This window comes from Almyronema sp., from assembly GCF_052168255.1.
Lineage (GTDB): Bacteria > Cyanobacteriota > Cyanobacteriia > Phormidesmidales > Phormidesmidaceae > Sphaerothrix > Sphaerothrix epifaneia.
The window spans coordinates 65,107-121,717 of the sequence record NZ_JBQLZL010000074.1; the positions used below are offsets into that span (position 1 = coordinate 65,107).

Consider the following 56,611-nt stretch of genomic DNA (forward strand, 5'->3'; position numbering starts at 1 on the left):
TCTAAGTTTGACCAACTGCGACGTGATCATCTAGACAACAAAGAAGAATCTAAGTTTGATCGTCTGCGGCGCGACCACTTAGACAACAAGCAGAGCTAACGCGATATCCCTACCAGAAAGGTTTTTCTGGATAGCTGAGTTAGCTTCTGACCGCTGCGATCGCGCCCTCTTAGCCATCTTTTCTGTTGCTAAGGGGGCACTTTAAAGCTTGATGCGTTGGCTCCTTGTCATCAATCATCGCGCATCAAGGCTCTAGTCGTCCGGCTAGAGCTTTCTTGTTTAGTTCAAGGATTTGTGATCTTTATCAAGCTCAAGCGCGATCAAAAGCATAATCAAAAGCCAAAGCAGATCACATCAACCAAGCGATCGCATCACACCCTTTCAACAGCGGCGATCGCACAATAGAGTCATGCAAGGAGCACTTTCTGTTTCTGACGTGAGGATTGACCAAGACATCTCTTCTCCACACAAAATCCTTCAGGTTGCCTGAAGGATTTTTTCTTATAGGGTTGAGACACTTGAATGGCTAAAAGTCTTTGACAGAAAAGCGTTCATTCAGCCTTTAGCGGTCAAAAGCTCTAGGCAATGGGGGCATCCTAGCCGTTGACCACCCTGGTTTTTTCAAGTTTGCAGCGATTGAGAACCTCGATAAATTCGCTCAGCCTGACTGCGAGACAGGCGAGAAAACCCTGGCAAATGGTGGCTTTGTAAATCTAGGGGTTCACCTCCTCCAATCACAGGCTTTTGATTGATGGCGCTGTAAGGAGGGACATAGGCATGGCGTTCAGCGTCATACGCCAGCAACTCGCCGTTTTCAATGTTATAAATCCAGGCGTGGATAGACAAATCACCCCGATGCAGTTTGGAGCGAATGACCGGATAAGTGCGCAAATTATCAATCTGGGTGAGGACGTTTTCACCCACCAGCACATCTAGTGTTTCTGCTTTGTCTAGATGGCTGTAATTTTCGTTGACGAGTCGCCGGGTAGCTTCGGTATGCTTCAGCCAGTTGTAGACCAGAGGCATTTCTTCTTGCAGCTTACCTAACTGGAGTAGCCCCTTCATGGCTCCACAGTTGGTATGGCCGCAAACAATGATTTGCTTAATATCGAGAGCGTGGACGGCATATTCAATCGTGGCTCCTTCGCCGCCGTTGGTCGATTCGTAAGGCGGTACAATATTGCCTGCATTGCGAATAACGAAGATTTCGCCTATTTCTGCCTGAGTGATCAGGGCTGGATCAACCCGCGAATCAGAACAGGCAATAAATAATACGCGGGGATGTTGTCCTTGAGCCAGCTCTTTGAGCATCGCCTGATGGCTAGGCACATAGGTGCTTTGAAACTGCCGTAATCCGCTAATTAGCTTTTTCATCAGGCGATATCCTCTTCAACGCTACGGGTGTTAGCAGAGCTTTTCTGCCCCCTTTAATCGTTATCCCACAAATTTTGCCCTATCGACTGAAAGCGTTGCTTATTGGTGCGATTGTGATAACTTCTTAAAGTGCGATCGCATTCCTTTACTCATAGGCTCCCCCGGCGGATGTTGCTACCTGTTTTTGGCTTTTGCGGGGACGTTGACTAAATGAGCTGAATTAAAAGCAACGAGTTTGTGGAATCAGATTTAGCAAAAGCATCGGGTCACGGTAAAATATATAGTACAAAATTACTGGTTAAGGCAATGGTGCAATATACGCTGGCCCAAACGCCAGATGTTTTAATTGACGTTCCTGGCAAAGACTCTAAGAAGAATCGTGAAAAAGCGATGGATCAGCTAGTCGAACTGATGGATGATGGTAAACTCCCAACAGCCCTGACCGATGGCTTTAGCCCGCAGCAGTTTATTGAAGTGAAAGAACCCGATCCCACTCCCCAACTCCAGCAAGATGAAGATGCCATTGTTGAAGCTGTGCAGGTTCTCAGCAATTTGGCAAACTTGAAAGTCAAAGTTCAAGACACGCGCAGCGAAGCACTCAAAGTACGTGATTTGGTCGATTTGCTCTTTACTGACGAAGTCATTACCGAAGCGCAAATGACCGAACTTAAAGATGGATTTAAGGTGCTTAAATCCTTTGCTCAAAATAATTTGAAATATCATGACGCGCGATCGCAGGCTGAAAATGCGCGACAGGTTTTAGATAAAGCGCTAAAGCCCTAAAGTTTCATGTATTTCGAGTGCGCCAAGCGCTGCTGCTAGGGTTTTTCAGCAACGCCCTGGTAAAAGTAGCTAGCAACTTTAGGAAAGCCTGGTTCGTAAAAAGTGTCTAGCTTGAGAATTTTTAGATGCTGCTCAACCAGTGCTTGAATGGGGCGATTGAGGTGACAGCCATCAGCAATCACTTTTTGCACGGGTGTTAGTCGATTTTGCCAAGCCTGTACGCCCCCTTCCGGGCTTAAGCCATGCTCAACAAAAAAGAAACGGCCACCCGGTTTGAGAACGCGGGCAACTTCAGCTAAAGCCTGGTCAACCTGGGGAATGCTGCATAGCGTCCAGGTGCTGACTACACTGTCGAAGGTTTCATCGGCCATTGGCAACGATTCGCCGCTAACCCGATAGCTTTGCACCTGCTTGCTAGAAGCTTGAATCCGTTTTTGGGCGATGGCGTTGACGCCGGGATTAGGGTCTACGATGGTGAGTTGTTGAACCGCATCGGGATAATAAGCTAGGTTCAAACCTGTGCCAAAGCCAATTTCTAAAACATTACCCGTCACTTCTTTAAGCAACGCCTGACGATGCATTGCGAAAGCCTCGCCAGACATGCTCCAATCTAGCAGGCGCGGAAAAATGACGCGCGAATAAAACCCCATAGCCAATACATGTGAGACATTTAGACTAAAGCCAAAGGACTTGCCTCGCTCCACAAGCGTTCCTTAGCCTTAGCAGACTTTGATCCTGATCAAAACACAAAATGGTCTTAGTCAGCTTCAAAAATATTGCTAAAGAACTCAATCGTGTCTTTTAAGGCTGCGATGAACAGATCGATCTCAGCCCGCGTGTTGTAGAAATACAGGCTAGCGCGAGCAGTTGAAGATACCTCTAAAAGCCGGTGTAGCGGTTGGGTACAGTGGTGCCCAGAACGAATAGCAATGCCTGATTGATCGAGTAGCGTTGCCAAATCTTGGGCATGGACACCTTCGACGGTAAAGGCGGCTAACGAGGCTCGACCGCTGCCATCGGGCTGAGGTTGCGGCCCATAAATTGTTACTTGCGGCAGCTTGTTTAATTCTTGGAACAAATAAGCTGTGAGTTCGTGTTCATACTCAGCAATTCTGTCCATGCCGAGGCTGGTGAGGTAGTCTACAGCCGCACCCAGCGCAATCACTTCAGCGATCGCTGGTGTGCCTGCTTCAAACTTGTGAGGTAGTTCTGCGTAGGTCGAATGGTCTAAAAAGACGTCGGCAATCATCTCGCCGCCGCCTAAAAAAGGTGGCATGGCCTTAAGAACGTCTAGCTTGCCATAGAGAAAGCCTGCGCCTGTGGGGCCACACATTTTATGACCCGAAGCTACCAGCCAGTCACAATCGATCGCCTGTACATCAATCGGCATGTGGGGAACGCTCTGGCAAGCATCGACTAAAACTTTAGCCCCCGCTTGATGCGCCGTAGCAATAACCTGCTCAATCGGATTAATACATCCCAGCGTGTTAGAAACATGGACAATTGCCACCAGCTTAGTTTTGGCAGAAACGAGCTGATTAAACTGAGCCAAGTCAAACGTCTGCGTCTCCGTTAACGCTACATGCTTAAGCACAGCACCTGTTCGCTGAGCCACCAGTTGCCACGGCACCAGGTTGCTGTGGTGCTCCATCACCGACAAAATGATCTCGTCTCCCGGCTGCAAGTGGCTCAAGCCCCAGGCATAAGCCACCAGATTGATGGCTTCGCTGGCGTTGCGGGTAAAGACAATCTCATTGCGACTAGCCGCGTGAATGAAACTGGCAACTTTGTCGCGCACCGCTTCGTAGGCATCTGTGGCTCGTACACTCAGCGTATGAATTCCCCGGTGAACGTTGGCGTTATCCTGCTGGTAGTAACGAGCGATCGCGTCTAAAACGGCCTGCGGTTTTTGAGAGGTGGCTGCATTGTCAAAATAAACTAGGGGTTGACCGTTGACTTCCTGAGCAAGAGCCGGAAAATCAGCACGAACTTGAGCAGCGAGGGTTTTCTCTTGAGCAACGGTCATGGCGGCAAAGGGAACTAAGGGGCTGAGCTTGAAAGAACAAACAATCTGGAAGCTTGGCGTTGGGCTTTTAACGACAATTCGCAAACCTTACAGGCGTCACGACATCCACTGATTAACGCGTTGAGTCAGCGATTCTCGCAGTGAATCTACCGGGATTTTCTCAACAATTTCCATCGCAAAACCATAAATTAAAAGTCGCTGCGCTTGCTCGGCGTTGATCCCTCGACTTTGCAAATAGAAAATTTCATCGGCTTCTAACTGGCTGACGGTAGCGCCGTGGGCACATTTCACGTTGTCGGCAATAATTTCTAACTGAGGCTTGGTGTCTACCCGGCTCTTGTTAGACAGTAGCAGGTTGCGGTTTAGCTGCGCAGCGTGGGTGTGTTGAGCTTCACGCGGGACATAAATTTTGCCGCTAAAAACAGCATGGGCGCGATCGCCGACAATACACTTATGTAGCTGATCAGCGCTGCCATAGGGCTGGCTAAGCGAAATCAAACTCTGCGTATCGGCTAGCTGATCCCCTGCGATCGCACTCAACCCATACAAACGGGTATTGGTTTGTTCGCCTGTTTGATAAGTTTCAAGGTGATGACGGGCTAGCCGAGCGCCTAAATCGATAGCCGTACAGCTATAAAAGCTATCTCTGGCTTGCGTAACGGCTGTTTTAGCAATGTGGAAAGTGGTTTTGGCTTCATCTTGCAAGCGCACATGATGAACCTGAGCGTTGGCAGCCAACCAAATTTCGCTAACTGCATTGGTAAAGCAGTGACCTTCGCCCAAACTGTGGTACTCCTCAATCAGCGTCAGCGAACTGTTGGCTGCCGCCATTACCAGCGTGCGGGGCTGGGCAATAACGGGAGTTTGTTCTGGGACTGGTAGCGAGTAGTGGACTAGCTGAATCGGCACCGACAGCTCTACCGAGCGGGGTACCCAGATTAGCGCGGCATCCTGAAAGCCAGCAGTATTGAGGGCGGTAAATACTTCGTTGTGTCCTTGGGCTTGAGCCAAATGCCGCTCAATTTCAGGCTGGAGGTCGGGCTGGGCGTAGAGGGTGGCTAAGCTACCGACAACGACCGCCTCTGGCAAGGCCGATCGAGAAGAGAGAGCCTCTACATAAACACCGTTAACAAATACCAGCCGACTGTTTGCGGTTTCGGGTCGGGCAGGGATGGCGGCGATCGCCTCTAGGGCTGAAGGCGAGGGTGGCTCAGCTACTTGAAACGCCAGCGCTAGCAGCCCAGAAAGGTCGCTAAAACGCCAAGCTTCCTGTCGGGGAGACGGAAAAGTCTGCTCTTGCACCAGCGCTGTCGCTGTTTGGCGCAACGCTGGCAAAGCCAACGCAGTGGGCACCGCAGCCGTTACTGTGGCTAGCAGTTGAGTCAGATAGGTTTCTGGCTCAGATAAGGGGGACAAGCTGTGGTTAGAAACTGATAGCTCCATTACACAGCCACCTCAGTTGCCTCTGCTAATAGCCACTCATAGCCTTGGGCTTCTAACGCTGCGGCTAAGTCTTTACCACCAGTGCGAATAATTTGGCCGTCAGCCATAACATGGACATAATCCGGCACGATGTAGTTGAGCAGCCGTTGATAATGCGTAATCAAAACAATGGCGTTGTCTGGAGTTGCTAGCTGATTGACGCCACTAGCTACTGTTTTGAGGGCATCAATGTCTAAGCCTGAGTCCGTTTCATCCAAAATCGAAAGCCGAGGTTCGAGCAGCGCCATTTGCAAAATTTCGTTGCGCTTTTTCTCGCCGCCCGAAAAGCCTTCATTGACGCTGCGATCGAGAAAGCTGGCATCCATTTTGACAACATCCAGCTTTTCTTCTATCAAGTCGTCAAAGTCAAAAACGTCAATTTCTGCTTGTCCTTTTGCTTTCAGGTGAGAATTGTAAGCCACCCGCAAAAAGTCACGGTTGCTAACCCCTGGAATTTCGAGGGGATACTGAAACGCTAAAAATAAGCCGTTAGTTGCCCGCTCATGGGGTTCTAGCGCCAGCAAATCTTGTCCCTGAAAGTGAATTTCGCCACTGGTAACTTCATAGTCTGGATGACCTGCTAACACCTTGGAAAAGGTGCTTTTGCCAGAACCGTTGAGACCCATAATGGCGTGAATTTCGCCCGCTTTGACTGCAAAGTTAAGCCCCTTGAGGATTTCATTGCCGTCAACCGTTGCATGCAGGTCGTGAACTGAAAGAATAACGTCGCTGTTTTCCTGAATCACCACTCCAATCTCCGTAAGACAAGCGTTGCCCATTCAATCAAACTTGTCAGCCGATGAGTTTGGCTCACCTAGCCGTTAGCCCACCGTATTTTCCAGCTTCAGGCTCATGAGCTTATCAGCTTCTGCAGCAAACTCCATCGGTAGCTTGTTGAACACATCCCGGCAAAAGCCGCTAATAATCATCGATACGGCATCTTCAGGAGAAATACCCCGCTGGGCAAAGTAAAAGAGCTGGTCTTCGCCAATTTTGGAAGTAGAAGCTTCGTGTTCGACCCGAGCCGACTGATTTTGTACCTGAATGTAAGGAAATGTGTTGGCGTTAGAGCGATCGCCTAAAAGCATTGAATCGCACTGCGAATAATTGCGGGCATTTTCGGCTTTAGGCCCCATCTTCACCAAACCGCGATAGCTGTTTTTGGATTGGCCTGCCGAGATACCTTTAGAAATAATGGTGCTGCGGGTGTTTTTGCCGATGTGCACCATTTTGGTACCCGTATCGGCCTGTTGCCGATTGTTAGTCAGCGCCACCGAGTAAAATTCACCCACCGAGTTATCTCCCGCCAAGACACAGCTAGGATACTTCCAGGTAATCGCTGAACCCGTTTCTACTTGCGTCCAAGAAATCTTAGAATTTTTGCCTTTGCAGAGGCCGCGCTTGGTCACAAAGTTGTAAATACCGCCTTTGCCGCTTTCGTCGCCAGCAAACCAGTTCTGCACGGTTGAATACTTAATTTCAGCATTGTCTAGCGCGACCAGTTCGACCACAGCGGCATGAAGCTGGTTGCTGTCGTACATGGGAGCCGTGCAGCCTTCTAAGTAGGTAACTGAGCTGCCCGCTTCGGCCACAATCAACGTGCGCTCAAACTGCCCTGACTCACCGTTGTTGATGCGGAAGTAGGTCGATAAATCCATCGGACATTGGGTGTCTTTAGGAATATAAACAAAAGAACCATCGCTAAACACCGCCGAATTGAGAGCGGCGAAATAGTTGTCTCCGACCGGAACAACGCTTCCCAGGTATTTCTGGACTAAGTCAGGGTGAGCTTGTAAAGCCTCAGAAATAGAGCAAAAAATAACTCCTTCTTCCGCCAGCTTTTCTTTGAAGGTAGTTGCTACCGATACACTGTCAAAAATGGCGTCTACGGCCACATTGGCCAGTCGCTTTTGCTCTGAGAGGGGAATTCCCAGTTTTTCAAACGTCTCTAGAAGGGTTGGATCGACCTCGTCGAGGCTGTCTAACTTTTTCTTTTGCTGCTTGGGGGCTGAGTAATAGACGATGTTTTGATAATCGATCGGAGGATAAGTCACATTCGGCCAGGTTGGCTCTGCCATGGTTAACCAGCGGCGATAAGCCTTAAGCCGAAACTCCAGCATGAACGCTGGCTCGTTCTTCTTAGCCGAAATCGCCCGAATCACGTCTTCACTCAGTCCGCGCCCCAATGACTCAGACTCGATATCGGTCACAAAACCGTATTTATAGGGCTGACTAACGAAGGACTGAACGGTAGTAGAGGAAGTCATGATTACAGCAGCTCTCTCAAACTAAGGTCAAGGTAAAAGGCAAGACACGGGCTAGTACTTACTGGTTTCTGAGCGAATTTGCTCAAAGGTGATTTCCTGGCGATCGCCCGCAAAGGGGTTATCGGGCGTTAGAAACAACATGCAGTGGCATTCTTTGCGCTCTTGCATCGGCACACAGGGGCAATTCCAAAAAGTAGCTTTAACTTCTGCTTCTTTGTCTTCGTAGTGCCGACACGGGCATAACGGTGCCCCTAGGTCATCTTTGTGTTTGGCCAAACCCTCAATGACAACCGCAGTAACCCCTGGATCAGCACAAAAGTAAGTCCCCGTGCGCTTGGCGTAGCTTTGGGAAAAATTGCGCATCAACTCTAGGTTCTTTTCGGAAGCTTGAGTCGTTTTCTGTGAATCCATTAGTCTATGTGAGGTGGCGTGACAACCAGATAATTCTATAATTAAAACAACATAGAAGTTGCCTAATTTCATCTTAGACTACTTTAGCAACATGAGCGTTGTCAAAGTCTAGATTCTGCCCGCCGACATATTGCCAGCGTTGACTTCAAAAGCGATGACTTTGGTTCAACCCCCTTCCACAAAGGAAGACATCCTCCAGTATTTAATGAAGCATGGAGAAGCAACGGCGCAAACGCTAGCTGAGATGCTAGGGGTCAGCCCGCAAGCTATTCGACGCCACCTCAAAGATTTAGAGGCTGACGAACTGATTGAGCATCACGCAGTTCAGGAGGGGATGGGACGGCCTAACTACTTTTACTGCTTGAGCCGCAAAGGGCGCGATCGCTTTCCAACTCAATACGATACCTTTGCCCTTTCTCTGCTAGATACGATTGCTGAAACCGTGGGCAAAGAAGAGGTCAAAACGATTCTGCGCAAGCAGTGGGAACGCAAAGCCTTGAACTATCGGCAAAAGGTGGGTACAGGGAGCTTGCAAGACCGGGTTGATCAACTGGTCAAGTTGCGGCAGGCTGAAGGCTACATGGCTGAGTGGCACGCGGTAGACGCTTCGGATGAATACCCCGTTGCGGGCTTCATCATTACAGAATATAACTGCGCCATTTCCCACATTGCGGAGTCTTACCCCAGCGTTTGCGGTCACGAGTTAGAAATGTTTCAGGTAGCTTTACCCGATTGTGCGGTGAGTCGCACCCACTGGATTGTGGATGGAGAACACCGCTGTGGCTATTTAGTTCAAGAAAGGTAAATTAATTCTCGGACGGTAACTAAAGGCTCTAAAAAGATCTAAAAAGAGATTGCTTTAGGTAAGGGGGCTGCTAAGGCAAACGTGCGCGATCGCCCCCACAGCTAGCCGCTAGCCCCCCACCGTTTTCCAAAGCTGGCCTAAACCCGTCTCAATTTAGCAAACCTTAATACAAACATTCATGCTCGATCAAAGCTTGCAGTTTTTAACCCCCGAAGAATCAGCCGACGTAGACAAAGCGCTGCTAACGTCTCCCGAAAAGTTTTTAGCGCGATTGACCCTTTCGACGGCCAAACTGCTGAAATACATTGCCCGCGATCTCGATACCCCCGTTGAACAGTTGACCAACGCTCAGATCATTAGCTGGTTTGAAAAAGACGCCAAACTCAAGCGCGAACAGGGCGTCAACGCTTCTGTGCTGAAGTGGGAAGCCCCAGAAGTCAACCAGCTTTCTGAACCTGACTAAAGCAATCTTCCCTGGGGAAGACGCCATCTTAGCAGAGAGCTGTCAGGCTAAAGGCGTTGAATTTAACCTGACCACCATGACAACGCCTATTACCGAAACCGTTAGCAACCTGGAGTACGACTGGCTCACCGTGCTGCAAAGCAAAGCAGAAGCCCTCCAAGCCTACGACAAATTTATCCATGATGCCGAAGCGGCTAATTCTCGGCCTTGTGTTGAACTACTCAAAAAATTACGTGAATCTGATCAAGAGCAGGTGCAGGAAATTCGCCAGCATCTAATTAGCGTTATGCAAAACGGCAGCATGTAGGGGCGAAATAAACGTTTAGGCTAGCCCCGCCCAAGCTGTATCTGGTCATTTGGCCGTCACGTCAATCGTGAATGGTGCCGTCGGGCATGATGGCACCTTTTAAAATGGTGCCTGTTAGCTTCACCATAATCTTGTTGCCAAAGCCAACGCGAGCGCCACTGAGGTCAGCACCGCTGAGGTCAGCGCCGCTGAGGTCAGCCCCAATTAGGTCAGCTTCTCGGAGGTTGGCGTGGCTCAGGTCGGCCTGTAATAGGTTGGCGCGAAAGAGCTTGGCTCGCTGTAAGTTAGCCCGGTTGAGAATAACTTTGTGTAAGAAGGCATCGCTCAAGTCAGCGCCACTTAAATCTGCTTGGCTGAGATTTCTACCAGAAAAGTCTTTTTCTTTAAGGTCGGCTCCGCTGAGCTTAGCTCCGCTCAGGTCAGGGTTTTGCTGCCTAGCCCGATAAGCGTTGTAAGCTTGCGACGGTTGAGCAGCAGTAGCCTGAGGTTGGCTACTGGCCTGAGAACTGTAGGGACGACTGGGCTGGGTACTTTGGGGCTGATAGCGACTGCGATCGCTAGCGCTTTGTCGCCAGCCAGCTTGACTAGAATTAGAAGCGGCAGATTGAGCGTTACCACCGCCTGTTGTCGGAGACGATTCACTCTCTTGGTTGGTTGACTCTGTACCCGCAGACTGTTCAGCTTGCGAGTTAGAACGCTGGTTTTGGTACGACTGACGAGAAGATTGCGCTTCTTGATAACGCTGGTAATAGCTTTGATAACCAGATTGATAAGCCCCATAAGGTGACGTATAGGGGGAGCGATACCCATATCGCGACTGGCTGTAGTTGGGTGAATAGCCGTAGGCAGAGCGATACCCAGACGGATACCGTGGCTCAGCCGTTCGGGTTGCCTGAGTAGCCGCAGCGGAAGCAGGCTGTTTGTGTTTTTGGCGATTGTCGCGATGATATTGCCGCAAATAATCTCTAGCTTCATTAAGCTGTTTGAGCTTTTCCTGAGCTTTTTCTTGTAAGCGCTGGTTCTCCTGAGGAATACGATCAGGGTGCCAGATAAAGACTAAGTCTTTATAAGCCTGATTCACCGCCTCAATGGAGGCTCCAGGTTCTAGGTCCAGCACTTGGTAGGATCGCTCTAATTCGTGCATCAAGTCGAGATAAGCTCCATCGCTCTGCTAAGGCTGGCAGCACTGGGATGATCTTTGACTATTCTAGAGGCGATCTTAGTAGAAGCGTCAGCGATCGCCGCGTTTGCACGTAAAGCTTAAGATACGGCAACAGACACCGACAGCTCAGCAACCCGACATTTGAGCGCTTTCTCTCTACATTCCTTAACATCTTCGAATCTAGTCTCCAACACTCGATACTATATTGATTGCCAACGCTCTCGTTAGGATCTAGATCCGCTTTCAGTCAGTACCGCCGATTCTTAGCCTCTCGGAAAGCAGAGTATTTATTGAGGAGATGACCTTGGTTAGCACAACGCCTTTGAGAACGACAAAATCAGAAGAAATTTTTGCGGCTGCTCAGAATTTAATGCCTGGAGGCGTTAACTCCCCGGTTAGAGCCTTCAAGTCAGTAGGTGGACAACCCATCGTCTTTGATCGGGTGCAAGGTGCCTACATCTGGGATGTGGATGGTAATCAGTACATCGATTACGTAGGTACTTGGGGGCCTGCTATTTGCGGACACGCTCACCCCGAAGTTTTGCAAGCGCTAGCGGCTGCCCTTCAAAAGGGAACTAGCTTTGGTGCCCCCTGCTATTTGGAAAATGTGCTAGCAGAAATGGTAATCGATGCGGTGCCCAGCATCGAAATGGTACGATTCGTCAACTCTGGCACTGAAGCTTGCATGGCTGTTTTGCGTCTTATGCGAGCCTTTACAGGGCGTGACAAAGTCCTGAAGTTTGAAGGCTGCTACCACGGCCATGCCGACATGTTTCTAGTCAAGGCAGGTTCTGGCGTAGCCACTTTAGGACTGCCTGATTCACCCGGCGTTCCCAAAGCTGCTACCAGTAGTACCTTAACGGCTCCTTATAACGACCTAGAGGCCGTCAAAAAGCTATTCGCTGACAACAAAGGCGAAATTGCAGGGGTTATTTTAGAACCCGTAGTTGGTAACTCTGGGTTTATTGTTCCTGACGCTGGCTTTTTAGAAGGACTACGAGAAATTACGCGTGAAGACGGCGCTTTGCTCATTTTTGACGAAGTGATGACGGGCTTTCGAATTGCTTACGGCGGTGCCCAAGAAAAATTTAACGTTACCCCCGACCTCACAACCCTGGGCAAAATCATTGGCGGTGGGCTGCCAGTAGGTGCCTACGGCGGGCGACGCGACATTATGGAGATGGTTGCCCCTGCTGGCCCGATGTATCAGGCTGGAACGCTATCGGGCAACCCGCTAGCGATGACTGCCGGGATTAAAACGCTTGAACTGCTGCAGCGACCAGGCACCTATGAACAGCTAGACCAGCGCACCCGTCAGCTGAGCGAAGGGTTACTCAAAGCGGCTCAAGAAGCGGGTCATGAAGTTTGTGGAGGAAGTTTAAGTGCCATGTTCGGTATGTTTTTTACCGCTGGCCCGGTGCACAATTACGAAGACGCTAAACAGGCCGACCTGCAGAAATTTGGCCGCTTCCACCGTGGCATGTTAGAGCGAGGCATTTATTTAGCCCCTTCTCAATTTGAGGCAGGCTTTACATCTCTGGCTCACAGTGAAGAAGATATCGCTAAGACGATTGCGGCTGCCCGTGAGGTCTTTGCCGACCTCTAGTATCCATTGCGCCCATAGCCGGATAGACACTATTTGGCGTGTCTATCCGGCTAGTTTTTACCTGGGGTTGATCGACCGCTTTTATGGCTAAAGGTAGCGGCCAGAAAGCGCTTCTGTCAGTGGCTTTTAGTCATTTGAGTGCCTCAACGCTTGTGGCTACAGCTATAGCTGCCGAGATTTAGAACAAAGGCAAATCAAAGTCGAAGGTGATACCCAGCAAAGTGTCGTGAAAATTGACATCGCTGTCTGATGAGTCGCCAAAGCTAAAACCGCCAAACAAGCGCAGCCGTGTTGAAGCTGAAAAGTAGTAAATGGCTTGAGCCGTAAGTTGGTGATAGGCGTCAAAGCGGGCTTGCTGAGTAAAATCTGATAGGTTGAGCTGATAGCTCAGTCCGGCTTGCAGCCGAGGTGCAACCTGATAAAACACAGATGCGCCTAGAAACTGGGTAATTCGGCTAAATTCATCCGGATCACTAAAGCTAAAGCGTGCCTGATAGTAGCTATTCAGGGTTAGCTTGGGCAGTAACTGGTCGTAGCGCCAGATGGCTAAGTCTAAAGAATGGCTGTTGAAAAACTGGTCGGAAAATCCGGCTCGATACAGCTGTTGGTTAGACCAGTTAATTTGTCCGTAGGTTTGAGGAAACAGCAGATGGCGAACGCCAAACTGTAGCTGCAACTCGTCGTAGCTGGCAATGTCTATCTGACGGTAACGTAACAGTCTGACGTCAGCCGAGGCGACTAACCAGGTGTGCGGCCCAATGGGGGGTAGGGCTAATAAGGTTGCGCTGGGTCGCACAAAGGCATCCCCAATCGGACTAACTTCATTCAAAAAAATGTTGTCACTACTTAAATAGTCAACCCGACCGAGCAAATAGACGACAGGAATAGTGGGCGGTTTGGGAATAACGGGTAGGGGATCTTCGCGCAGACGCAAAATACCGAGTTCTGGATCGCCAATGGGGGGTTCTTCAGTTTCAGGTTTGGAAAATTGTTCAGAAACGGGGCCTGCAGGCAGCGGCGAGGTAAGGGCAGGGAGCGCCAAGTCATTTGAAAATTCGAGGTCTGTTGAGCTGTCGCTGAGCCTTTCTACGGTATTGATGGCAGGGGTGTTTGGCAGCAGGGCGATCGCGCCTGGTTCTGGTATGGCTGCCACGGTACTAGGTGTTGATTCAGCCAAATTCGATACAGCATGGCTGGACAAGCACGCTGTTTTGGCGAGGTCTGAAGGGGCTTTGTCTGTCGTTAAGTCATGCCACTGCGGTTCTTGCCAGAGAGAGGTTGCTGGAATGCTGTCAGACAGACCTTGCTGGGGGGCTGATGCAAACTCACTAGCGAGCTGAAAAGCCCCCATGGAGCAGTTTGAATTCAGGGCGATCGCACTGAAGGGCCAAGCCAGAATCCCGCCTGCCGCCAAAAGAATACTCGTACCTGCCGCTAATCTAGGCATGGATAACGATAAAGACAACAAAAGGTAACGGGAGCAAGGCGCACATAGCCGCTTAACCACTGAGTACTCCCATCAAAATGAAGCAACGATTGGGATCTACAACAGTTTGGCTTATCTGCATCCCGTAAGCATTGAGCGAAGTCACTGAGCAGTTATCTAACATGCCCGCTGACCATTGAAAAATTATCAATAAATTGATCCGAATAAAGCCAATTTTCTAAAAATTGCTATATTTAGCTAGCAGGATTCTTTCTTTTCTTCAAGAATTGTTAAAGGGAATCCCTCTTGCTCAGTGTTCCGTCTCATACAGTTAAGACATGAGATTCCCCACCAGCATCTACACAAAGGAAGAAGCTTGCAGCGTTAGAGGTCTGCGTAGAATGGCATCAGCTTCATGGATTGAGCTTGATTTGGGGTTAGGTCAGTTCTGTCTGCCATCCCCTGGATAGGCTGGCTACAGACAAATGCTTCTAACCGGGCTATGGTCGTACAGGTTTGTTGTGCTTTCGCTATCTGCCTACCGTTTTGTTGAAGCCAAGGGTGATTCCAATGTTTCGCATGCCCATGCTCCTGCTTATGAGTGCAGCTTGGAGCTTAGCTCTCTGGGGCTTACCTAAACGGGTCATGGCCCAGGTACCCCTAACGCAAGCTCAAGTCGAAGCTATTCGTAACCGAGTTGAGTTGGTGCCTCAAGGGCGCTCGGCGCGTCCCGCCCGCGTAGCAGACATCATGGGAGTGGGGGATGCCCTTAGAACAGCCATCTCAGCCAGAGCAGAACTGCGGTTTAACGATGGTTCTTTAGCCCGGATTGGAGAGCGAGCTACGTTTCGATTTGTTCCCAATACTCGCAACTTTCGCTTATCCAACGGAACCGTTTTATTACTGATTCCACCAGGGCGAGGACGCACCAATATTCAAACGCCCAATGCCGTGACGGGCATTCAAGGCTCAGCTTTATTTGTACGCTACGATCCTGAAACAGATACCACCATTATTGGGGCACTCACCCAAAATCCTATGGGGCCTATGGTGGCTTCTAACCGTGATGCTTCTGAATTAGTTCCCCTCAATGCAGGGCAGATGGCTGTCATTGAAGGCGATCGCCCGATTCGTCGCTACCAGTTTGATTTAGAAGCTTTTTACCGAACCAGCACTTTAGTAGAAGGGTTAGAGTTAACCGAAGCCCCTACTAGCCTCGATGAAAGTCCGTTAGCGGCTGTTCAGTCAGAAACGGCAGAGGCTATTGAGTCTCAAAACTTTGGTGAGACGCCCTCGGTGATTGAAAACCCTGATTTTGTGGTTTTGAGGGTAGAAGATTCGTCAGAAACCTTAGATTTAGCTGCTAACGAAACCCATACCTTAGTTGAGTCTTCTGCGGCTGAGTTAGAAGGCAAGTTTGCAATTATTCCCACTGACCCTTTTAGTGCGTATCCCCAGCCAACCGTGGCTCAATCAGGTGTCAGTGCGATCGCCTCTGGCAGTGTGTCAACTGATCAATCGTCAGAGAGCGAAGTGCGTTCTGACTTACCGTCTGGATTAATAGGCCAAAAACGACCCAGACCCAATACCGCAAATTTGCTACCCGCACCGACGACCTCAACTGAACCCAATTATCCACCATCAGGCTCACCCAGCTCGCGGCCCACTCCTCCCGTTAGCCCCACAACCCCGGTGAGTCCGACAACGCCTGTTAGCCCAACAACGCCTGTTAGCCCCACAACCCCAGTTAGCCCGACAACGCCCGTCAGTCCGACAACCCCGGTGAGTCCGACAACGCCCGTCAGCCCAACAACGCCCGTTAGTCCAACAACGCCCGTTAGTCCCACTCCTCCTGTTAGCCCACCTGCAACCCAAGTGCCTCAACCAGTCCCGGTGAGTCCGGTTACTCCTGTGCAGCCGCCCACCAGCGTTCCGGTGCCGCCGTCTGGTGTCAGCGGTGGTACGCCAGTAGCCCCCACGCCCGCTCCCTCTCCGGTACCGGCTCCTGCTCCCGTCGTATTGCCGCCTGCAGCCAATCCGATCACGCCCACTACACCCGTAATAGTAGTCCCCACGGCTCCTATTGTTTCACCGACCGCTCCGGTTGTGGCTCCTAATCCAGTGGTTAACAATCCAGGGAATCGTCCCGACATTCCCCCTGGGCAAGAAAACAATCCCGGCAATCGTCCTGATGTGCCCCCTGGGCAGGTCAATAACCCTGGTAATCAACCGAATGTGCCTTGAGCTTAAGCAAAAGTTTTTAAGGGATAGCTGTCGCTATTAGGTTGAGCCACTTAAAGGCTGCAAGCCGCCGACAGCAAATCTTTGATTCTGCTTTCTGCCCTCAGCCTTCTGCCTTTACCTATATCTCTTCAGTGTCTATTGTCTGTTCGGCGCTATATTGCTGCTCCCAATCAGAGGGCAGCATTTCGGTCGCTGGCTCGTCGGAGCGTCCAGAGTCGAGTTGGGAAGAATGGGCTTCGATAACAACTTGATGGGGCGGGCGATCGCTAGCGGTTGGTTGGGTTGGCTCAATTTCGGTGTGGGGTAGCTGGTCGGGCTGAATTTGGGCTAAGTCGTTGAGAATTTCTTGGGCTGAGCGATAGCGCTGGCTGAAATCGTAGCGCGTCATTTGCTTGAGAATTTGGCAGAGTTGGGGATTGAGATTTTCGATTTTGTGTGTCCAGACAATTTCTCCGGCAGCGTCTCGCTGCAAGATTTGCGGTAGTGTCCCGGTCAAGGCTTCAATCGCGGTAATGCCCAGAGCGTAAATATCGCTGCTAAAGTTAGGGATGCCAGCCGACTGTTCGCTGGGCATATAGCCCTGGGTACCAATGCCAATTGTGGAAGTGAGGCGGGCACTGGTACTGGTCAGACGGTTAGAAATTTGCTTGACCGCGCCAAAATCAATCAAGACCAGGCGATTATCGCTGGCGCGGCGAATAATGTTAGAAGGCTTGATGTCACGGTGGATGACGCCTTCAGCGTGGACAAAAGCAATTACGGGCAGTAAATCGACTAACAGGGCGTAAACGTCGGCTTGCGAGAGGGTTCGGCGTTGGTCAAGTTCGTCTCGCAAAACTTTGCCCTCAATCATTTCTTGCACCAGATAAAAAGACTGGTTGGCTTCAAAATAGGCCAGCAGCCGGGGAATTTGATCATGCTGCCCCAGCTTTTCGAGCGTTTCGGCCTCGCCAGTAAATAGGCGCTGAGCCAAGTGGTGCATTTTGGGATTGTCGCTAACAATTTTGAGCTGTTTGACTACGCAGGTGGGATGATGCGGTCGCTGTAAGTCTTGAGCAATATAAGTTTCACCAAAACCACCCGAACCTAACAGCTTGGTAACCTGATAGCGATCGCCCAAAACTTTGCCAATAACCTGAGCCTCGCGCACTTCTAGCAAGTCTTGAAACTCATCTTGCTGGCTAATGATTTCTTGCACAATCGGCGAAGTGACATACTGAGCCAGCGTACTGCGCAGCTTCTGCTTCTTAAACTGATCGCCTGCTAGACTAGCCAGCAAATTGGCACCCCCAATCACCCCGATGGCCAAAACTGGAGACGTAACCGGAACAAAAACATTAAAGGCCAAAAAGCAGCCAAACCCAAACCCAACCCACAACAGCATCGTGCTGCCTGTACAGAGGATACGGGTTAGCGGACGCTGCAAACAACTGAGCAAAACACCAAAAGCAGCACCCACCAAGAGAATACTGACTCCTCGCTGCCAAGCCTGATTGGACAGCACCCAAACACTTTTGCCCTGTTGCAGAGTTGCCAGATCGTTGGCTAAAATTTCTAGCCCCGCCATAGGGGTGGGATAAAGCAGACTCCCCGAAAACGGGGCAGCGTGAAAGTCTTGGTGTAGCTGCGAGGTTGAACCAATTAAAACAATTTTGTCTTTGAAATAAGCGCCAGCGTCTAAGGTGTTTTGCCACGGATCGTCGTCAATGACATACCAAAAAGGAACTTGCTTAAAGGTTCCGGCTGGCCCGTGAAAATAGATATGGTCACCTCTGGTTGGCACATAGTCAATTTGAGCCGCCTTCAAAGTCGCTTCAGCAAAGCTCAGAGCCGAGGTAATGGCATCGGTTAGTTCGCTAACGGCATCGACATCGGCATTCCGGCGGACTTGCTCGTCAATGAATACCCGTCCCTGGCGATGGATGCGGCTGTCTGCTTCGAGAGGAAAGTGAATCGCGCCCACCTGAATAGGCGTATCGAGTAGCTGTGGAATTGGCAATACGGGCTTGGTGATCTGACCTTGAGCCATTTGAATTTCGCCGTAGGTTGCTGCCAGTACCACGCGATCGCCAAAGCGTTGTAGTACCGCAGCTAAAGCCTGGTCATCCGCTTCGCCATAGCTGCTGGGCAATGACAGCACAACATCTAGCGCCACCGCTTTGGCTCCTGCGGCTATAAGCTTTTCAATCGCGATCGCATAAGCTTGACGCTGCCACGGCCACTGCTGGATAGGCGCTAAATCAGCATAGGCTTCTGGCTCACTTAGATAGTGTTCACCCTGACTCAGCGATTCGTCGTCAATTGTCAGCAAAACAATATCGTCAGGTGGAACAACAGGGCCTTTTAACTCAAAAAATAGAGTTTGGCTTTGGTGTTCTAGCAGTCGGATTAACGGTACATCCAAGAAAGCAGCCGCAGTGACAAGCGCCAGCCAAAAACCCGTAAACCCATAAGTCCAGCGGGATATCCCTAAAACCAGTCCAGAGCGGGTTGAACGATTAGTTTTAGGGGTGGAGGCAGCAGCGGGTTTAGAAGAAACTGTCATCAGCGACTTAACCTTCTCCTGACTAAGATTTAGAGCCTGATAGCCAACATATTCCTGGGATTCCGAGTAAAAGTGCCTATAATAGTTAAAGATATGTTTAAAACTATTCACATTTGGCCGTCATATCGTAAAACCTACTCTTTCAATCTAGTCAGCTTATTGAAAAACGCTTTCTAATCTTTCTAAATAATAGCTTCATCTAGATCAACCGCAGAACAACTAGCAGCTTACCGAGCTGCTGGGATATTTTAGACTGCTTTAGCGGAGCTTAAAGCTATTGGCTTTAATTTGGGCGCAACCTCACCGGGTCTGCGTTTAGCTCAATACCAACTTTTTGGGGTGTCAGTCTTTGTTAGCAAAGCTTGAGGTGATTGCCAAATCTGGATTAAAAATACTAACCTGTCGCCTACTTCAAATTAATTCCTTATCTTTTTATGGCTAGTCATTCGTTAGATCGTCTTTCTATATTTGTCGATGGCAACAATATGTTCTATGCCCAGCAGAAGAACGGCTGGTTTTTTGACCCCAAAAAGGTATTAGAGTATTTTGTCACCGAGCTAGACGCAACCACCCTGGTCAATGCCTTTTGGTACACCGGACTCAAAGATCCGCAAGATCAACGCGGCTTTCGTGATGCCCTGATTAGTTTGGGCTATACCGTGCGTACCAAAATTCTCAAAGAGTATTACGACGACAATTCGGGTCGTTATTCTCAAAAGGCAAATTTAGATATTGAAATCGTCGTTGATATGTTCAACACGGTTGAACAGTACGACCGGGTTGTGCTGTTTAGTGGCGATGGTGACTTTGAGCGGGCAATTGAGCTGTTGCGCTCTAAAAATACGCACATTACGGTGGTTTCAACCGAAGGCATGATTGCGAGAGAGTTGCGCAATGCTACCGATCGCTACATTGATCTCAACGACATTCGACTTTTTATTGAAAAATCAGACAACTAGGGTTCTGGCGAACTGTTTGAGAGAGAGAAAGCGGATTAGAAAACCCGCCTTTTCTTTGCTGACGCTCATTCTCTGGAAAATGGCTGGTCTGTTGGGTTTGGGTCACAATTGGCTGATAAATAACTAAAAATCAGGGACTAGAATAAACAGAGTTGCTTCCTGTTTATTGAGAGCCTAAGTCATCATGAGTCAACAACCGAGTCCTGAGCGCATCTTAATTTTTGACACCACGCTACGAGACGGGGAACAGTCTCCGGGAGCGACGTTAAATGTAGACGAGAAGCTTACCATTGCGCGGCAGCTAGCCCGACTCGGCGTTGACATTATCGAAGCGGGCTTTCCCTTTGCCAGTCCGGGCGATTTTGAAGCTGTCCAAAAGATTGCGGATGCAGTGGGTACCGAAACGGGGCCGATTATTTGTGGTTTAGCCAGGGCAACGAAGCAAGATATTGAAACTGCAGCCAAAGCGATCGCTCCGGCGGCTAAAGGTCGCATTCATACGTTTATTGCTACCTCTGATATTCACATGCAGCACAAGCTGCGCAAGTCGCGCTCAGAAGTGCTGGCGATCGCTGAAGAGATGGTGGCCTATGCCAAGTCGTTTACACCAGATGTAGAATTTTCGCCCGAAGATGCTGGGCGCTCCGAACCAGCGTTTCTTTATCAGGTTTTAGAACGGGCGATCGCTGCAGGTGCCACCACTGTCAACATTCCAGATACGGTGGGCTACCTCACCCCCAGCGAGTTTGGCAACTTAATCAAAGGCATCAAAGCTAACGTTCCCAATATTGACCAGGCCATCATTTCTGTGCATGGTCACAACGATTTGGGCTTAGCGGTGGCTAATTTTCTAGAGGCCGTCAAGAACGGAGCGCGCCAACTTGAATGTACGATTAACGGCATTGGCGAACGCGCAGGCAATGCGGCACTAGAAGAACTGGTGATGGCGCTATACGTGCGGCGACAGTTTTACAACCCCTTTTTAGGGCGATCGGCGGAGTCGGAAGAACCGTTGACTAATATTGACACGCAGCAAATTTATAAAACGTCTCGTCTGGTGTCTAACCTCACAGGCATGTTGGTGCAGCCGAATAAAGCGATTGTTGGAGCCAATGCCTTTGCCCACGAATCGGGCATTCACCAAGACGGGGTGCTAAAAAATCGCCTCACCTACGAAATTATGGATGCTCAGTCCATTGGTTTGAACGACAATCTAATTGTGCTGGGCAAACACTCTGGGCGTAACGCTTTCCGTACCCGCCTGCGGGAACTGGGTTACGAACTCAGCGACCAAGACCTCAACCGGGCTTTTATTCGCTTTAAAGAAGTCGCTGATAAGAAAAAAGAAATTAGCGATCGCGATATTGAAGCGATCGTCAACGATGAAACCCTGCAAGCCCCAGAGCATTTTCATCTAGAACTGGTGCAGGTTTCCTGCGGCGACCATGCCAAGCCCACCGCTACTGTTACCCTCCGTACCCCCGACGGCACCGAACTCACCGATGCCGCCATTGGCACTGGCCCGGTTGATGCAGTTTACAAGGCCGTTAACCGGGTGGTGGATATTCCTAACGAGCTAATTGAGTATTCGGTACAGTCGGTTACGGCTGGGATTGACGCCATTGGTGAGGTAACGATTCGGCTGCGTCATGGCGATCGCCTGTTCTCCGGCCACGCGGCTAACACAGATATTGTGGTAGCCTCCACCCAGGCTTATATCAACGCTCTCAACCGCTTGTATGCGGCAATTCAGCAGGGTTCCAGTATGCATCCGCAACGGGAAGAAATGCTGGCGGCCAATGCCGAACGTACTGCTGTTTAGTGGGGTTGCGATCGGGTGCCCAGGCCAAAACCTGGGCACCCCCATGGCTGAATCACAGCCGTCGCCACTCGGCAATATTCCAGGTATGCAAGTCCCAAGGCGTAATATTGACCCCTTCTAGCTGATTGCTAACGGCATCTGCATCGGCGCGGTGAACAATCGGTAGCACCACCGCTTCATTTACCAGCAAATCGTTCATTTGAATGAACAAGTCTTGGCGCTTTTGCGGATCTAGTTCGGTGGTGGACTGCTGCCACAGATCGTCATACACCGGATTGCAATAGCGGGCATAGTTCTGCTTCGACCAGTTGTTGGCTTTTTGGGCTATTTCATCACAGGTTAGCGTTTTCATATAGGCACCAGGGTCGGGATTGGTGTTGCCTGTGGTGAACATTTGCATATCGGCATAGAAATGCTCAATCGTTTCGGTACTGGCCGGATCACCCGAAAAATGAATGGTGGGATCAATGCTTTTGAGTTCTACCTCTACGCCGATAGACTCTAAAGCCTGCTTGATAATTTCCTGCGTTTTTTGACGCACCGGGTTAACTGAGGTTTGAAACAAAACCGCCATTTCTATCCCGTTTTTGTCGCGAATGCCGTTGCCATTGGTATCTTGCCAACCTGCTTTATCCAGCAAGTCAGCCGCCAAGGCTAAGTCATAGACATAGTCTGTATTTTGCGAGTGAAACTGATCCGGCGCGACTAGAAAATTGGCGGTTGGTCTGCCCGTTGACCCATAAAGCTGTTCGGCAATCGTTTCGCGATCGATCGCTAGATTAAACGCCTGCCGTACCTGTGGATCAGTAAAAAAAGGATGGGGAAATTCTACACTCGATCGCTCCCCGGCTGCTGTGGCTTGATTGGGATCGCTAAAGTTTAGCACCACCCGCTCAGCCAAAGCTCCAAACCCAGCAACTACCTCCCCTTGTCCAGCCGCTTCAAGCTGCTTGAGAATCGGTGCTTCGACTTGAATATTGTAGGCAAAGTCAGCATCTCCGGTTTGCAATACAGCCCGCGCTGCCGAAGTTGCATCGCCGCCGCCCTTTAGCTCAATTTGCTCAAAGGCGAGTTGATCGACCTGGCGATAGTTGGGATTGGGCTGATAAATCACCATATCCCCTGGTCTAAATTCAGTTACTTGATAAGGGCCTGTGCCAATCGGCATTAGGTTCGCTGGGGCTTCTCGTGCTTTAGCACCCACGTAATCTTGGTAAAGATGCTGGGGTAAAATCATGCCCTCGGTACCCGTAAATACCAGAAACCAGGCCGGATTCACTGCTTTAAAGTTCACCTGTACGGTGTAGTCGTCAAGGGCTTCGACACTTTCAATCACTTCATAAGTACCTGCCGTGGTGCTGCCTGTTTCTGGGTTGCTGATGAACTCATAAGTAAAGACAACATCTGCTGCGGTAAAAGGTTCGCCATCAGACCAGGTAATGCCTTCTTTGAGCTTCCAGGTAACCGACTGGCCATCGGCAGCCACGCCGCCGTTTTCTAAGGTGGGGGCTTCTGCTGCCAAAAAGGGCACTAGATTGCCTTGCGCGTCAAAGCTGGCTAAAGGTTCTAAGGTAATGCGGCTGGCTTCGGCGTCTTTAAAGCCGCTGGAAAGGTGAGGATTGAGGATAGTCGGGGCTTGCCAGTAGAGCAATCTCAGGGGAGTATCGGCTGCAGTTTGCGAAGTTGAGGATTGGGCGGCTGGGCGATCGCCGCTGCCACACCCGACCAGCAACCCCAAACTCAGTCCTAAAAACGCAGGCAATCGCATCATCGCTAAGCTTAAAAATTGAAGAATGAATGAGCTAACCCTAGCAGGTAAAGTTTAGAAATGGAGTAGAACCTGTTATATATAGCCATCGTTAAAGGCAGCGGTAAAGGGCAGCGGGCAGAAGGCAAGCTTTTCTGCTGGCGGCTTGAGCGATTGAAGTGTCTCAAACCTAGTGGCGACAGCGATAGATGCCAGATGATTTTGTGTCCTTTTTGTTCGTGATTGGGTTGCTGGTGGCTTATCTGGGCTGGTCGGCGGCTACCGAAATGGGAACTCGGTGGCCCTGGCGCAAGTAAACGACCATTTGGGTAGGGGCGTTTGGCTTTGTGTCTCTATTGGGCCAGTCTGAATTTACCAGGCTGCTCGCACACAGTCTGCCGCCAGTACCAGCCATTGGGCGGTTTTGAACACGGTACAGCGATCGCGGCTTTGAGCCAAAGCAGGACTAGCCCCAGATTGTAAAACCTGCTGCGGCAGCGTTACTTCACCATACTGTTTGAGCCAGCGACTGTGTTGAACCCAGTCGAGGCTAAAAGCAGCAGGGTCGAGCAGCCAAAAATCAACCTGAGATTGGTCAAGAAAGCGTTTGAGTTCGTCGCTGTCGGGGGTGTATTGGGCGTTAATGAGATCAATCGTTCGCTGGCGCACCTGGCTGTAGTAGCCCAGATGGTAAGGCAAGGTATACCCTTCACCCCCCACATAAATAGAGCGCTGGGCAAAACTGGGGAGGTTGTTTGTTTCTGTGGTCAACGAAGCGATGCGAATAGCTTGAGGCTGGCTTTGAAAAAATTGATAAAGCTGTGGCGATTCCCCCCGAACGTAGTTGCCCACAGGCGCAACCGGAATTAAAAAGGCAAAATAAACAATCAATGGCGCGATCGCCCAGAAGGTAAGCCCTGCTGTGAACACAGCCCAACTGCGGCGGCTTAAAGGAAACGATCGCCGCAGCCACTCAGCTACGGCCAAACCAGCCGCGATCGCGGCGACGATGCGTAAGCTATGTTCGCTGTAGCGACTGGGCAAATGTAGCCGGAAAAGTAATAAATGGGCGATCGCAAACAACCCAACCGAGGCAGCCAAAACCTGGCCTAATAAGACCCATTGCTTAGCCAAAGGCGATCGCCTTCTGAGCCAAACCACTGGCAAGCAAACCGCTAGCCAGATTTGAGGCAGTAGCAGCTTGGCATCGCACCACTCTACGGGCAAAAAACCGCTACGCTTGCCACACAACCAATAGCTGCCAAAATCTGGATCAAAAAAGTGTGACCAACCGCCTTTGAACAGGGCAGGCATGGTTTGCGCCTGATCTAGGGTTAGCACCGGGCCGTAGGGTGACGGGTTGAGTTCATAAGGCAGCAAGACCAGCACCGCCACCAATAAGCCCCAGCCACATAAGGCATAATTTTTTGCTTGCAACCTTAATCGTCCATTTTGCCAGTGCAGCAATCGCAGCAGCAAAACTGCTACCACCAGCAGCACCCCCTGCGGATAAAACAATCCCAACAACAAAATTGACAGGAGACAAGGCCCCAGCGATCGCCGCAACAGATAATACAAAAATGCCAGCAGTAACGGATAGATAAAAGCTGCCGGAGTGGCCGACACCACATCATCCCGCAACAGCAGATTTTGGTTGAGCAGCAGCGCCGTTACAAATCCGGCCAGCGGTATTGGTAGCAATTGCAGGGTAACGCCAAAGCAATAGCCCGTGAGGATCAAGTTTAAGCCCACAGGCAGCAGCCGATTAAACGTCAACGGCGCTAACCCAACCTGCGCCCCCAACCAATACAGGGCTTTGTAGCCGCCGGGGGCGACCGACTGAAAATAGTCTGCCAGCAAATCATCTGGAAACCAGCCCGGATCGATAAATCGCTGCATCCAAAAGACATGCTGCCTCGCATCATCTTGGACAATGTACTCAGCCGCAAATGCTTGTTGCAGAGCTGGCAGGCTATACAAAATGGCGATCGCCAAACTCAAGCCCAACCAGATCTGGGTCTGATTTTGCCAATCTTTGGGGTAAAAGAACCGCAACTTGCCTAAAAGAGAAACCTTGCCTTGCATTAAACCGACTCATTGCCCTAAAAAATTCACTGGGTAGACGAGTAGCAGAGTGACTAGGGCGACCCGGTAAACGCCATTTGCCAAAAGGCTTGCTCTAGCTGTGCCACTTGCAAAAAGACGGCTATCGCTTGCTGCTGTATCTCCGGTGCCACCTCAGCCAGTGCCACGTCTGCCTGCTGCTCTAGCAGCTTGACATACTCGGTAAACCCTGGATTCCCCCAGCGATCAGCAAATTCAGCATAGGGTTCTGGCATGGGGCTATGGCGCTGCCAACCCTGGTTATAGGCCAGCTCGATCGCCCAAAAAGCGGTTGCCTGCACGGCATAGGGGGCGTCTGCCAAACTTGCCATCAACTGACAGTATTCTAGGCAGGTCGCTTGGGGCGGCGCTTGCAGCGTCAGCGATCGCTCAGCCGCTTTCGCCTCAAACCAGGTTAGTTCAGCTTGCAGAGCCGCCAGCCCATTTAAGAGCGTGTCGAAGTGGGCATAGGGAGCCGATGCCAGCAGCCGCGCTGCCATCCGGGTAAACTCGTTGACAAACAAAAAATCTTGCACCAGCCAGGTATTAAACTGGTTGGCCTGAATGGTGCCATGCTGACACTGCACTAAGAAGGGGTGAACGGTGGCGGCTTGCCAAGCCTCGTCATGCTGCTGAAGCAGTTGTTGGCAGGTAAGGGAAGACATCATTTACGCTTTTAGAGCCACAAGGGTACGGTGTCGGGGGTCGCTAGCAACCGTAATCGGCGGGGCAAAACCAGCCGCTACGATCGCCGCTGCGACATCAAAGGTATAGTAGTCATCGCTCCAGGGTTCAGTGCTTTTCATCAGGGTAAACAGCACTGGCGGCAAGTTTTGAATCACGGCGGACTGGGGATTATTATCCACAATCGCCAACCCTCCCCCCGGACGTAGCAGCCGCAGGGATTCTGACAAAATGGCTTGGGTGGCTTGGCGCGGCAGTTCGTGAATGACAAACTGCAAAGTGACTAAATCAAAAGATGCATCCGGTAGCCCCGTTGCTTCGGCTAAACCGTGCCGCCATTCAATTTCACCGTGGGGATCGCGGGCTTTGGCCACGGCTAGCATGTAGGGCGACAGATCAAGGCCAACGGTGCGGACAGGCTGAATCTGGCTGTAGTAGCGGTGGAGCGATCGCGTGGAAAGCCCCACTGAGCAACCCAGATCTAAAATGTCATGCACCTGAGCTGGCCCGTGTTTGGCCAAAACTTGATGAAAACTGCTTCTGAGCCTGTCTTGAGCTGCCTGATAGGTGAGCGCTTCATCCGGCCAAACCCGCAACGCCATTGAGTAAGTGGCAGACTCGGCTTCAAAGGCGGCAGGCCAGCAAAGGTTGCCTTGGTCGTAGGCGTGAAACGGTACCTGATAGTAGTCAGGGTAGGTAATGGCGGGATTGGCGATCGCCGCTAATTCAGCTTGGATCCCCGATAGTTCTAAATCTTGGTAGTTTTGTCGCCAGGGAATCCCCTTTTTTTCAGCCGTTTTAATCAATACCTGTCGAGCCTGCTGCTTCATCAGAGCGTAGATAGGTTTGGTTTGAATCAACCGATTGACGACCCGCGACAGTAAATCGTCGCCTGCCCAGTCAGGTTTTGCTTTTACCTGCATTGTTCTCCTTGCCAGCGCTGAAGCTTATTGTACGAGGAAATTCAGGTATTCTGGGCGAGGACAAGTGGACAACGCTGTGGCTTAATGGGCTAACCCACCTTGAACAGATTTTGAATTCATAAACGCAGGAGAACATAATGCGATCGCTTAAGCTAGCTTACGGAGCCTTGTTTGTCAGCCTACTTTTAGCCGGATGCGGCCAGACCGATCCCGCCATTGACGCTGAAACTGACTCAACCCCAAACGATACCTCGACCGCCGTTACCCCTGAGACGCCAGTGGCCGAGCCGCTGGCTCAGCGAGATGAGATTATTCAAGCAGTTTACGCCAGAGCCGATGAATTAGAACTGTGTGATGGCTACTTGCAGGAAGAGACGCTAGACGATTCAGAGGTGTATGTGCTTTCCTCAGGGCAATATTTGGTGCAGTTTTTGTGCAACCTAGCAGCTTATCAAGGGGTGTATGAGTTTTTGGTTTATCAGGAGGAAGGGACAGAGGTGACGATTACGCCGCTTCCCCTCGATATGTTTATTGCTGACGAAACCGGACAGTTCAGCCGCATCAGCGAAAGTACGATCGCCGGACTGCCTTCGTTTGATCCAGAGAGCCAAATTCTCACCAATTTCTCTAAAGCCAGAGGACTCGGCGACTGCGGCGCTTTTTCCCGCTATCAGTGGAATGGTGAAGGGCTGGAGTTAATTGAATACCGCGAAAAAGAATGCGATAGCGAAGAGACGCCTTTTATCGAACCACAAGACTATCCCCAAGTTTATCCCTAACCAGACTCGATGCTAAGTCTCTGGCTTAGCCCCCCTCTAATGGCTCTGCCGCCTAACTTGAGGCTCTGCCTCAAGTTAGTTCACCAACTGCACCCTAAAGAACCCGCCGCATCTCCCCATCCCCCCATCTCCCCATCTCCTTTATCTCCCCATCCCTCCTCACACCTTAGCCAACGTCACCGCCTCCGGCTGATCCTGATACTTGCCTTGCCGGGTTTCGTAACTGATGGCACAGGGTTCGCCCTCAAAGAATAAGAGTTGCACCACCCCTTCATTGGCATAAATGCGACAGTCTGCACTCGAAGAATTGGAAAACTCCAGCGTCAAATGACCGCGCCAGCCCGCCTCGGCAGGGGTGAGATTGGCGATAATGCCGCAACGGGCATAGGTAGATTTGCCAATGCAAATGACGCTGATGTTATCGGGTACCTGAATGCGCTCTAAGGCGACGCCCAAACCATAAGAGTGGGCGGGCAAAATGAAATAGCTACCGTTTTCATCAGTCCGTAGCGCTGTTGGTTCTAGGTTGTCGGGACTAAAATTTTTAGGATCTACAACGGTACCGGGAATGTGACGAAAGATCCTAAATTCGGCAGGCGAGAGGCGAATATCATAGCCATAGGAAGATAGCCCATAACTAATTACCTGTCGAGGCTGGGCAAAACCTTCTAGCTGAATTTGTCGGACTAGCTTTGGCTCAAACGGCTGAATTAACCCAGCCGCCGCCATTTGGTGAATCCAGGTATCGTTTTTAATCATGATTTTTCTAAATCAAAAAATTGCGCCGTAGCTGTGTCACTTGATCTGCCATTTCTAAAATTGCGGTAGGCATTTCAGGGCCAGTGAGGACCACATCTACTTGAGACGGGCGATCGCGTAAAAATTCTAGTACGGCTGCTTCTGCAATCAGACCAAACTTAATCGCTAGGCTCAGCTCATCCAACACCACTAGCGTATAGCGCTCCTGCATCACCAAAGCTTGGGTATGATCCCACAGCTCAGTGATCGCGGCGGCGGCAGCGGCATCAACGTCTCCCTGCTGAATGCAGCCCGGTAGCCCACAGCGCAGCCAATCTAAATTTTGGCCTAACTGCATCGGCTGGGTTGGGCCTTGATGAATACCGCCCTTGAGAAACTGAACCACTAAGACTGGCGTACCTTGCCCTGCCGTTCTCAACGCTTGCACCATCACATTGGTAAAGAAATTTCGATGCGCCGAGGTAAAGACCTGAATTGTGCCTTCAATGCTCTGGAACAAGGGATGTACGCGGCTGCCGGGTTCTGACTGGGCAGCTACCCTTAATTGCGAAACCATAAGGGAGTGACTAATTCTCGATTGGCCAAATATAGCGTACTTTTGTCCAGACAAGCAGATTATTACGCTATATGTGTGTGACAGTACGTCTATATCAGTTTTATAGTAGTTGCCATTGTTAGTTGGTGCAATCTATCAGCCAAGCAGATCTGCAATCGGCCTTGCTGCTGTATTCTGAGTGAGGATTTTAGCGGCAAACTATTATGGCTTGGCAACGTCCTGACGGTCGGCAGCCCGACCAGCTTCGCGCCATTCACTTTGAGCGCCAGTTTACCCGTTTTGCGGCGGGTTCGGTGCTGACGCGCTGTGGCGATACGCAGGTTCTCTGTACCATTTCGGTGCAGCCGGGAGTGCCGCGCTTTTTAGCAAATTCAGGTCAGGGGTGGCTGACCGCCGAGTACCGCATGTTGCCCGGAGCCACCCCCCAACGTCACCAGCGCGAGTTTTTGAAGCTTTCAGGACGCACCCAAGAAATTCAGCGGCTGATTGGCCGTAGTTTGCGGGCTAGTCTGGATCTGAGTGCTTTGGGCGAAATTACGTTAACGGTGGATGCTGACGTGTTGCAGGCCGATGGCGGTACCCGTACTACTTCGATTACGGGGGCTTATGTAGCACTCAAAGATGCGGTCAACACCCTACTAGAGCAGGGACAGATCCCGCGATCGCCCTTGGTTCATCAAGTCGCCGCGATCTCTGTGGGGCTGATCGAAGAAGAAGCCTTTTTAGATCTCAACTATCCCGAAGATGTAGCTGCTGCTGTGGATCTTAACGTGGTGCTCAACGAAACCCAGCAAATGATTGAAGTGCAAGGCACGGCTGAATCAGGCAGCTTTAGCCGCACTCAGCTTAATCAAATGCTAGAAGTGGCAGAAAAAGGCATTGAAGAAATTATGGCGCTACAAAATCAAGCCTTTGCGACCTAGCCAGCCGTTACCCCTTGACTGGCCTGCACCAGCGTTAGCAGCGGCCCTACCTGCTCTTGACCACTAATAGCCAGGTCGCTATGGCAAAGATACAGCCGCTCGGTTGCCCGTGCCAGCAAGTCTCGTAGCAATCGGGCTAAGTTCGCGTCGTTAAACTGTTCGGTGTCGGTCATAGTCCAGGTACGGCCCGACCAGCTTTGTAAAAAGAGGGGTGCTCCCAGTAGCATAGCTGTCCCGGTTAGCCAGCGGGGGGATCCGGCATCTAGCCAGAAGTGCCAGCGATGGCTGAGATGCTGTACGCGATATTGGTAAACAGTGGTGAGCGTAATGCCTTGCCGCTCAGCTAAAGCCCGAACAGGATGAGGGTTGGCGGTGACGGTACCACTGCGCAAAAGCCGAATAAAGCGTTCTACGTCCGCATGCGGCGAGGCGGCTGAAGTCGCGATCGCCTGTCTTTCGTATTGCTGTAAACGTCCTTCAATCTCCCAATAATACTGAGCCGTTTCGATGAGTTCCCGCAGAACTGCTAGCTGATCGTAAGACAAATGATTGCCCTGCCAAAGAAAGCGCTGTACGGCTCGGTCGATTAACGTTACCGCGTTGCGTAGCAAGCGCTGCTGTTGCTGCTGCTGCTGATCGGCAATCCAATGCAAAATCTCTTCATAGGCTTGGGTGGCCTGATAGCCTAAGCGATCCCAACGGGGAAAGCGATCGACGGGTAGCAGTTTGGGCTGTTGCGGATCTGGGGCAAAACAGTGATCGGCTAGTAACTCAGCCCGCACTGGATCAATTCTGACTAGCTCAAACCAGGGTTGTTCGGCTGTTCGACTGGGGGCTTGACTCAGCACCACCAGCATTTCGGCTACGTCTTCGCGGCTGATTAACCGTCCTAGCCCGGTGTAAACCAACGCTAAGAGCGTCAACAGTGCCCGCACCAGCGGCGAAGTCACAGGTGGACGCTGATCCCCTAGCGATTCCACCGCAATACCCCGCTGGCTGAGGATGTCAATCAGCGTATAGCGGGCGATCGCATCTAGCCCTGGCCCTACCACAGCAATATCTGCCGCAGCCACTTGCCCTTGATGCACCATCTCTGCAATCGCCTCTGCTGTCTGCCGCAAGAGTTGCCCCCGCGAAACCGCTTGAATGGACTGGATTGAAGCGGGTAGTTCAGGCATAGACAACGGCTCTTGCACCCAGTTCACCAGCGAATCACCCAGTTCTGTGACCAAAGCGCTGTGGTTGCTAGGTGGCAAGGTTTCAATCTGGCAGCGATCGCTGAGTCCTGCTAGATAGTCTGGATCAGCCCCTAAACCTAAACGTGTTTGGCCGTTGGGATTGTAGGTAAACAACGCAGGAATTTCTAGCGCTAGAAAATGCTCAAACCAATCGCGGGCGATCGCGGGATAGTCGTCTACATCGTCTGCTAGCACCGCACAAAAGCGCTGTTTTAGCTGGGCTTGATAGGTGGGATGCGGCAGCAAATAGCGCCAATACAGCTCTGTCATCACGCCATAGGGCAGCAGACCCCGCTCTAAGCACCAGTCACGCCACTCTAACAAGGCTGCGCCAATCCCTGCCCACAGCGACTCAGCCCCAACCCCTGGCAACAGGCCGTCTTTAAGCATGGGGGCAATCTCCTCGGCTGGGATGCCCCCCAGCGCCGCTAGCTGCAGAAAGTCGAGCGATCGCCGTACCAAGTCATACTCGCGCCAACCCTCAGCTTGCAGCGGCCCCTGATCGAGTTGGTGACGCCAGAGCCGTGTCGCTAGCTCTTGTTCATTCTCAGGTCTTAGCTTTAGCGGAAATTGGGCTTTAAGCGCTAGCCGCTCTACCAGCAACGGCCAAAACAAAATCACCTCGTCTTGAATGAATCCGGCGGGGGTGGTGGTGGTAACGGCATAGCGCCCCTGTGTGGCAGCGGCGATGTGTTCACTTAAAACTAAACGGTTGTCACCAATGGCGGCAAACACCAGCAGTGAAGCGCCTGGCTGTGCTGGGTTAGCCGTCGGCGCAAATTCAGCCTGTAGCGCTGCACCCCAGGTTGCCAACTGCTCTATTAAGCGAGTCGTTTTGCCGCTGCGGGTGGAGCCAGTGATCCAGAGGGAGGGGGGCATGGGGGAGACGCGGGGAGGGGGAGATGGGGAGATGGGGAGAGGGAGAGATGGGGTGGGGAGATAGGGAGACGCGGGGAGGGGGGAGAGCAGGGAAGTAGGCTATTGCTTGGATGAATCTTTGCTTAGGGATTGTAGCTTGTGTAGCCAGGTATTAAAGTGGGGGCACTTCTCTCGAATTGTCTGTAGACCAATGATTTCAGCCAATTGTGTTCCGTCGCTGACCTTTTTGTAGGTTGGGAAGTGGGCCAGGATACGTTTACTGGGTGCTGTTTCTTTGCCGTCGTTGATGAGTTCGGGGGTTTCGTATTGCTCAGCGATCGCTTTCAAGGCTGTAATCTTGTTTGTAGGCAGGTAGTCAGCGTACTCAAAACAAGTTGGATCAGCGAAAAGGTAGGCTTCGTATTCGTGGAGCTGAATGTAGGGAATAAAGCGATCGTCCTCAACATCTTCTGCGAAGCATTTCTCCAGAAATTCGACTCTTTTGGCAGGATCTTGACGCAAACGCTCAGACGCGGCTAATCCTGGAAAATCGCTATGAATAGCGTATAAATCAATCATCGTAGTGAAAAATGCATCGGGATTGCTATCTTGCTTAAGCCGCCGCAGAATATCATTTCTCATGGGAATGTAGTTGCGTCCACCGCCCCGGTGGGCTTTGCCCTTCTTCCTTGCGTGAGCAATTAGCTGAGGAGGATTCATAAATACACGATGATGTTGAGCTAAGTGAGGCTTTATTAAGGTGTCAGCAAAGGTCTGTTCGGTTTGGCCTTCGGCGAACAAGTAGAGCCTCACCATTTAATGAGGCCCTCCGCCAATGACATTTTTCTCCCAAATTTCTCCCAAGCTATACTCATCGAGCCAATCGTCCAATTCTGCAGAATTGAGCCGCCTAAACTGTGATTCTTGCCCTTCACGGTTGACCGTAATTACATCTTCAGTATCGAAACTGTCTAGAAATGTACTTGACTGAGTGCTGACGAGAATCTGTGTATAGTGAGAGGCTTTGCTAAATAAGGCCGCCACAACGTTGAGCGCATAAGGGTGCAGTCCTAATTCTGGCTCATCAACGATGATTAACTCTGGTAGTTCATCTAGGGGCTGTAAGAGCAGCGTAACTAAACAAATAGCCCGTAAAGTGCCATCAGAAAACTGATGTGGCCCAAATACTTGATCAGACCCTTTTTCTCGCCAGTTCAAAATCACTTGATGAGAAGCATCAGCCGCTAGATCAAAATCGTCAAAGAACGGCGTAATTAAGCGAATTGTTCTAACAATGTTTTGATAACTTAAAGGATTTTCTTCTCGAAATCTGAGTAACAATGCCGCTAAATTTCCAGCATCTGGCATTAGCCACCGCGTATTGCCAGCATAGCTAGACTGACGTACGCCCGCTGTCGAGGATGTGTCATGAAAATGGTAAACCCGACAGCGGTTGAGCAAATACTGGAGGGTTTTAGCCGCCGCTATCTCTTCCGCAGCAGCTTGCCTAAGGCGAGACTCTTCATGGCCTGCACCTAAATGATTGGTTCTAGGATCTATGTAACCTGTTTGCAAAAAGCTCAGCGTTTCCTCTGCAAAAATCAGCGTATCCCCAGCCGCATGGAATAAGCGTACCTGATACGTATCCAATCTGTTCTCAACTTCAAACTCCAGCTTTGCTTCTATTTGAGGCGTTATTTTAGGGCCGAAGTGCAATAGAGAGGTGGCCCGCCCCGATACTCCAACATATTGCTGAAAACGTCCGGCCATCATCTCATTGAGCATTTTAAAAAACGAAATGAGATTGCTTTTGCCTGCCCCATTCGCTCCAATCAAGATATTGAGGGGACGTAGCTCAAGCTCCATTGCCTTAATAGACTTAAACCCATAAAGTGCCAGTCGTTTGAGCATAGTTAATCAATATCTCAAAACCCAAAACTCTTTTCTATTCTCTCCCCCTCTCCCCCTCTCCCTCACTACCTCAGCCGGAACTGCACTGCAATTGGCAGGTGATCTGAAGCTTGCGCGGCTTCCTTAACCACCCGAGCGTCTAAGACTTCTATTTTGTCAGGATTATAAAAAATGTAGTCGAGTTTGAACTGGGGTTGATCCGAAGGAAAGGTGGCGATCGCTGGGTTTGCCGGATCCGCTAGCTCAAAGGCAGATCGGAAGCGATCGCTTTGTAAAATCCGCTGAATTGATTTTTCTCCTTCTTCTGGACGGTTAAGGGCGCTGTTAAAATCGCCGAGCAGCAGCACAGGGCTGGTAGAAGCATATTGCTCAGCCAGATTTAGCACATAGTCGGTTTGCTGGAGGCGAGTAGCGGTGTCAAAAGCTTCTAGGTGAACGTTGATGATCACAAGCCGCTGTTGATTGACGTTGATGAAAGCAACTTGAGCCAAGCGATCGAGATAAAGGGCGTTGTAATAGGCTGGGTTGCTGGCAACTTTGTCAAGCACAAAGCGTTCTTGATCTGTAACTGGGTAGCGGCTCAGCACAGCTTGCCCAGACAGAATGCGGCCAAAGTGGGCCGACGGTGGCCAAGTCGGAAAAGGCACATAGTTTTTGTCCCAATTAACGGCGATCGCTCCATAGCGAAACTGTAGGGCTTGGGCGATCGCTTCCACCTGGTTGACGTTGTAGGATCGTTTAGCCTCTAGATCGACTTCTTGTAAAGCCACAAAGTCAGCGTCTATCGGAGCGAGGGCGTCTACAGCCGTGTTTTGGTTAGTGTCAAACAAAGCGCGATCGCGGCGAACCGCGACATTATTGGTTAGCCCTGAGAGATAGCCAATGTTGTAAGAAACGACGCTGAGCGTGTCTTTGTCTGGGGGAACGGCACTACTGAATTGGACAACTTCGCCGTAGCGATCTTTAGGGTAGCTGCCAGCACTAGCCCACAGAAAAAAGGCCGCTACCGCTAGAGCAGGTAGGGCAACTGCGATCGCCAAAATTCTCAACAATCCTCTCATGACTCTCCCCTAATTACGCTTGCTATTCCAGCCGTCTGACTGAACAATAGTTGGGACAGATTTTCTTCTATCCGCCCCTGTTAGGGAGTAAACACCTGAATGAGTGTCAAAAACATAATCTTTATTGGGCTTTTAGTTTTTGTACCAATTTCTATGGTCGCCCATGTTTTAGAGTGGGGCGAACTGACGGTTTTTGTCACAGCGGCGATCGCCATTATCCCGCTGGCAGGTTGGATGGGGACAGCGACTGAAGAGATTGCTGTAGTTTTAGGGCCATCTTGGGGCGGGCTACTAAATGCTACCTTTGGCAATGCTACTGAGCTGATCATTGCGTTGATCGCGCTGAATGAAGGGCTGGTCAACGTCGTTAAAGCCAGCATTACCGGATCGATTATTGGTAATTTGCTACTGGTCATGGGGCTGTCGATGCTGCTTGGTGGACTCAACCGCAAAGAGCAAGAATTTCAGCCCGTCGTGGCTCGAGTCAACGCCTCTTCTATGAATCTGGCCGTCATTGCCCTTTTATTGCCCACGGCGGTGGACTATACCTCTGAGGGCATTGATATGCCTGTAGAGCAAACCTTGTCGTTGACGGTGGCTGGCGTTTTGATTGTGGTTTACGCTCTGACGCTGTTGTTTTCTATGAAAACCCACGCCTATCTCTACGATGTGGGTCTAGAAGCAGCCGAGCTACCTGAAACGGCTGAAACAACCGCCGAGCATGAACACAAACCCAACTTGAAGCTGTGGATAGCCGTTTTGCTGGGGGCGACGTTGCTGGTTGCTTTAGAGTCAGAGCTGTTGGTAGACGCCTTAGAAGTAGCAACCGCTCAGCTAGGGTTAACTAACTTGTTTACAGGCGTGATTTTGCTGCCGATTATTGGTAACGCCGCCGAACATGCTACAGCCGTAACCGTAGCGATCAAAGACAAAATGGATCTGTCGGTATCGGTTGCTGTGGGTTCGAGCTTGCAAATTGCCCTGTTTGTGGCACCAGTGCTGGTAATTGCGGGCTACTTTATGGGTCAACCTATGAACCTGAGCTTTAATCCTTTTGAGTTAGTTGCTGTGGCCGTTGCGGTACTAATTGCCAATTCTATTAGCTCAGATGGCCGCTCAAACTGGCTGGAAGGCACGTTGTTACTCGCTGCCTATGCGGTGCTAAGTTTGGCCTTTTATTTTCATCCCGTTGTGTCGGGAATTGGCTAACTAACAGTTACGGCTGACATCAAGCCCCTCGCGGATCTGGGGTAGATGTCAGCCGTGGTTAAGCGGTTTATCGATAGGCAAATTGAAGGTTTGCTGGGGTCATCGCCAGCGGGGTAGCTGCTAGGGCTAAGCGATTGCCCAAGAAGGCTAAGGGCAGCAGAAAAGCCCATCTGCCAGCGGGTTGCAGCTATTTAAGTGGCTCAACGCCTGTGGCTACAGCGATAGGTTAACTAGCTGGCTGGCCGTACCAGTCTTGTCGCCATTGGTTCATCTGGTCAATTTCTGACTGCTGAGTGGCAAGGATAGCCTGGGCTAGTGCTTTTAGTTCAGGGCGATCGCTATTTTCTATTACCTGCTTAGCCATAGCTAAGGCTCCCTCATGGTGAGGAATCATGCCATCAATAAAGCGTAGATCAAAGTCAGCATCTGCCTCGCCCAAGCCGCCATCCATTCGCATCGCAACTTGCATTTCGGGCGTCATTGCCATCGTGTGCCCCATTTGGGCATGGTACATTACTGGCTCAGACCCGGCGTTAGGATACCAAGCTTGTCGCCATTGCTGTAGCTGGCTGATTTCGCTTTGTTGAGCAGCAATGATCGCTTGTGCTAGCTGCTTAACCTGGTCGCGTTGGGAGTTTTGCAAAGCGGCTTCTGCCATGGCGATCGCCCCTTGATGGTGCAAAATCATGCCGTCAATAAATCGCAGGTCAAAATCAGCATCCTTAGGGCCTAAGTCCATCGTCATAGCGTGATCGACCGCTGGATGATGTATAGAGCTAGTTGGGAGCGTCGGCACCTGCGAACTCAAAGAATTACAGCCTGTCAAAACCCCAGAACCGACTAAAAAACTGCCCAATCCCCCTAAAGCTAAAGCTCGTTTCAGACGCATGTAGGTTTAACCCATCCTTGTTGCAGTGATCTTTATCGCGTGTATTTTGCTTTGTCACCCTCACGCGTTTAAGCGAGATAGGCATACTAGCTGACAGCAGGGCTTATATAGCTAAAGACAGAAGGCCACAAGCCACTGAAGTGTCTCAAGGCTGGTGACAATAGCTATACAAAAGGCTACCCACAATAGCTTAAACCTACAGCCAAACGGTTATAGCAAATTCTGGTGTTGCTGATTCAAAGTATGAATTGAACGCTGAATCCTTTGAAAGTTCAGCCAAAAATCCGAAAAATCATACCGCTATTCAGCAATGCCCAAATTCTCAATATTGACTGCTAGCCTCCGTCTGCAAGCAAAATCCAGTTTGAGAATTTATTCAACTGCTAAAGAAACTCGATTAGCCCCCATGTCTCGAATGTCGTTTAAGAGTTTTGCGACTTGGCTGTAGGGTAAAGTTTTGTCAGCTTTTAAGACAATTTGACCTTCTGGATTTTCCGCTCCATAAGCGCGTACCTGTTGGGCTAGCTGGGTTAAATTAACGGCTTCGTTGTCTAGAATAATTTGATTGTCTTGGCTGAGGCCAACCACAAGCGGTTTGCTGGCTTCAGAGGGTAGCTTGGCGGCTTCTGGCCCTTGGCTGAGGGATTCGGGGAGCTGCACGTTGATGATTTGCTGCCCTGTTAGCGTCATCGAAATAATGATGAAAAACGTTAAGACGGTCATCAAAACGTCCATCATGGGGATGAGGTTAACTTCCGGAATTTGAGAGCCGAGGCGTTGTTTTTTAAAGCGCATAGCTGCTGAGTCTCGCCAGGTTTATTCTTCGATCGCCAAAGAAACGCGATCGCCACCTACCTCTCGCATTTCTTCTACAAACTGAATCACAGCTTCGTAGGAGAGATCTTTAGCAGGTACTACATAAACGGTTTTGCCAGGATTTTTGCTGAGGTAGGCTTCAATCCGCAGCTTGAGCTGATCGGCCTCTATAGGTGCTTCGTTTAAAAGGGGCTGACCTTGATCGTCTAAACGGATGAGAAAGAGCTGTCGCAGTTGTTCCGGCGTAATTTCTGGTGCGTTGTCTGCGCTTTTGGGCGGCAGATCCATTTCTAGCAGCTTTTGGCTGGTTAACGTCAGCGTCACCATGACAAAAAAAGCCAGAATTCCCATCATCACCGTCAGCATCGGAATCAGGTCTACCTGGGGCAGCTTTTCGTCGCGTGACTGTCGAAATCGCATGGGCTGGTTTTGCTAGTAGCGATCGCCTGAAAGCATTTTAGGCGGAGTGTTTGTCTGCTCTGATAGGGCGTTGTCTGCTGCTAAAATAGCTGGCTCATACCAGTATTGCCGATAAATCAGTTCTAGCTCATTGCCCGCATCCGAAAAATAGTCCATCTGCTGCGACTGTAGTGAAACTAAAACGCGAAAAATCAGCAGAGCCATAATGGCAACAACCATTCCTGCTGCTGTGGTAATTAGCGCTTCTCCAATCCCTGAGGCGGCGGCAGAAGCCTGCTCAGTGCTACCGCCGCCGCCAATATTTAAACTGCCAAAGGTGGCAATCAAACCCGTTACCGTACCGAGCAACCCCAAAAGTGGCGCAACCGCAACCACCGTTTCTAACAGCTTGTCGCCTTTGCGCATTTTGACAAACTCGCGATCGCCTGCCGCTTCCATTGCCAAGCGAAAAGTTTCCGGAGAGGGATGCTTCAGACGCAGGGGAGCCAGCAAAAATCTACCTATGGGCAGATCTTGCGCTCGTGCGGCGATCGCAGCCGCCTGGTTGAGGTCATGCCGAGCAGCTTCTAAAACCTGGTGAACAATTTGCCCTTCTCGACGCAAAAGCCGCGTCCAAAACCAAGAGCGCTCAAATCCGCAGGCGATTGTTAAAACAGAAGCCCCTAAGATCGGCACCATTACAGGGCCACCTTTAGCCAAAAAATCGAAAACAGTCGTCATGGCGATTTCAGCCGCAGTTGAGGTTAGGGAGTTTGAGGTGACGCCGCTTTAGCATAGCGGACTTCGCTAGCTAGGCTGTTAAGAGAAGATAAGCGCGAGATTAATCAGCGGTTAAGCCGTTGATCTTCAGTCGTCGCTATCGGCTGGGGTTGCTGGCGTTGATGCTGCAGCGGTTGCCTCTGTGGGCGCAGTTGACGCACCTGTTGCTGCTGCATTTGATTCTAGCGAACGGGTTGGGTTGGCCGCAGGCATCGGATACCGAATTTCTTGCCAGGTGAGATTGCCCTCGGTGTCTACGTTGGCGATCGCAGCAGGAATGCGATCGCCAGAGGCCACCGGGTCGCCCACAACATTGCACTCAAAACTTTCTCCCGGCAAATTCAGCCGATAGAGCGGGCCGCAATCAATCGCAGGCCGCTGCCCTACCTCTTGAGCCAAGGCGGTTTGAATATCGGTTTCTAGCGTCGCCACGTTGAGAATGACTTTGGAAGACGGCACTGTCCAATCTAAATTTCCTGAGTCATCTAGTTGCCGGACTTCAATATCAAACGTTTCGTCAGAAACTAGCTCAGCCACACACTTGAACACAACACCTGTCTGTTGGTCAATCCCACTAGGACAGATTACGGATCGTAGCTTTATTCGATAACCTTGCTGTTCAATCCCTGCTTTAATGTCGTTCTCTAATTGAGCCGTATCTATCCGCAGGCTACAGCCTACTATCAGCAAGCCAAAAATAGAAAGTAGGCGTCCGGATCGCATCAGGAATTTACACACAATCTGATGGGGTTAATACGATGAGTCGGCTTCTACTATACGGGTTTGCCACAGAGTACGCATCAAGACAGCGTTAAGGAGATCTTAACCTCAAGCCCCATTCGATTAGCTGTTGCCCGCTGAGGTTGCCAACTAACCCGGAAGATTGACCCCCCCTTTATATAGCTCAGACTAATGTTTTCTTTCCGAAAAGTTACTCCGGAAAGATTGGCACTGGCCTCGTATTTGATGAAAGTTAGGGTAGTGGATCTACCAGGCGATCGTTAAAGTCTTTAAGTTTTTGCAAATTAACAATGCAGTGCCTTCCACCCACTAAGTTCCTGACGGTTTTCACTGCTGCCGCTGTACTCGTAACGGCTACATATCCGATTGCAAATGCTGCCAAGGTTGAGGCTGCGACGCTAGATATTGGTCATAACTTTACCAGCAGCACGCTTTTTATTGATAGTAATTTAATTCCACCTAGCCCAAGTGGTAGCGTCGGTTCAAAACACGTAATTGAATTTATCAATGGCGGTTACAAGGTTTATGAAAAATCCACAGGTGCTTTAGTAGAATCAAGTACCTTAGATCAGTTTTGGCTCGAAGCGGGCGTTAATTTTCAAGGTTTTACGTTCGATCCTAGAGTTGTTTATGACCCATTTAGCCAACGCTGGCTAGCGGCTGCGGTTGACAATCCGAATGCCAATAATCAGTTTTTATTAGCAGTTTCTAATTCGGCTGATCCGCTATCGGGCTGGACAGGTTTTGCCATAGACAGTGACTCTAGCGATCAACGTTGGGCTGATTTTCCCACCTTGGGTTTTGACAAATCAGGGGTTTATTTAACGGCCAATATGTTTCCGCAACCGGGCAAAAATGCGGCCAGTTTAGAAACCCACATTTTGGCAATTCCTAAAGCTGATTTGCTCGGTATGAACCCCACGGTGGCACAGGCAACGCTTTTTGAAAGCAATTTGATTGCTCAAACGGGATTTAGTCTTCAGCCCTCGATCAATTTAGATAATGCCAACGCTGCTGTGTTGCTCTCTAGCCTCAATGCTCAGCAGTTAAAGCCGACTCGGATTGAAAATGTGGCTACCCAGCCTACGCTAGAGACAACCGAACCCGCTATCGCTCTAGATCCCTTTGCCCCAATTTTTTCGGCAGATCAGCCAGGGCCAAAGCAAGATTTAGAAATTGGCGGCGATCGCCTGAGTACCCATACCGTGACGCAAAACGGCGCAGTTTGGGGGGTGCAAACCGTCGAACAGGCCGGACGAGCCGCCTTACGCTGGTTTCAAATCGATGCCGCAACTGGCCAGCTTTTGCAAGAGGGGCTGATTGCCGACCCTGAAAACGATTTTTATTACGGCTCGATCGCCGTTAACGATTACGAAGATGTTGTTATCGGCTTTAATGCCTCTGGCCCCAATCAGTTTGTCAGTGCCTACGCCATTACTGGGCAAACGGCTGGCAACGCCACTACTTTTAGCGATCCGCTACTGCTCAAAGCGGGGGTCAGCGATTATGAGGTGACCTTTGGCGCTGGCCGCAATCGCTGGGGTGACTACAGCGCTACTACTTTAGATCCAGCCGATCAGCTCACCTTTTGGACTTTTCAAGAATACGTTTCAGCCGAAGATCGCTGGTCTACGCAGATTACTGAACTCAAGCTCCGCCCCGATTTTGATCCCACTCAGCTAGTCAATGCTGGGTTTGAAGCTGGTTTAGCAGGCTGGCTGAGCCGGGGCAATGTGCAGCCTGTCACAGCGGCGATTGGCGCTGACCCGGTTGCGGGTCAGTTTCAAGCGGCTCTGGCTACTTCAGGTGAAGTGTTAGGAGATGACAGCTTAGAAGCTTTTTTGCAGTTGCCGCCTGACAGTTTAGGAGCGATCGAAAATACGGTCGGCTCAGCCATTCGGCAGTCCTTTTTTGCCCAGGCTGGCGACATCCTGACGCTAAATTGGCAACTGCTTACTCAGGGCTTAGCGCTAGATCCGAGCACTTCTGCTTTTGTGTCTATTAGCCGTTTGAGCCAGACTTTTGAGGTGCTTGAAACCCAGTTGTTTAATTTGCTCACCGATCCAGATCGGTTGACGGGTTCTCAAACCTTTTCGTTTGTTGTGCCCACTACCGGGACTTACTCGCTAGGTATTGGTCTAATAACGGCGGATGCTACCGAAACCACGCAACTGCTCATTGATAATGTGAGCTTGAAGCCACAACCACCCACTGAAGTGCCAGAAGGCGGGATGGGCTGGGGATTGGCTTTAGTGGGCTTAGGATTGGGTAAAAAGCGGCTATGGCGGCTGCTGAGGCTGGATAGAGCTTAACGGTTACGGAGCTGAGTTGCTCTGCTAGAATGAGTCGCTATGATGGAGCACAGCTTTAAGTCACGCCTTATTATTGGCAGAGGTTATTTCCATGAAAGCAAAGCTACTGGTGCCTTTGGCGGCGATCGCGGTGTTAGGACTGCCTAGCAGCGCTTTTGGCCACGCTGTCCAGACAAATTATTTTGTGCCCCTGCTGGCCGAACCCAACGATTCTGCAAGGGCGGTTGAATCTAGCGTCAGCGGAGACGCCGCTTCTACCCTGGTGCTAGAGTCTACCTTCGGGGATGGTTCACCCTTTGTCGGCGCTGAAGTTACCGTGTATGCTCCCAACGACCCAGAAACGCCTTGGGGCGTCGGCACCACTGACGAAAGCGGACAGTTTGCTTTTGTACCGGACGAGTCAATGCCCGGTAACTGGACGGTCAAAATCCGTCAGGAAGGACATGGCGATATTGTCACCATTCCAGTAGGCGAAACGGGGATCGATTTTCAAAACATCAGCGAAGGGGAAAAATCAGATATTCACTACGGCGCTATTTCACCCATTGGCCTCGCTGCTCTGGCCGCTTTGGGGGGCGGTAGCCTCGCGATCGCCCGTCTTCGTCGCCAGCGGCAATCTTTTTAGACACAGCCGTTGCCCGTTTGCACCACCGTTCGCTGCTGGATGAGCAATTCGGGATAACCTGTTTGTGGGTCGATTTGGCGATCGAAAGTCAACGCCGTCAGTTCTCCAACCACCAGCTCAGCCGTGGTATAGACGACGCAACCTTCTAAGACATGCCCACCTAGCAGTTGCCCTTGCTCGTCAGCTAAGGCAATGTGCAGGTGGGCTGCTTTAGTAGAAAACGTGCCCACCAAAGACACAATTTCAAAGCGCTGCCGCCACTGACATCCTTGTGACTGGCCAGCGTAGCGCAAATGGGCTGCTTGCAGGCTACCAACTGCCGTTAGAATGCAGCTTGCTTGCAGGTTGTTTGCAGTAGCCAACTCAAGCAGACTCGTCTTTAGGTCAGATCCAGGGTTAAGACGTAACGCCAGAGTACTCAGCGGCGATCGCATCATTTTGACAGACTCGCTGTGGCAGTGGACAAAGTTTGAGCAGCGAGTCGCTTAGCATACCACCAGTGCTGTTGCTCTGGGGGTAGCGCAAAGGTGTAAAGCGTGATCACAAACGATTCACTGCGGTATCCCTGACCGACAATTTCAACGTTGTAAGAGGCAAACTTACGGGTTGCCATATCCGGCACAAGGCGACGGCCAATTCGCCGCCAACTGGGTTCTTTCCCGTGCCACTGTAGCCGACAGCAGGGCCAGGGCAATTGCTCTCGATCAAATAAGCGGCAGCACGGCCCCACCACCCGATAGGTGAAATGACCCCCCGGACTTTGAAAAATATAGCCCGTAGGCCAAGGGTGGTTGAGAGGGGGGGCTAACGACTCCATCACGGCTGTAAGCAATGCTAGGTTAAGGGGGTAGCTTGGAGAATTTTACATGTCTGAAGCGATTTCAGCGGCAATCAGCGATCGCATTTGCAAACACATGAACAAAGATCATGCCGATGCGGTTTTGGTGTATGCCCAGATTTTTGGTGGAATGCAGGCAGCTACCGCCGCTTCAATGGACTCTATCGACGCCCAGGGGATGAATTTGACTGCCCAAGTCGCAGGAGAAGCCCTGCCTGTTCGAGTTGAGTTTGATCATAGCCTTGAAAACGCTCAGGATGCTCACCACACCTTAGTCGAAATGCTGAAGCAGGTTCAGGCAACGCCGAACAACGCTCAATAGAGGTTGCTATGAGTGTAGAAATTTGTTTTTTGCCCGCCAACGTCAAAGTGGAAGCTGAGGTCGGTGAACCCCTGCTACGAGTTGCCGATCGCGCGGGCGTGAGCATCCCTACAGGGTGCTTGATGGGGTCTTGTCACGCCTGTGAAGTTGAAGTTGAAGGCGAGGCAGAACCTATCTGTGCCTGTATCAGTGCTGTACCCGGTGGGCGATCGCAGATGACCGTCAATCTCTATGTTGATCCAACCTGGTGAGGTACATAAACCTCTCTATACCGGGTTCGGTTCTACTTACCCTGAGGCTGGCTTAGGCTTGTTAAAGTGACATTAAGCGTTGCATAGCAGTGTAACGTTGCTCAAACGGTGATTACCCTAACGAGCCTTTGTTGTCCGCGTGAGGTAGCTGTTGTGAATAACGCGCCCGGTCAAGCGTCAGAATTTTTTGGTAAATCTGCTGGGGGCAACGCCCTGATGCAGTATGTTCAGTCTTTAGAACCTGAAACGATTGCTCAACTTTCTAAGCCTGATTCGTCTGAAGTGCTGCAAGTGATGGAGCACAACATCGTCGGGTTGTTAGGCGGTTTGCCGTCGCAGCACTTTGATATTACGATTACCACCAGCCGTGAACACTTAGGGCGGCTACTGGCGTCTGCGATGATGAGCGGCTACTTCTTGCGCAGTGCTGAGCAAAGAATGACCTTTGAACAGGCTTTAGCAGAAGTAGATGGATCTAGTTTGGCAGATTAGCCAATACGTTGAGTCTGACCCCTTTCCTTGAACCCATCTGAGTTTTTGAGAGAGACTTTTATTTCGGCAAGTTCGCTAGAGGGCTTGCCGAATTCTGTTGTGTTGCAGCTACGGCGATCGCTGCTGGACTGGTATGCCGAGTTTGGCCGAGACTTACCCTGGCGACGCAGCCGAGATCCGTATGCCATCTGGATCTCAGAAATTATGCTGCAACAAACTCAAGTGAAGACCGTTTTGCCCTACTACGATCGCTGGCTAGGGACTTTTCCCACGGTGCAGGCGTTGGCCGCCGCCGATCAGCAAGCTGTCCTCAAAGCGTGGCAAGGGTTAGGTTACTATGCGCGGGCTCGCAACCTGCACCGCGCTGCTCAAGCCATTGTGCAGCAGCATCAGGGACAGTTTCCGCGTCAGATCACCGCAGCAATGGCTCTGCCAGGGATTGGGCAAACAACGGCTGGCGGCATTCTGAGTGCAGCGTTTAATCAGCCAGTCCCTATCCTAGATGGCAATGTCAAACGGGTGCTGGCGCGGCTGGTTGCTTTGCCCCATCCCCCCCGCAAAGTCTTAAATCAGCTATGGCAGCTTTCAGAAACGCTTTTAGATCCGCAATATCCCAGGGACTTTAATCAAGCGCTCATGGATCTAGGCGCGACGATCTGTACTCGCCACAATCCTGCTTGTTTACTTTGCCCCTGGCAACAGCACTGCCAAGCCTACAATCAAAATGTACAGTCGGAGTTGCCTATGTCTGAAAGTCGTCCGCCGCTGCCACACAAGTTTATTGGAGTAGCGGTTATTCGCAACGATCAAGGAGAAATTTTGATCGATCGCCGTCGCCAAGAAGGTCTTTTGGGTGGCCTGTGGGAGTTTCCGGGAGGCAAAGTTGAGCCGAATGAAACGATCGCAGCTTGCATCAAACGCGAAATCCAGGAAGAACTGGGCATTGAAATTGAGGTGGGCGATCGCTTGATGGTATTGGAACACGCCTATACTCACTTCAAAGTGACCCTAAACGTTCACTATTGTCGTCACCTCAGTGGTGAACCGCAGCCGCTTGAGTGCGATGAGGTGCGCTGGGTAACCCTGGATGAAATTGAAGCGTACCCCTTTCCTGCCGCCAACGTGCAAATTATTGAGGCGCTTAGGGCTGCTAGCGCTTAACAGCCTTGAGATTCCATTACCAAGTCCATGTAGCGGGTAAAGCGGGCAAACTCCCCCATCATGATGCAAATTTCCTGTAGCTTACGCAGCGCTTGACGAGCCAGACTCGCATCTTGCAACCATAAGGCTAGCTGGAGCCGCTGTTCGCGGTACTTGAGGGCGGTTGCATAGTCGCCTTGGAGTTCGTAGTTGATGCCTAGCCGTTCTAGGGTCTGCGCCTCACCGCGATAATCCTGACTGCGACGGGCTAATTCTAGCTGCTGCGTCAGATAACCTGAGGCTCGCTGATAGTCACCGACGTTGCAACAGGCCGCACTTAAATGATTCAAAATTCGGCCAATGACTTGTGGTTTCAGGGTTTCTTGCCCCATCGCCAAGAGTTGCTCGTAGCAGCTAATGGCTTGGTTGTGTAGGTTAAGGCTGTAGTAAGTATTGCCCAGGTTTCGAAGAATTTGAGCTTCTAAAGCGCTATCTGCTAGCTGTTGGGCGATCGCAAGGCTAGCTTGATAAGACTGGACGGCCAGTTGTGGTTGTTCCAATCGCTTTTGGATCATAGCTAGGTTGTTGAGCGCTACCATTTCAGCGGTGCGATCGCCCAGGGTTTTAGCCAGATCTAAACTACTCGACATGCATTCAAGCGCTTTTGCATAGTCGTGCAAGTGCCGATAACTGTTGCCTAGATGCGTTAACGCTTGCTGCTCCATCGGCAAACTTTCCAGCAAACGAGCCGCTTTTAGGGCTTGACGACCATAATCGACCGCCCAAAGGTAGCTGTGATTGCTATAAAAAGCTGTAGCTAGGATTTGCAGCAGCTTAGCCTGATTGAGGGAATCGCCGAGTTGCTGGTAGTTAAGCAGTGCTTGCTGATAAGCAGCGATCGCTGCCTCGTAACGACCTTCTTTTTGGTGAAGTTTGCCCTGTCGCCAAGCTTGAGTAGCTTGTAAAACTAAGACCTCTGCTTGCAAAGGGTTTAGCGCCTCTGTAACCGATGAGCCAGAATGCAAAAGCGTCTCACGAGTGCCATCAGGCACGCTGTTAACAGTTGCGATGATGCAAGTTGAAGGATCCATAAATAATGCTGCTAGCGAGTTGCTGTTAACACAGAAAAACTGGCAGGTTTTAGAATCGCTCTAGAACCAAAACCCAAAAGCAAAGCGAACAGGAAGCACACACTCGCCCGACAAACCGATTCAGTTCTCCTATGCTAATGACGGCAGCTTTCGACTAAAACCGTAGATCCACTCAGGAGCTAACTCGCGCTTTAACGGCAATAGCGCTTTAATCCACGTAATTTGCATAAAGATAGCGATATCTCAGCCCAGCAAAGTCGCTCTAGCGGGAGATATCGCTGATTTAGCCCAAAATTTTGCGTAAATTCACCTGAGGCAGTCTGAAAACTGAGACTAACGCGCCCAGACCGTTAAATTCCATACTGAAAAGAACAAAAAAGCAGAAATAAGAGCGCTCAAACTCCACCTAACCGCGTTCTTTTGCAGATTGCGCCACTGATTCAGTTCAGCTTCGTCGCGCTGAGCCTGAATTTGTTGCTTAGCCAAATCAATTTCGGCTAGAACCTGTTCTTCTAACGTTTGATTATCACTCACTTCAACGGTGCTGTTTTGGGTAGCTAAAGCGGCGGCGAGAGCATTCATTTCTTGGCTAGTGGCACTGTTTACTCTGGTTTTAAGCTGCTCTAGTTGGTTGATTTGTTGCCGATATTCAAAGTTGACTTCGGCTGAAGTTTGAGTTTTGAGCTTGATGCTAGCGCTAACACTGAGAGGAATTAAGCTGAGAAACAATAAACCCACTATCAGCGTTGACCAAGATAAACCTCGTAAAAGCGGCTTTTCCCATTTTTTTCTTAGGCTCATTTCTCCAAAGAAAATTAAAACTAGGGCAATCAACGCCAAAGGCATTCTTTCCACTAGATTGGCAACCATACTCAGTTCCCAATCAGGATCCATAAAGTAAGCGGGAATAAAAGTGTCTGCTAGCTGAAGCGCAAAAATAAAAAGCAGTCCATAGCCCGACGAACGAACTAAAGCAAAGGTTTTACGAGAGTCATGCGTTCTGGAATTTGTGTTAACCATGTGAGCTTGCAGAATAAAGGGTTATATCAGTTGAAAAACTTGAGCTATGTCGGCCAAGCCAGCTAAATTGTTTAAAAATCTACATATAGCTAAAGCCAGAATCAAAGATTTCCTGTCGGCAACTTGCAGCCATTTGAGTGTCTTAGAGAGAGTTTGCAAAGCCAATAGTTGTGATTTTAGATACTTATTGATCTCTCCTAGCCCTACTTGAAAAGGATATTGGCTCGTAAGTCTCCCTTTTTAATAGGGATTTTGAAGGATCTAAACCGTTTTGCGAGGCAGTAGATATCTTGTTAAACATTCTCTTAACTTTGCTGGCGATCGCTATATCTTCAATTCCATTGATGCATTACCTTGTTTGTAAACGCGAAAATTTAGGTTGCCACTGTCCATACCAGTCAAACCAAACGTTTTCTAAAATTGCGTATCTCTCTTGAACAGAATCTGACTTATCGGTTAGAGATATAACCACCCAGAGGCAGCGAAAGTCACGAATATTTTCTGAAGTAAACATCCACCTTAAAAGGCGTGGACTCCAGATATCGTAGCGATATCGATTGGCTCTAAATTGGGGTAAGGTAACGGTACTTTCACCTTTGGGGTTAATGCAGCTAACTAAGTAATCTTTAGTTTGATGGCTAAACAACAGGTAATAGCCGATCGCTGCTTGATATCGTTCTGTTCTGAGATGGGGGGCAACAGCTTCAGCCGGAATTGTTGTATTCTCATTGAGAAAGCCAATAACATTGCCGCTGGTATCAAATAGATAATACATCTCGATAGTAAGCGATCGCTCAGCTTGCTCATATTCATAGACATAGCCATTAATTAAACGATTTTGTGAACCAGAATTTTTAGCTGAGTGAGGTTGAATCGCGTCGCTACTTAAAAACTCAAAGTTGTTTAGAGAAATTTCTGTAGGAAAAGGCAGCGGTTTAAGCTTTGCTTGGGGTGCTACGGGATTTTTTGAAGTCAACAGAAGCTTGCTGAGTACGCCCAAAACACTCAGAAAGGTTATAAACAAAAGAAAACTTCTTAGCGATCGCCAGTGCTTCATTATTGTTGCTGAATAAAAAGACTGACCTCATTCAGGCTGAAGGGTGAAAAAGCAAAACAAGCCCAGCAGAGTAATGGCAACGGCTGAAAAAATGACAGAACCCTCTCCGGTATGCCAATACTCAAAGGCTGTTTGGTTTGAGGAAGCTGCCAGAACGGCCATAATGCTAACCCGAATGGCATTGACCAAAAACCCAAAGAGTACAGCCGTTACGGGTAAACAAACTTTTTGCCACCACCGGGTTGAATACATGACCAAAAAAATAACGCTAGTACCCGCTAGCTGCATGATTAAGTTGTAGCCAGCACAACCTGGATTAACTTCTACGCTGCCAGTAGGCAGTACTACATAAACACCCTGGCGATAAACATCAAAACCTGAATACCACAAAAAGACGGTAGCTGCCTGAGCCGTGCTTTTAGAAATATCCAGTAGCTGAGAGAGCAAACCGCTATGGGGAATGAGAAAAACTAAAATAAGTAGCTCTCGCCAGTATTGCTTTAGCCCTTGCCAACCCGAAGCGATTAACCCTACCGCCAAGACCAGCAAAAAAGGGAACAATCTCAAGAAAAAATCTGCGGTTCCTAAAGCCTGACTTTTGACTAAAATCAAAAGAACTAACAACAACCCAGCAACGGTGCTAGGCCCATCACTTCTCAACTGCAACTGCTCGTGCTTTTGCCAAATTAAGTAGGCAATGGCTGACCAGTACAGCAGGCTGGTACTGAATAACTCACTTTGGGATAATCGCTCCGTCATGGTCAGATGAATGGCAATCAGACCTGCCGTAATTCCCAACAGCCACAGTTTGTCGTTGAAAAGTTTTTGAGATAAAGGTTGAGCCGCCATCAGGTTGAGTCGGGGTTTCAAAGTTTGACAGTTGCGTGCCAGACGGTTTGAGGGTACGCGATCGCGCGCACCCTTTAGCAGCTAGCGTTAGCTGTTATTTGGGTCAAAAGCAGGCAGTTTTAATTAAGCTTTAGCCGCTTTACGTTTTGCCGCTTTTCGCTTTTGATTGAGCAGTGCGCCAAACCCCAACGCAATACCTGACCCCACTGTCGTAATTGGCTCCGGCACGGCACCGTTGACAAAACTTTCACTGCCTCCATTGCTAAACCCTTGTGCATGAAGCCCCACCCGTAAAGTACCTCGCTGCAAATCGGTGACGACAGCGTTAAAAGAATCGTTGAATCCCGGCAAAACGTTAAAGACAATGCCAACAAATTCTGAAGGCGAACTGTCTGTTATATCAGGATCGTTGTTGACCCCCTTAGGCTGTACTGGGCTGGTCGCTCCAACACTGGAGGTCGTTTTAAAGTCAATGGTATTTCCCGCTGGCATGTTGGCATTACCGGGATAGTTGGTTGAGAAGTTAACCCCGGCAGAGTTAACAATTTGAGCAACCGATCCTAAAGTTTTAAACCCCGTATCTTCAAAGTAAATACGGGTGATGGACGAAGCGGCTGGCCCGATATTAAAAAACTTGAACATTACCTGAGTAGGGCTATGTTCAGTTAGTTTGACTTGAAATTGATTGCTGCCTGCTTCACAATTGCTCGCGTTATTATTGCTGACGCAGCCAAAACCAAAAGCCGGAATAGACCGAGTCGTTGAGGTTGCTTGCGCCGGAGCAGCACTAACAACAGACCCCATCAAGCCTGTTGCCAGCGCCAGTGATGACAGTAAAACCGTTTTTTGCCAAAACCTTTGAACCATTGTCAACAAATTCCTTTCACGAAAGAACGAGAGGAGAGTGCGATCGCGTTTGCCTGCCGACATCCGTTCTAGACTCGGTGGAGGCGCTCAGCCGCACAGAGGCGATGCCTAGTTCTGAACCGAGAAACTCCGTTCGGTTAGGCGTAGTCGTGCTTCTACTGAGTAGGCGGTGTTTTTAAGAACACTGACTAGCCGTAGTGAGGCGTTGGTAGCAGAGATTTTACGGATAAAAGCTCAGAGCTTTGCTAGTAGGCGATTGAACTTAACCGAAAACCGCAAGTTCTGAGACGGCTTCTCCGTATGTCACTGAGGTATAGATGCTGAATCCTATACTCGCATTTGATAAAAAGGGTTGAAAGATTCGTTCTGGTGAGTTTATACAAGCTTCAAATCGGGTTTCTGCTTTGAGGAGTTTTGTGAAGGGCGGACGGTAAAGACGGGCTTGGGAGTCTTCACCTGAGGGAAAGCAGTAGCTCAATTTGAGGAGCTACTTCAATGGCTGAAAGCCACTGATAGAAAAACTTTCCGGCTGTCTGTCTTTAGCTATAAAACGGGATGCTGCTTCTAAGTGTTAGCCTGAAAAGAGTGACTAAGCTTAGAGGCTGTCTGAAAAGCCAATGACTGTGATTTAAGGCATTCATTGATCCCTCCTAGCCCCCCTTGAAAAGGGGAATCGGCTCGAAAGTTCTTTTTAAGGAGAATTTAGGGGGATCTAAACCGTTTTGCGACGCAGCAGATATCTTTTCAAACATCCGCTTAAGTTTTGTTTTTAACCGCCCTCAACAGCCCAAATTGTGTCTACTGCTGACTTTGCCAGTGAACGCCTGTTATTTACGCCAACCAAGCCGACGGCTGACGCTGTTTCTGTAGTATTTGCTTTTCCCAATGCCTACAGTGTGGGAATTACCAGCTTGGGCTACCAAATTGTTTGGGCAACGCTAGCCCAGCGTCCTGATCTGCAGGTAAGTCGTCTGTTTACCGATGCGCATGAATCTTTGCCGACCCAGCCAGAGCTAGTTGGGTTTTCGGTGTCGTGGGAACTTGATTACGTCAACATTTTGGCGCTGCTAGAACAATTGCAGGTACCCCTTTATGCGGCTGAGCGGCAGGCTCATCATCCGCTCATTTTTGGCGGTGGCCCGGTGCTGACAGCCAACCCAGAACCTTTTGCCGACTTCTTCGACGTTATTTTGCTCGGCGATGGCGAAACGTTGCTAGATGAGTTTATCGAAACTTACCAGCGGGTGCGCACAAGCGATCGCCAAACCCAGCTAATTCAATTGGCTCAGGTTCCCGGTGTTTATGTGCCGAGCCTTTATCAGGTTAGCTACGTAGCGTCTGATGGCCCTGTAGCGGCTATTTATCCCCTAGCTGCGGTACCTGATCAGGTGCAAAAGCAAACCTATCGCGGCAATGTCCTTTCTGCTTCGACGGTGGTTACCGAAAAAGCCGCTTGGGAAAATATTTACATGGTTGAGGTGGTGCGAAGCTGCCCGGAAATGTGCCGTTTTTGTTTGGCCAGCTATCTGACGCTACCCTTTCGAACCGCTAGCCTGGATGGATCGCTGATTCCAGCCATTGAGCGGGGGCTAAAGGTGACCCGACGGCTAGGGCTATTGGGTGCCTCTGTGACACAACATCCAGAGTTTGAAGTGCTTTTAGACTATCTAAACCAGCCTGAATATGAAGATGTGCGTTTGAGCATTGCCTCTGTACGCACTAGCACAGTAACGCCAAAGCTGGCTGAAACGCTGGTACGGCATGACACGCGATCGATCACAATCGCCGTTGAAAGTGGTTCAGAGCGACTGCGGCAGATTATTAACAAAAAGTTGCACAATGACGAAATTGTGACAGCGGCTATCAATGCCAAGGCGGGCGGACTCAAGGCGTTGAAGCTCTACGGAATGGTGGGCTTGCCCGGTGAAGAAGCTGCCGATCTGGAACACACCGTCGCCATGATGAAAACAATCAAAAAAGCAGCTTCAGGTCTAAGGCTGACGTTGGGCTGTAGTACGTTTGTGCCCAAGGCTCATACGCCTTTTCAGTGGTTTGGGGTAGATCCAGCCGCCGAAAAGCGTCTGAAACTGCTACAAAAACAACTGCGATCGCAAGGGATAGATTTTCGCCCGGAAAGCTATAGCTGGTCGGTGATTCAAACTTTAATTTCGCGGGGCGATCGCCGCTTGTCTAAGTTGCTGATGCTGGTGCGTCACTATGGCGAATCGTTGGGAAGCTATCGCCGTGCCTTTAAAGAACTGCGGGGTCAACTCCCGCCGCTAGAATTTTATGTTTACCAAGACTGGCAGCCTCAGCAGGTTTTACCCTGGGAGCATATTCAAGGGCCTTTGCCTAAGGTAACCCTTTTAAAGCACCTAAGCGCCGCAACGGCTCATTTCCCGGCAGCCCATCAAGGGCGATCGCCTTTAACGACCGTTGTATGATCACCCGGCTGGTAAAGGTAGCCCACACCGAGATACTGCGCCATCTTATGTAAAATGGCGTTGCGGCGAAAAGGCTTACTAACAAAGTCATCGCAGCCTGCAGCAATAATTTTGGCGCGATCTTCAGCGAAGGCGCTGGCTGTGAGAGCCAAAATAAACACCGGGGCGAGCGGTTTGGTAACGGTAGGTGAGGAGATTTCAACCGCCAACGAGGCTGTAGTCGAGAGCGGCTGATCAAGGGCACACAGGCTCAGTCGCTGCTGCTCGTTCAGGCGAATTTGCCGCGTCGCTTCATAGCCGTTCATGACGGGCATTTGCATATCCATCCAAATTAAGTGAGGAACCCAGCTTTGAGAAAGCTGCACCGCCTCTTGGCCGTTAACCGCCTCGCGCACCTCAAACCCGAGCGAACTCAACATTTTTACCATCAAAAGCCGACTAACCTTGTCGTCTTCTGCCACCAAAATGCGATAGGTGGCTTGCCCTGGAATGAGGCCAATCACCTTACGAGTGGTTGGGCTTGCCGAGGGGCTAGGGGCTGCTACCGGGCTGACGGGGAGGCTAATTTGAAACGAAGTTCCCTTGCCTAAGTCGCTCTCAACCGTGATTTCGCCGCCCATCAGCTTGACAAATTCGCGGCTAATGGGCAAGCCCAAACCAGTCCCTTCTTGAGACTGCCATCCGCGTTTGCCCTGAGCAAAGGCATCAAATAAGCCATCTAGCTCTGTCTGCGCAATACCGGGGCCAGTATCTTCAACCTCAATTAGTAAGGTATAACTAGACGCCCCGTTTAAGCAGGTCTGTGAACCAGTGGCTGGTTGATCCGGGTGAATGCTGGCGTGAAGGTGAATGCCCCCCGTGTCTGTAAACTTGATGGCGTTCCCCAAGAGGTTAATTAAAACTTGACGGAGTTTGCCTTCGTCAGTGCGAATCCACTCTGGTAAATCGGCTGCTTGGTTAAAGGTGAGCTGTAAGCCTTTAGATTTGGCTTTCAACTGCAGCATCTCCTGCAAGCTTTGCAGCAAGCGATGCAGATTAAAGTCAGTTTGGTGCAGCTTTAGCTGACCTGACTCAATGCGAGACATTTCTAGCACATCATTAATTAGGGCAAGCAAATGCTCACCACTGCGATTAATAATTTCTACAGAGTGTTGGTGGTCGGCGCTGAGATCACTATCGCGGCTCATTTCTTGGGTGTACCCCAAAATGGCATTGAGTGGTGTGCGCAGTTCGTGACTCATTTTGGAGAGAAATTCACTTTTGGCTTGGCTAGCTGCTTCTGCCGCTTCTTTGGCTTGCTGAAGGGCGGCTTGGGTCAGCTTAGCGGGCGTGATATCACGAATGCCCAAAACGCGGGCTGGTTCTCCTTGGTAGTTGATGTCTTGAGCGATGACCTCTGCCCAGAAAAGGCTACCGTCTTTTTTCAACCCTCTTGCTTCAGTGGGGGGATGTTGTCCGGGCGATCGCAACCGTTCGTAGAGCAAACTATGGCTTTCTGGAGCTGTCAATTTTTCCAGATGCATCCCTTTGAGTTCTTCGACCGGGTAACCAAAGAGCGTCTCTGCCGCTCGATTTGCATCCACAACAATGCCCTGTCGATGCAGCACGACTGCTTCAGAAGTGATTTCAAAAAAACAACGCAGCCGTTCTTTGCTCAGCCGTAGCGCCTGCTCAATTTGGCGATGCGTTTGCAATAGCTGTTCGCGTTCTTGAATCTCCTGTTGCAACCGTTCGTTTTTCTGCTGTAGCTCTCGTCTAAGAAACAACAACGACAGTTGGTTTTCAATGCGAGCGAGAACTTCTTCTTGCTGAAAGGGCTTGGTAATATAGTCAACAGCGCCTAGTTTGAGTCCTTTGACTTTGTCGGCAGACTCAGCTAAAGCCGTCATAAAAATAATTGGAATGTCTTGAGTTTGTGGTGAAGCCTTGAGCCGGCAGCACGTCTCAAAGCCGTTGAGTCCCGGCATCATCACATCCAACAAAATTAGATCGGGAGAAACCTTTTGCAGTTGATAAATGGCTTTTTCTCCCGATTTGGCAATTAAAACCTCAAAGCCAGCCTCAATTAAAAACTCAGATAAAACCCTGATATTAGTAGGTTTATCATCAACAATTAAAATTTGTGCTTTTTTAGTCGTTTTCATAGCTTGCTAGCGAGGCTAGTGATAGGCTTTCTCAATTACCTTCATCAAGCGGTTGATTGTTAATATAGGGGGTTATGCGTTGCAGCACTAGCTCATACTCTAGCGCTTCAGTTAATTCTAAAATCTCATTTATGAAGGTTTCATATTGAGGATCGAGCTGTTTCAACCGCAAAGCTTCCTGCTTAATACCTTCAATGTGGCCAATTTCGGCAGCTTCATATAGGGCAATGAGTTCGGCGGCGGGTGGAACCTGCAAAATTGCTGAGGGGGCAGGCTGAGGGATCTGGGGTGGGGCAGGCGAAGCGGCTTGATAAATCCAGGTGAGGTGAAGATAGCGCTGTAATTTTTCAAATAGCTCATCGGTCTGAATTGGTTTTGGTAAAAAATCGTGACAGCCTGCAGCCTGACTCTTTTGGCGATTAAATTCAAAGACGCTGGCGGATGAGGCAATCAGGACGGTGTTTTGTAGCGCTGGTAGTTGTCTGAGCTTTCGTGCCAGTTTGAAGCCGTCAATTTCGGGCATGAGTAAGTCTGTAATGATTAAGTCAGGCAAACAACGAATAGCTGTTTCTAAGCCTTCCTTACCGTTGGTGGCTTCAAAGACTTCAAAGCCAAGGGGGGTTAAAAGGTGCGTAATCACCCCCCGATTTTCGCGGCGATCGTCTACGACCAGAACTTTTAAGCGCTTTCCCTGGTAGCCAATGATGGCTGGCTGGGCAGGTGTTGCTGGGTTGGCTAAGCTGAACCATTCAGTGGATTGCTGTAGCGCTAATTCAAACTCAAATAGGCTCCCTTGACCCAGAACGCTTTTGACCTTGAGTTGACTGCCCATCAGGGTGGCTAGCCGCTGGCTGATTGCAAGTCCTAGACCAGTCCCTTCTTGCTTGCGATCGCGATCGCCCGCTTGCTCAAAGGGTAAAAAGATTTTGGCGAGTTCTTCTGGGGCAATGCCAATGCCGGTATCTTCTACCTGGAAGCGCAGCGTTGCCATAGAGGACTGATCGGCAGCAGGTAATGAGGCCGACGCCTGAGCCGAAGGGGGGCGAGTAGGGGCAGAATCAACCACCCCAACTCGAAACGTGACGCCTCCTGTGTGAGTAA

At 50.1% G+C, this 56,611-nt stretch carries 52 protein-coding genes (1 of these 52 cut by a window edge); 18 read left to right on the forward strand and 34 right to left on the reverse strand.

Going from position 1 to position 56,611, the window contains the following annotated elements; genetic code table 11:
* Positions 1-621 precede the first annotated feature (621 nt).
* The gene (locus tag ACTS3T_RS16690; RefSeq protein WP_377964835.1) at positions 622-1,374 is read right to left on the reverse strand and encodes a carbonic anhydrase; all 753 of its coding nucleotides are present in this window, start codon (positions 1,372-1,374) and stop codon (positions 622-624) included.
* Between the two features lie 306 nt (positions 1,375-1,680).
* Between ACTS3T_RS16690 and ACTS3T_RS16695 the strand changes: the two genes are divergently transcribed.
* Positions 1,681-2,157 (forward strand): hypothetical protein, encoded by a 477-nt coding sequence (locus ACTS3T_RS16695; RefSeq protein ID WP_377964833.1) that lies wholly within the window; start codon positions 1,681-1,683, stop codon positions 2,155-2,157.
* Between the two features lie 35 nt (positions 2,158-2,192).
* On the opposite strand, the gene ACTS3T_RS16700 is transcribed toward ACTS3T_RS16695, so the two are convergent.
* The 6 genes from ACTS3T_RS16700 to ACTS3T_RS16725 form a co-directional block, all read right to left on the reverse strand.
* Positions 2,193-2,807: a class I SAM-dependent methyltransferase gene (locus ACTS3T_RS16700; RefSeq protein WP_377964831.1), complete on the reverse strand. Its 615-nt coding sequence runs from the start codon at positions 2,805-2,807 to the stop codon at positions 2,193-2,195.
* Positions 2,808-2,914: 107 nt separating this feature from the next.
* Positions 2,915-4,183: a SufS family cysteine desulfurase gene (locus ACTS3T_RS16705; protein ID WP_377964829.1), complete on the reverse strand. Its 1,269-nt coding sequence runs from the start codon at positions 4,181-4,183 to the stop codon at positions 2,915-2,917.
* Between the two features lie 96 nt (positions 4,184-4,279).
* Entirely contained in the window at positions 4,280-5,626 is a 1,347-nt protein-coding gene (sufD, locus tag ACTS3T_RS16710; RefSeq protein ID WP_377964827.1) for a Fe-S cluster assembly protein SufD, read from the reverse strand.
* A complete protein-coding gene (sufC, locus tag ACTS3T_RS16715) occupies positions 5,626-6,411 on the reverse strand; it encodes a Fe-S cluster assembly ATPase SufC (protein WP_377964825.1) in 786 nt (261 codons plus the stop codon). Before sufC ends, sufD begins: the two co-directional genes overlap by 1 nt.
* A 75-nt stretch (positions 6,412-6,486) precedes the next feature.
* Positions 6,487-7,932 (reverse strand): Fe-S cluster assembly protein SufB, encoded by a 1,446-nt coding sequence (sufB, locus tag ACTS3T_RS16720; RefSeq protein ID WP_377964823.1) that lies wholly within the window; start codon positions 7,930-7,932, stop codon positions 6,487-6,489.
* Between the two features lie 51 nt (positions 7,933-7,983).
* Positions 7,984-8,343, reverse strand: coding sequence for a ferredoxin-thioredoxin reductase catalytic domain-containing protein (locus tag ACTS3T_RS16725; protein ID WP_377964821.1), 360 nt, complete (start codon positions 8,341-8,343; stop codon positions 7,984-7,986).
* Between the two features lie 154 nt (positions 8,344-8,497).
* Here ACTS3T_RS16725 and sufR point away from each other — a divergent pair, with 154 nt between their 5' ends.
* The 3 genes from sufR (at position 8,498) to ACTS3T_RS16740 (ending at position 9,918) form a co-directional block, all read left to right on the forward strand.
* Positions 8,498-9,148, forward strand: a complete 651-nt coding sequence (gene sufR / locus ACTS3T_RS16730) for an iron-sulfur cluster biosynthesis transcriptional regulator SufR (RefSeq protein WP_377964819.1) — start codon at positions 8,498-8,500, stop codon at positions 9,146-9,148.
* A gap of 178 nt (positions 9,149-9,326) precedes the next feature.
* On the forward strand, positions 9,327-9,611 hold the full coding sequence (locus tag ACTS3T_RS16735) for a hypothetical protein (protein WP_377964817.1): 285 nt from the start codon (positions 9,327-9,329) through the stop codon (positions 9,609-9,611).
* A 76-nt stretch (positions 9,612-9,687) separates the two neighbouring features.
* Positions 9,688-9,918: a hypothetical protein gene (locus ACTS3T_RS16740; protein ID WP_377964815.1), complete on the forward strand. Its 231-nt coding sequence runs from the start codon at positions 9,688-9,690 to the stop codon at positions 9,916-9,918.
* A gap of 61 nt (positions 9,919-9,979) precedes the next feature.
* Here the strand turns inward: ACTS3T_RS16740 and ACTS3T_RS16745 are convergent, their stop codons facing one another.
* Complete coding sequence (locus ACTS3T_RS16745; protein ID WP_377964813.1) at positions 9,980-11,035, reverse strand: pentapeptide repeat-containing protein; 1,056 nt, start codon at positions 11,033-11,035, stop codon at positions 9,980-9,982.
* A gap of 349 nt (positions 11,036-11,384) precedes the next feature.
* Here ACTS3T_RS16745 and hemL point away from each other — a divergent pair, with 349 nt between their 5' ends.
* Entirely contained in the window at positions 11,385-12,686 is a 1,302-nt protein-coding gene (hemL, locus tag ACTS3T_RS16750) for a glutamate-1-semialdehyde 2,1-aminomutase (RefSeq protein WP_377964955.1), read from the forward strand.
* A 178-nt stretch (positions 12,687-12,864) separates the two neighbouring features.
* Here hemL and ACTS3T_RS16755 read toward each other — a convergent pair whose 3' ends face one another.
* Positions 12,865-14,133, reverse strand: coding sequence for a porin family protein (locus ACTS3T_RS16755; RefSeq protein WP_377964811.1), 1,269 nt, complete (start codon positions 14,131-14,133; stop codon positions 12,865-12,867).
* 576 nt (positions 14,134-14,709) lie between these two features.
* On the opposite strand from ACTS3T_RS16755, the gene ACTS3T_RS16760 reads away from it, so the two are divergent.
* The gene (locus ACTS3T_RS16760) at positions 14,710-16,356 is read left to right on the forward strand and encodes a FecR domain-containing protein (protein ID WP_377964809.1); all 1,647 of its coding nucleotides are present in this window, start codon (positions 14,710-14,712) and stop codon (positions 16,354-16,356) included.
* 118 nt (positions 16,357-16,474) lie between these two features.
* Here ACTS3T_RS16760 and ACTS3T_RS16765 read toward each other — a convergent pair whose 3' ends face one another.
* Positions 16,475-18,901 (reverse strand): CHASE2 domain-containing protein, encoded by a 2,427-nt coding sequence (locus ACTS3T_RS16765; RefSeq protein WP_377964807.1) that lies wholly within the window; start codon positions 18,899-18,901, stop codon positions 16,475-16,477.
* 434 nt (positions 18,902-19,335) lie between these two features.
* Here ACTS3T_RS16765 and ACTS3T_RS16770 point away from each other — a divergent pair, with 434 nt between their 5' ends.
* A complete protein-coding gene (locus ACTS3T_RS16770; RefSeq protein ID WP_377964805.1) occupies positions 19,336-19,860 on the forward strand; it encodes a LabA-like NYN domain-containing protein in 525 nt (174 codons plus the stop codon).
* 184 nt (positions 19,861-20,044) lie between these two features.
* The gene (locus ACTS3T_RS16775; RefSeq protein ID WP_377964803.1) at positions 20,045-21,682 is read left to right on the forward strand and encodes a 2-isopropylmalate synthase; all 1,638 of its coding nucleotides are present in this window, start codon (positions 20,045-20,047) and stop codon (positions 21,680-21,682) included.
* 52 nt (positions 21,683-21,734) lie between these two features.
* On the opposite strand, the gene ACTS3T_RS16780 is transcribed toward ACTS3T_RS16775, so the two are convergent.
* The 4 genes from ACTS3T_RS16780 to ACTS3T_RS16795 form a co-directional block, all read right to left on the reverse strand.
* Positions 21,735-23,453 (reverse strand): peptide ABC transporter substrate-binding protein, encoded by a 1,719-nt coding sequence (locus ACTS3T_RS16780; RefSeq protein ID WP_377964801.1) that lies wholly within the window; start codon positions 23,451-23,453, stop codon positions 21,735-21,737.
* Positions 23,454-23,801: 348 nt separating this feature from the next.
* A complete protein-coding gene (locus ACTS3T_RS16785; RefSeq protein ID WP_462935272.1) occupies positions 23,802-25,484 on the reverse strand; it encodes a hypothetical protein in 1,683 nt (560 codons plus the stop codon).
* 83 nt (positions 25,485-25,567) lie between these two features.
* Positions 25,568-26,197 (reverse strand): thiaminase II/PqqC family protein, encoded by a 630-nt coding sequence (locus tag ACTS3T_RS16790; RefSeq protein WP_377964953.1) that lies wholly within the window; start codon positions 26,195-26,197, stop codon positions 25,568-25,570.
* A gap of 3 nt (positions 26,198-26,200) precedes the next feature.
* A complete protein-coding gene (locus tag ACTS3T_RS16795) occupies positions 26,201-27,139 on the reverse strand; it encodes a class I SAM-dependent methyltransferase (protein ID WP_377964798.1) in 939 nt (312 codons plus the stop codon).
* A gap of 137 nt (positions 27,140-27,276) precedes the next feature.
* On the opposite strand from ACTS3T_RS16795, the gene ACTS3T_RS16800 reads away from it, so the two are divergent.
* Positions 27,277-27,918, forward strand: a complete 642-nt coding sequence (locus ACTS3T_RS16800; RefSeq protein WP_377964796.1) for a DUF1176 domain-containing protein — start codon at positions 27,277-27,279, stop codon at positions 27,916-27,918.
* Positions 27,919-28,077: 159 nt separating this feature from the next.
* On the opposite strand, the gene dcd is transcribed toward ACTS3T_RS16800, so the two are convergent.
* Together dcd and ACTS3T_RS16810 are read right to left on the reverse strand one after the other, a co-directional pair.
* Complete coding sequence (gene dcd, locus ACTS3T_RS16805) at positions 28,078-28,677, reverse strand: dCTP deaminase (protein ID WP_377964794.1); 600 nt, start codon at positions 28,675-28,677, stop codon at positions 28,078-28,080.
* 7 nt (positions 28,678-28,684) lie between these two features.
* Positions 28,685-29,233 (reverse strand): P-loop NTPase family protein, encoded by a 549-nt coding sequence (locus ACTS3T_RS16810; protein ID WP_377964793.1) that lies wholly within the window; start codon positions 29,231-29,233, stop codon positions 28,685-28,687.
* Positions 29,234-29,436: 203 nt separating this feature from the next.
* On the opposite strand from ACTS3T_RS16810, the gene rph reads away from it, so the two are divergent.
* Positions 29,437-30,156 (forward strand): ribonuclease PH, encoded by a 720-nt coding sequence (rph, locus tag ACTS3T_RS16815; RefSeq protein ID WP_377964791.1) that lies wholly within the window; start codon positions 29,437-29,439, stop codon positions 30,154-30,156.
* Here the strand turns inward: rph and ACTS3T_RS16820 are convergent.
* The 4 genes from ACTS3T_RS16820 to ACTS3T_RS16835 all read right to left on the reverse strand — a co-directional run bounded on the left by ACTS3T_RS16820 (position 30,153) and on the right by ACTS3T_RS16835 (position 35,224).
* Positions 30,153-32,273 carry a hypothetical protein gene (locus ACTS3T_RS16820; RefSeq protein ID WP_377964789.1) on the reverse strand — a complete coding sequence of 707 codons (2,121 nt, stop codon included), beginning with the start codon at positions 32,271-32,273 and terminating at the stop codon, positions 30,153-30,155. The genes rph and ACTS3T_RS16820 overlap by 4 nt on opposite strands.
* 99 nt (positions 32,274-32,372) lie before the next feature.
* Positions 32,373-33,068: a DUF4276 family protein gene (locus ACTS3T_RS16825; RefSeq protein ID WP_377964787.1), complete on the reverse strand. Its 696-nt coding sequence runs from the start codon at positions 33,066-33,068 to the stop codon at positions 32,373-32,375.
* Positions 33,069-34,163, reverse strand: coding sequence for an AAA family ATPase (locus ACTS3T_RS16830; RefSeq protein ID WP_377964785.1), 1,095 nt, complete (start codon positions 34,161-34,163; stop codon positions 33,069-33,071).
* Between the two features lie 65 nt (positions 34,164-34,228).
* Entirely contained in the window at positions 34,229-35,224 is a 996-nt protein-coding gene (locus tag ACTS3T_RS16835) for an endonuclease/exonuclease/phosphatase family protein (protein ID WP_377964784.1), read from the reverse strand.
* Positions 35,225-35,323: 99 nt separating this feature from the next.
* Here ACTS3T_RS16835 and cax point away from each other — a divergent pair, with 99 nt between their 5' ends.
* Positions 35,324-36,433, forward strand: coding sequence for a calcium/proton exchanger (gene cax, locus ACTS3T_RS16840; RefSeq protein WP_377964782.1), 1,110 nt, complete (start codon positions 35,324-35,326; stop codon positions 36,431-36,433).
* Positions 36,434-36,659: 226 nt separating this feature from the next.
* On the opposite strand, the gene ACTS3T_RS16845 is transcribed toward cax, so the two are convergent.
* From ACTS3T_RS16845 to ACTS3T_RS16865, 5 genes are all read right to left on the reverse strand, one after another.
* Positions 36,660-37,322, reverse strand: a complete 663-nt coding sequence (locus tag ACTS3T_RS16845; protein WP_377964780.1) for a DUF305 domain-containing protein — start codon at positions 37,320-37,322, stop codon at positions 36,660-36,662.
* A 372-nt stretch (positions 37,323-37,694) separates the two neighbouring features.
* Positions 37,695-38,117: an ExbD/TolR family protein gene (locus ACTS3T_RS16850; RefSeq protein WP_377964778.1), complete on the reverse strand. Its 423-nt coding sequence runs from the start codon at positions 38,115-38,117 to the stop codon at positions 37,695-37,697.
* A 21-nt stretch (positions 38,118-38,138) separates the two neighbouring features.
* The gene (locus ACTS3T_RS16855) at positions 38,139-38,558 is read right to left on the reverse strand and encodes an ExbD/TolR family protein (protein WP_377964776.1); all 420 of its coding nucleotides are present in this window, start codon (positions 38,556-38,558) and stop codon (positions 38,139-38,141) included.
* 12 nt (positions 38,559-38,570) lie between these two features.
* Positions 38,571-39,278 (reverse strand): MotA/TolQ/ExbB proton channel family protein, encoded by a 708-nt coding sequence (locus ACTS3T_RS16860; protein ID WP_377964774.1) that lies wholly within the window; start codon positions 39,276-39,278, stop codon positions 38,571-38,573.
* 126 nt (positions 39,279-39,404) lie between these two features.
* Positions 39,405-40,040, reverse strand: a complete 636-nt coding sequence (locus tag ACTS3T_RS16865; protein ID WP_377964772.1) for a DUF4333 domain-containing protein — start codon at positions 40,038-40,040, stop codon at positions 39,405-39,407.
* A 308-nt stretch (positions 40,041-40,348) separates the two neighbouring features.
* On the opposite strand from ACTS3T_RS16865, the gene ACTS3T_RS16870 reads away from it, so the two are divergent.
* Both ACTS3T_RS16870 and ACTS3T_RS16875 read left to right on the forward strand, forming a co-directional pair.
* Positions 40,349-42,370 carry a hypothetical protein gene (locus tag ACTS3T_RS16870; RefSeq protein WP_462935273.1) on the forward strand — a complete coding sequence of 674 codons (2,022 nt, stop codon included), beginning with the start codon at positions 40,349-40,351 and terminating at the stop codon, positions 42,368-42,370.
* Positions 42,371-42,461: 91 nt separating this feature from the next.
* On the forward strand, positions 42,462-42,995 hold the full coding sequence (locus ACTS3T_RS16875; protein ID WP_377964769.1) for a carboxypeptidase regulatory-like domain-containing protein: 534 nt from the start codon (positions 42,462-42,464) through the stop codon (positions 42,993-42,995).
* On the opposite strand, the gene ACTS3T_RS16880 is transcribed toward ACTS3T_RS16875, so the two are convergent.
* Both ACTS3T_RS16880 and ACTS3T_RS16885 read right to left on the reverse strand, forming a co-directional pair.
* Positions 42,992-43,432, reverse strand: a complete 441-nt coding sequence (locus tag ACTS3T_RS16880) for a PPC domain-containing DNA-binding protein (protein WP_462935274.1) — start codon at positions 43,430-43,432, stop codon at positions 42,992-42,994. The two genes, ACTS3T_RS16875 and ACTS3T_RS16880, sit on opposite strands and share 4 nt — an antisense overlap.
* Complete coding sequence (locus ACTS3T_RS16885) at positions 43,429-43,812, reverse strand: hypothetical protein (RefSeq protein WP_377964767.1); 384 nt, start codon at positions 43,810-43,812, stop codon at positions 43,429-43,431. Before ACTS3T_RS16885 ends, ACTS3T_RS16880 begins: the two co-directional genes overlap by 4 nt.
* A 49-nt stretch (positions 43,813-43,861) precedes the next feature.
* Here ACTS3T_RS16885 and ACTS3T_RS16890 point away from each other — a divergent pair, with 49 nt between their 5' ends.
* The 4 genes from ACTS3T_RS16890 (at position 43,862) to mutY (ending at position 46,059) form a co-directional block, all read left to right on the forward strand.
* Positions 43,862-44,155 (forward strand): DUF2470 domain-containing protein, encoded by a 294-nt coding sequence (locus ACTS3T_RS16890; protein WP_377964765.1) that lies wholly within the window; start codon positions 43,862-43,864, stop codon positions 44,153-44,155.
* 8 nt (positions 44,156-44,163) lie between these two features.
* Positions 44,164-44,406, forward strand: coding sequence for a 2Fe-2S iron-sulfur cluster-binding protein (locus ACTS3T_RS16895; protein WP_377964763.1), 243 nt, complete (start codon positions 44,164-44,166; stop codon positions 44,404-44,406).
* Positions 44,407-44,559: 153 nt separating this feature from the next.
* Complete coding sequence (locus tag ACTS3T_RS16900) at positions 44,560-44,898, forward strand: DUF760 domain-containing protein (RefSeq protein WP_377964761.1); 339 nt, start codon at positions 44,560-44,562, stop codon at positions 44,896-44,898.
* Positions 44,899-44,982: 84 nt separating this feature from the next.
* Positions 44,983-46,059, forward strand: coding sequence for an A/G-specific adenine glycosylase (gene mutY / locus ACTS3T_RS16905; protein WP_377964759.1), 1,077 nt, complete (start codon positions 44,983-44,985; stop codon positions 46,057-46,059).
* Here mutY and ACTS3T_RS16910 read toward each other — a convergent pair.
* The 5 genes from ACTS3T_RS16910 to ACTS3T_RS16930 all read right to left on the reverse strand — a co-directional run bounded on the left by ACTS3T_RS16910 (position 46,056) and on the right by ACTS3T_RS16930 (position 50,922).
* The gene (locus ACTS3T_RS16910; RefSeq protein WP_377964757.1) at positions 46,056-47,129 is read right to left on the reverse strand and encodes a tetratricopeptide repeat protein; all 1,074 of its coding nucleotides are present in this window, start codon (positions 47,127-47,129) and stop codon (positions 46,056-46,058) included. The genes mutY and ACTS3T_RS16910 overlap by 4 nt on opposite strands.
* Before the next feature lie 333 nt (positions 47,130-47,462).
* Positions 47,463-48,149, reverse strand: a complete 687-nt coding sequence (hpsJ-A, locus tag ACTS3T_RS16915; RefSeq protein WP_377964755.1) for an HpsJ-like protein, cyanoexosortase A-associated — start codon at positions 48,147-48,149, stop codon at positions 47,463-47,465.
* 349 nt (positions 48,150-48,498) lie between these two features.
* A complete protein-coding gene (locus tag ACTS3T_RS16920) occupies positions 48,499-49,125 on the reverse strand; it encodes a cyanoexosortase A system-associated protein (RefSeq protein ID WP_377964753.1) in 627 nt (208 codons plus the stop codon).
* A gap of 108 nt (positions 49,126-49,233) precedes the next feature.
* Positions 49,234-50,076 carry a cyanoexosortase A gene (crtA, locus tag ACTS3T_RS16925; RefSeq protein WP_377964751.1) on the reverse strand — a complete coding sequence of 281 codons (843 nt, stop codon included), beginning with the start codon at positions 50,074-50,076 and terminating at the stop codon, positions 49,234-49,236.
* A 102-nt stretch (positions 50,077-50,178) separates the two neighbouring features.
* On the reverse strand, positions 50,179-50,922 hold the full coding sequence (locus ACTS3T_RS16930; RefSeq protein WP_377964749.1) for a PEP-CTERM sorting domain-containing protein: 744 nt from the start codon (positions 50,920-50,922) through the stop codon (positions 50,179-50,181).
* Between the two features lie 794 nt (positions 50,923-51,716).
* On the opposite strand from ACTS3T_RS16930, the gene ACTS3T_RS16935 reads away from it, so the two are divergent.
* Positions 51,717-53,366 carry a B12-binding domain-containing radical SAM protein gene (locus ACTS3T_RS16935; protein WP_377964747.1) on the forward strand — a complete coding sequence of 550 codons (1,650 nt, stop codon included), beginning with the start codon at positions 51,717-51,719 and terminating at the stop codon, positions 53,364-53,366.
* Here the strand turns inward: ACTS3T_RS16935 and ACTS3T_RS16940 are convergent.
* Both ACTS3T_RS16940 and ACTS3T_RS16945 read right to left on the reverse strand, forming a co-directional pair.
* A complete protein-coding gene (locus ACTS3T_RS16940) occupies positions 53,333-55,510 on the reverse strand; it encodes a response regulator (protein ID WP_377964745.1) in 2,178 nt (725 codons plus the stop codon). The genes ACTS3T_RS16935 and ACTS3T_RS16940 overlap by 34 nt on opposite strands.
* Positions 55,511-55,541: 31 nt before the next feature.
* Positions 55,542-56,611 carry the final stretch of a hybrid sensor histidine kinase/response regulator gene (locus ACTS3T_RS16945; RefSeq protein WP_377964743.1) on the reverse strand. The gene runs 1,777 nt beyond the window's last position, so 1,070 of the gene's 2,847 nt are visible here — the last part of the coding sequence; its start codon lies beyond the right edge, outside the window; its stop codon occupies positions 55,542-55,544.

What these genes read in the sequence shown, in the direction of transcription:
- ACTS3T_RS16690 (WP_377964835.1), bottom strand. Translation starts at nt 1,374, where the DNA reads ATGAAAAAGCTAATTAGCGGATTACGGCAGTTTCAAAGCACCTATGTG.
- ACTS3T_RS16695 (WP_377964833.1), top strand. Translation starts at nt 1,681, where the DNA reads ATGGTGCAATATACGCTGGCCCAAACGCCAGATGTTTTAATTGACGTT.
- ACTS3T_RS16700 (WP_377964831.1), bottom strand. Translation starts at nt 2,807, where the DNA reads ATGGGGTTTTATTCGCGCGTCATTTTTCCGCGCCTGCTAGATTGGAGC.
- ACTS3T_RS16705 (WP_377964829.1), bottom strand. Translation starts at nt 4,183, where the DNA reads ATGACCGTTGCTCAAGAGAAAACCCTCGCTGCTCAAGTTCGTGCTGAT.
- sufD (WP_377964827.1), bottom strand. Translation starts at nt 5,626, where the DNA reads ATGGAGCTATCAGTTTCTAACCACAGCTTGTCCCCCTTATCTGAGCCA.
- sufB (WP_377964823.1), bottom strand. Translation starts at nt 7,932, where the DNA reads ATGACTTCCTCTACTACCGTTCAGTCCTTCGTTAGTCAGCCCTATAAA.
- ACTS3T_RS16725 (WP_377964821.1), bottom strand. Translation starts at nt 8,343, where the DNA reads ATGGATTCACAGAAAACGACTCAAGCTTCCGAAAAGAACCTAGAGTTG.
- sufR (WP_377964819.1), top strand. Translation starts at nt 8,498, where the DNA reads ATGACTTTGGTTCAACCCCCTTCCACAAAGGAAGACATCCTCCAGTAT.
- ACTS3T_RS16735 (WP_377964817.1), top strand. Translation starts at nt 9,327, where the DNA reads ATGCTCGATCAAAGCTTGCAGTTTTTAACCCCCGAAGAATCAGCCGAC.
- ACTS3T_RS16740 (WP_377964815.1), top strand. Translation starts at nt 9,688, where the DNA reads ATGACAACGCCTATTACCGAAACCGTTAGCAACCTGGAGTACGACTGG.
- ACTS3T_RS16755 (WP_377964811.1), bottom strand. Translation starts at nt 14,133, where the DNA reads ATGCCTAGATTAGCGGCAGGTACGAGTATTCTTTTGGCGGCAGGCGGG.
- ACTS3T_RS16760 (WP_377964809.1), top strand. Translation starts at nt 14,710, where the DNA reads ATGAGTGCAGCTTGGAGCTTAGCTCTCTGGGGCTTACCTAAACGGGTC.
- ACTS3T_RS16765 (WP_377964807.1), bottom strand. Translation starts at nt 18,901, where the DNA reads ATGACAGTTTCTTCTAAACCCGCTGCTGCCTCCACCCCTAAAACTAAT.
- ACTS3T_RS16770 (WP_377964805.1), top strand. Translation starts at nt 19,336, where the DNA reads ATGGCTAGTCATTCGTTAGATCGTCTTTCTATATTTGTCGATGGCAAC.
- ACTS3T_RS16775 (WP_377964803.1), top strand. Translation starts at nt 20,045, where the DNA reads ATGAGTCAACAACCGAGTCCTGAGCGCATCTTAATTTTTGACACCACG.
- ACTS3T_RS16780 (WP_377964801.1), bottom strand. Translation starts at nt 23,453, where the DNA reads ATGATGCGATTGCCTGCGTTTTTAGGACTGAGTTTGGGGTTGCTGGTC.
- ACTS3T_RS16790 (WP_377964953.1), bottom strand. Translation starts at nt 26,197, where the DNA reads ATGTCTTCCCTTACCTGCCAACAACTGCTTCAGCAGCATGACGAGGCT.
- ACTS3T_RS16795 (WP_377964798.1), bottom strand. Translation starts at nt 27,139, where the DNA reads ATGCAGGTAAAAGCAAAACCTGACTGGGCAGGCGACGATTTACTGTCG.
- ACTS3T_RS16800 (WP_377964796.1), top strand. Translation starts at nt 27,277, where the DNA reads ATGCGATCGCTTAAGCTAGCTTACGGAGCCTTGTTTGTCAGCCTACTT.
- dcd (WP_377964794.1), bottom strand. Translation starts at nt 28,677, where the DNA reads ATGATTAAAAACGATACCTGGATTCACCAAATGGCGGCGGCTGGGTTA.
- ACTS3T_RS16810 (WP_377964793.1), bottom strand. Translation starts at nt 29,233, where the DNA reads ATGGTTTCGCAATTAAGGGTAGCTGCCCAGTCAGAACCCGGCAGCCGC.
- rph (WP_377964791.1), top strand. Translation starts at nt 29,437, where the DNA reads ATGGCTTGGCAACGTCCTGACGGTCGGCAGCCCGACCAGCTTCGCGCC.
- ACTS3T_RS16820 (WP_377964789.1), bottom strand. Translation starts at nt 32,273, where the DNA reads ATGCCCCCCTCCCTCTGGATCACTGGCTCCACCCGCAGCGGCAAAACG.
- ACTS3T_RS16825 (WP_377964787.1), bottom strand. Translation starts at nt 33,068, where the DNA reads ATGGTGAGGCTCTACTTGTTCGCCGAAGGCCAAACCGAACAGACCTTT.
- ACTS3T_RS16830 (WP_377964785.1), bottom strand. Translation starts at nt 34,163, where the DNA reads ATGCTCAAACGACTGGCACTTTATGGGTTTAAGTCTATTAAGGCAATG.
- ACTS3T_RS16835 (WP_377964784.1), bottom strand. Translation starts at nt 35,224, where the DNA reads ATGAGAGGATTGTTGAGAATTTTGGCGATCGCAGTTGCCCTACCTGCT.
- cax (WP_377964782.1), top strand. Translation starts at nt 35,324, where the DNA reads ATGAGTGTCAAAAACATAATCTTTATTGGGCTTTTAGTTTTTGTACCA.
- ACTS3T_RS16845 (WP_377964780.1), bottom strand. Translation starts at nt 37,322, where the DNA reads ATGCGTCTGAAACGAGCTTTAGCTTTAGGGGGATTGGGCAGTTTTTTA.
- ACTS3T_RS16850 (WP_377964778.1), bottom strand. Translation starts at nt 38,117, where the DNA reads ATGCGCTTTAAAAAACAACGCCTCGGCTCTCAAATTCCGGAAGTTAAC.
- ACTS3T_RS16855 (WP_377964776.1), bottom strand. Translation starts at nt 38,558, where the DNA reads ATGCGATTTCGACAGTCACGCGACGAAAAGCTGCCCCAGGTAGACCTG.
- ACTS3T_RS16860 (WP_377964774.1), bottom strand. Translation starts at nt 39,278, where the DNA reads ATGACGACTGTTTTCGATTTTTTGGCTAAAGGTGGCCCTGTAATGGTG.
- ACTS3T_RS16865 (WP_377964772.1), bottom strand. Translation starts at nt 40,040, where the DNA reads ATGCGATCCGGACGCCTACTTTCTATTTTTGGCTTGCTGATAGTAGGC.
- ACTS3T_RS16870 (WP_462935273.1), top strand. Translation starts at nt 40,349, where the DNA reads ATGCAGTGCCTTCCACCCACTAAGTTCCTGACGGTTTTCACTGCTGCC.
- ACTS3T_RS16875 (WP_377964769.1), top strand. Translation starts at nt 42,462, where the DNA reads ATGAAAGCAAAGCTACTGGTGCCTTTGGCGGCGATCGCGGTGTTAGGA.
- ACTS3T_RS16880 (WP_462935274.1), bottom strand. Translation starts at nt 43,432, where the DNA reads ATGATGCGATCGCCGCTGAGTACTCTGGCGTTACGTCTTAACCCTGGA.
- ACTS3T_RS16885 (WP_377964767.1), bottom strand. Translation starts at nt 43,812, where the DNA reads ATGGAGTCGTTAGCCCCCCCTCTCAACCACCCTTGGCCTACGGGCTAT.
- ACTS3T_RS16890 (WP_377964765.1), top strand. Translation starts at nt 43,862, where the DNA reads ATGTCTGAAGCGATTTCAGCGGCAATCAGCGATCGCATTTGCAAACAC.
- ACTS3T_RS16895 (WP_377964763.1), top strand. Translation starts at nt 44,164, where the DNA reads ATGAGTGTAGAAATTTGTTTTTTGCCCGCCAACGTCAAAGTGGAAGCT.
- ACTS3T_RS16910 (WP_377964757.1), bottom strand. Translation starts at nt 47,129, where the DNA reads ATGGATCCTTCAACTTGCATCATCGCAACTGTTAACAGCGTGCCTGAT.
- hpsJ-A (WP_377964755.1), bottom strand. Translation starts at nt 48,149, where the DNA reads ATGGTTAACACAAATTCCAGAACGCATGACTCTCGTAAAACCTTTGCT.
- ACTS3T_RS16930 (WP_377964749.1), bottom strand. Translation starts at nt 50,922, where the DNA reads ATGGTTCAAAGGTTTTGGCAAAAAACGGTTTTACTGTCATCACTGGCG.
- ACTS3T_RS16940 (WP_377964745.1), bottom strand. Translation starts at nt 55,510, where the DNA reads ATGAAAACGACTAAAAAAGCACAAATTTTAATTGTTGATGATAAACCT.